The sequence below is a fragment of the Anoxybacillus sp. LAT27 genome, from assembly GCF_022030075.1.
Classification (GTDB): domain Bacteria; phylum Bacillota; class Bacilli; order Bacillales; family Anoxybacillaceae; genus Anoxybacillus; species Anoxybacillus kestanbolensis.
Genome location: NZ_JAIWYK010000066.1, coordinates 1 through 57671, shown reverse-complemented (window position 1 = coordinate 57671; position 57671 = coordinate 1). Strand labels below are relative to the sequence as shown.

The following is a 57671-nucleotide window of genomic DNA, read 5'->3' as shown; positions in this document are numbered from 1 at the left end:
GACATCATCTTTTTTCCATAGGATTTGATTCAGAGAGAGGTAAGGTGAAGAACATACTGTAATCATGACTTCTTGACAGCGCTTTTGCTTCCACGCTCGTCTGCTTGTAACTGATTTGCAACTCCATTAATCAATAATACAGATAAGACATTTATTTTAATCGCGAGGGAGGAAACGAAATGAAACGAACGACAAAATGTTTTTTGTATTTGCTGGTGGTGATGTTGGTGATATTGGGAGCTTGTAGTTCGAATGATGCAGGAGTGGCAAGCAATGAGAATGATAAGCCGAAAAAGGGAACGAATGAAAAAACGGAAGAAGTCGTTCGGATCGGGGTGTTGGCTTCTTTGACAGGGGCACTGGAGGTATATGGAAAACAAACAGTAAGAGGATTTGAACTCGGTCTTGAGTATGCAACAGGTGGAACGATGGAAGTAGCAGGAAAGAAGATTGAGTACATTGTGGAAGATACAGAAACCCAACCGAATGTTGCAGTTCAAAAAGCGACTCGATTGCTTGAAGACCATCAGGTAGATTTTATTGTCGGTTCATCATCTTCAGGGGATACATTGGCGGTACTTCCATTAATGGAGGAATATAAAAAGATTATGATTGTTGAGCCGGCGGTTGCTGACAGTATAACAGGTGAGAACTGGAACAGGTATATTTTTAGAACTGCAAGAAGTTCTTCGCAAGACGCGATTGCTGGTGCAACGGCAATTGCAGCTGAAGGAGTTACGATTGCCACACTCGCTCAAGACAGTGCATTCGGACGTGATGGGGTGGCTGCATTTAAAAAGGCAGCTGAAGAGTTGGGAGCCAAAATTGTCCATGAAGAATATGCCGATCCTTCAGGTGTTGACTTTTCTTCAAACATTCAGCGAATTGTCAATGCAAAGCCGGAGTATTTGTTTGTCATTTGGGCTGGAGCTAATTCGCCATGGGGACAGCTAGCTGATATGAAAGTACAAGAGCGCGGAATCAAAATTTCGACTGGAGCTCCTGACATTGCAGCTCTTCGGACCATGGATGCAGTAATCGGTATGGAAGGATTTACGGTTTATCATCATAGTCTTCCAAACAATGAAATAAACGATTGGCTCGTCAAAAAGCATCTAGAAAAATTTGGAGAGGAACCAGACTTGTTTACTCCTGGTGGATTTGCAGCAGCGATGGCAATTGTAACAGCTTTGGAAAAGAGTGGAGGAGTTACGGATGCAGAGACGTTAATTGAGACGATGGAAGGTATGACATTTGACACACCAAAAGGTCCAATGACGTTCCGACCGGAAGACCATCAGGCATTGCAAACTATGTATGCGATTACTCTTAAAAGAACGAATGAGTTTGATTACCCTGTTCCCGTCCTTGTAAGAGAACTTACATCGGAAGAAACGGCACCTCCCATCAAAAATCGGTAATCATTAAAAAAGGAGCCGAACGTTCATTACTCTTTCTGTTCGGCCCCTTTATTTTAACCAACGACACTCAAAAAGAAGGTGAGAGCGATGGATGACATCATTTTGGAAACAAACGGATTGACTATTGTGTTTGGTGGACATGTGGCAGTGGATAATGTATCGGTCAAAATTCAACGGAATCAATTGAAGTCGATTATTGGTCCAAATGGAGCAGGGAAAACGACGTTTTTTAATATGCTTAGCGGTCAACTTAAGCCAACAAAAGGGAGCGTGTTTTTCGATGGCAAGGATATTACCTCTTTATCACCAGCTGAACGAACAAGACTGGGGATTGGACGCTCTTTTCAAATCACAAATGTCTTTCCTAATTTAACTTGTTATGAGAATGTTCGTCTTGCTGTTCAATCTCAAAAGGGGATTCTTTATAACATGTTTTCACATGTGAGAAAATTTCGGGATGTAAATGAAAGAGCCTATCAACTTTTGGATATGGTATTTCTTGTGAATAAAGCAAACGAAATGGCGGTTAATCTTACACATGGAGAAAAGCGGAAACTGGAAATTGCTATGCTCCTTGCTTTGGAGACAGAGATGTTGCTTCTTGATGAGCCGACGGCGGGCATGTCACTCGAGGAAGTGCCGATGATTTTGGATGTAATTCGCAACATTCGTGATCAACGGAATCGAACGATTTTGTTGATTGAACACAAAATAGATATGGTTCTTGATTTATCAGACAATATCATGGTTCTTTTCCATGGTCAACTGCTTGCGGATGGGCCTCCGAAAGAGATCATAAGGAATGAGCAAGTTCAATCTGCGTATTTGGGGGGGCTGTACAATGACGCTTCTTAAGGTTGAAGCAATCCAAACGTACATTGAGCAGTATCATATTTTGCAAGGGGTGTCCTTTGAAGTACGGGTTGGGGAAGTAACTGTTCTTCTTGGGCGGAATGGGGCTGGGAAAACAACGACTCTCCGCTCGATTATGGGTCTTACTCCTGTAAGAGAAGGAAAAATTTTCTACAAAGATCAAGAGATTCAGACATGGCCGACTCATCAAATTTCAAACATTGGCATCGGTTATGTTCCTGAAGATCAAGGAATTTTTGGAGCATTGACTGTGGAAGAAAATATGAAAGTAGCTATAAAGAATAAAGATGAGCGAACAATGGAACGTCTCGAATGGGTGTTGGACTTGTTCCCGGATTTAAAAAAATTCTGGAAAAAGCAAGGGGGAAATTTGAGCGGGGGACAAAAGCAAATGCTGGCGATTGCGAGAGCATATATCAACGACAATAATCTTCTCCTAATTGATGAGCCAAGCAAAGGTTTGGCACCAATTGTCGTTGAAAAGGTAATGGATTCGATCCAGCAGATGAAAGAACAGACAACGGTCGTACTGGTTGAACAAAATTTCATAATGGCAAGTGCGATTGGAGATCGCTTTTACATTATCGACGATGGTCGTACTGTGCACAGCGGCTTGATGAAAGAACTAAAGGAGGATGAGCAGTTAAAGAAACAATATTTAGGGATTGCTTGAAAGGAGGGAATGAAATGGATCTTTTCATCAACATTACGATCAATGGTTTAGCAACTGGGATGCTTATTTTTCTGCTTGCTGCGGGGCTAACACTCATTTTTGGATTAATGGATGTGTTAAATTTTGCTCACGGTGCATTGTTTTTGTGGGGAGCGTATGCTGGAATTTGGGCTTATAGTGCGACGGAAAGTTTTTTTCTGGGTATTGTCATTGCTTTAATTACGGGGATGATTCTAGGATATTTGTTGGAACGGTTCATTGTGAAACCGATGTATGGAAACCATATTCAGCAAATTTTAATCACTCTTGGGGTTATGCTTGTCCTGAGTGAATTTGTCAAAGTCGTGTGGGGACCGAATATTATTCAAGCAACTGCTCCTGAATGGCTGCAAGGAAGTTGGGAAGTCGGAAGCATCCTTTTAGTTAAATATCGATTATTTATTATCTTCATTGGTCTAGTTGTCTTTTTTGCTCTGTTATTTTTGTTAAATAAAACAAAGTTAGGATTAGTTGTTCGTGCTGGAGTCATTAATAAGGAAATGGTGCAAGTTCTTGGAATCAATATTCGGAAGGTCTTTCTCTTTGTTTTCATTTTAGGTGCAGCGATGGCTAGTTTAGCAGGTGTGTTGTTTGGACCTTATTCTGGGGTGATTTATGCTGAAATAGGCCTTGAATACGGGATTTTAGCTTTTATCGTTGTCATCATTGGTGGAATGGGTAGTGTGCTGGGTTCCATGATTGCTGCACTTCTCGTTGGCATTTTAGGGGCTTATACCGCATACTTTATCCCCGATTTATCGTTGGCGGTTAACTTTGTGTTGATGCTTACCATTCTTATTTTTAAGCCGGCTGGACTCATCGCAGCGAAGGAGGTGGGCAAATGAATCGCTTAAAAACTTTGTCAAAACTTAAGTTGATGTTAGCGTTACTGACTGTTGGTTTGTTTGTTTTTCCATTTATTAGCGATTCAAGGACCGCTTTTATCATCTTAACGCAAATTTTTATTCTTGCTATATTTTCCATGAGTTATGACCTGCTTCTCGGATACACAGGTATCGTTTCTTTTGGACATGCGATGTTTTTTGGAATAGGGGCTTATACGGTTGCTATCTGTCTGAGGCATTTTGGTGCAACAATTTCAACCGTATTGCTTGCCGCTTTGCTCACGGTGATTTTTACAGTAGTTGTTAGCTATCTAGTTGGAATGTTAACGCTTCGATTAAAAAAACATTTTTTTGCGATGCTTACACTAGCCGTTGCGAGTTTGTTTTTGGTTGTTGCGGAAAAATGGCGTTCTCTAACGATGGGCAATGACGGGTTCACGTTTGTTGTTCCTGAGCTATTTCGTGATCGTGTTTCATTCTATTTCATTTCGCTCGCCTTTCTTGTTGTTATGTATCTGTTCCTTGAGCGGTTTACTCAATCGCCGATGGGAAAAGTATTGGAGGCGATTCGTGAAAACGAAGTTCGAGTCGAATCGCTAGGCTACAAAGTATTACACTATAAAGTTATTGCGAATGTGATTGCCGGAATGATCGCAGGGCTGTCTGGCATCTTGTATGCGATGAGCCTTCGTTTTGTCAATACAACTGTATTTTCAGTGGAACGAACGTTAGATGCCTTATTAGTTACAATCATCGGCGGTGTTGGAACGTTGTTTGGTTCAGTCATTGGCGCTGCGTTGCTCGAGTTTGCCCGCCACGGTCTGATGGATTTAGCGAAAGTTCATTGGGTTTTTGAACGTTGGGTTATCTTATTTGGAATGGTGTTTATTCTCGTTGTGATGTTCTTTCCAAAGGGAATTGTCGGAACAATGAAACATTGGTGGAAGCAGCGGATGTATAAAAAAGAGCAAACCAATCAGCTTGATGAGAGAAGCACAAACACATTGAAAGAGGACTTTCATTCGTAAAGTATGGTTGAAGTGGCACGACCTTTTGTCTTCATTAGAGAAAACACTTCAAGGATGAAGAAGAGAATAAATGTATTATATGTAAAAAAAGGAAAATCCCGTTGTTTAGTGCAAATAAAAAGTAAAAGGAATCATTGGAGAGTGAGCAGAATGAATCATGAGCCGATTGGGATTGTCAGTACAGGAATATATTTGCCGGAACAGCGAATGACAGGAGAAAAAATAGCAGCTTTGTCTGGCTTGCCATTGGCTGTTGTTGAACAAAAAATGGGCATTAAAGAAAAGCCTATACCGGGTGAAGAGGATCATACGTGTCAGATGGGGATTTATGCGGCGAAGAAAGCAATGGAAAAAGGGGGAGTTTTGCCGGAAGAGCTGGATTTAGTGATTTATATTGGCGAAGAGTACAAAGAATATCCACTTTGGACTGCTAGCATTAAACTGCAACAAGAAATTGGAGCGATTCGGGCATGGGCATTTGATGTTGCTCTTCGATGCTGCACGACAATTATGGCTTTAAAGCTGGCTAAAGATATGATGATTGCTGATCCTTCGATTCGAACGGCTTTGCTTGCAGGAGGATACCGGAATGTTGATTTGATCGATTACAGTAATCCAAGAACAAGATTCATGTATAACCTTTCAGCTGGAGGCGGAGCGATTATCTTACAAAAAGGATATAGGTGTAATGAGTTGCTGGAAAGTCATTTAATCACGGACGGTTCCTTTTCTGAAGATGTCATTGTGAGAGTTGGGGGAACGAAACAACCGATATTCCCTGCTGCGATTGAAAAACGTCTCCATTATTTGGATGTAACCGATCCAGAAGGTATGAAAAGACGCCTTGAGGAAAAGTCTATGAACCATTTTCTTTCTGTGATTCGCAAATCTTTAGAAAAGAGCGGTCTGTCGGAAAAGGATATTGATTATTTAGGAATCTTGCATATGAAGAAATCAGCTCACGACTTTGTTCTTAACGAGTTAGGTCTGTCAGAGGAGCAATCGATTTATTTAGATCGTTATGGTCATGTCGGTCAATTCGATCAAATTCTATCCCTCGAACTCGGTCTTGCCGATGGGAAAATTAAAAACGGAGATATCGTCGTACTCGTCAGCGCTGGAATCGGTTATGCCTGGGGGGCTTCGACGATTCGCTGGGGAAGAGAGTAAGAAAGAAGGATGGTGATATCATTGGCAGACATTCAGTTGAAAACCGTTGTGCTCGACAATGGAGAAACAATTGGATATCGGGAACGCTTGGGCGGAGATGAAGTTCTCATTCTCATCCACGGAAATATGACATCGTCAAAGCATTGGGATGTATTACTTGAAGCTTTTGATCCATTCTATACACTCTATGCTCTTGATTTGAGGGGATTTGGAATCTCCACTTATCACACACCGATCGACTCGATCAAAGACTTTTCCGATGATGTGAAAGCATTTATGGATGCTATAGGATTGGAGAAAGCTTCATTGCTTGGCTGGTCGACTGGCGGCGCCGTCAGTATGCAATTTGCCATTGATTATCCAGAGCGTGTCAAGCGATTAATCTTACTAGCGTCTGCCTCCACAAGAGGCTATCCGTTTTATCAAATGGGACCGAATGGAGAAAAATGCCGCATCGCGAAAAAAGCCGATATTGCTGTCGATCCAGGGAAAACACTTCCGATCTTATCCGCTTATCGGACAAAAAATAAAGCATTTTTAAAAGAATTATGGAATTCTCTTATTTATACAAACGAACAACCTTCTACTGAAAAATATGAAGAATATTTGGAAGATATGCTCACGCAGCAAAATCTCGTCGATGTTTACCATGCTCTCAATACATTTAACATCAGTACGGTTCACAACGGAGTAAAAGAAGGAACTGGCAAGGCAAAAGACATCAAAGCTCCTACCCTTGTTCTATGGGGGGAAAACGATCTTGTGGCGACAGAACAAATGACTAATGAAATATTGGAAGACTTAGGAGAGAATGCCGAGTTTGAACTGCTGATAGAATGCGGCCATTCCCCTCTTATTGATAATTTGGAACAATTGCTAGAAAAAATAACAAGCTTTTTGCAGAAGGTGTAAAAAAAGGAAGATAGACTCGACAATTGAATTGCACTCTGTTTCTTGATGTTTTTGCAATAGACAGCCTCTCACCGCTTGCTGCAAGCAACGTTTAGTAGCAGGCGTTTTTTTTAAAACAAATTGGCGGAAGGGGATCAGATTGTTTCGATTATTCTGGTGAGCTTTTCTTCTGAACAGCACTCCCAAAATGGAAGAAACCACCTGCAATTCTTTTTTTAAAACACAATAGCTGAGTTTTTGACCCTTTATTTTTTCAGCATGGTATGTCTCTGTTTTTTGCAACACCGGTGCCAATATTTGCTCCCCATGTTTTTCGATCATTTCTGGCCAAAGGAAAGGAGTTGTTCTCTACAGCTTCTAGAGAGCGATGCTGACTATCCGCTACAAGGCCGTACGAATATGTTCCTTCCGTCGTAAAAACTCGTTAAAAAAGCTTCAATAGCAGGTAATGAATTTTCTCGGAGTATCAATGTAACTGGTCGATCGTAACCTTAAGTTATTGGATTATTATAGATATTCATGTGAAAGAGGGAGGAGATAATGTTATGCTTCAAAGAAAAACATTCATGTTGGCCTTGTTAGTGGTGTTTAGTTTATTTCCTTTCCTGTTCAGTTCTTTTGTCAGTGCTTCAGAGTCACCTACTTTGATTTCTGTCGCTAGCGATCCGTATCCATGGGAACGTGTAGAAGTTTATGGGAGTAATGTAAGCCAAATGATCAGCGAGAAAGAAAAGATGCTTAGGATCAGCTTGCCGGAAAATGACAAGGTGAGAAGTTGGTTTCCTTCCGATGTTTATGTTCATGTTGGATACAGCAGTTCAAATCAGGACTATGATTTTGGCAGCTATGGATATTTAAAAAGCAATCGTTATTTTGTTTTAGGATATGGCTTAGGATGGAAGGAGGCAACAAAGCCGTATCCAGTTCTTCTTGTACACGGTGCAGCAGATGATATGAATCGTGCATGGGCTCATCCGTGGGATAAGGAAACGCCTAGCTCAATTGATAAGCCTGGGTTAATGCAATATTTAGCGGAGAGAGGTTACGCTGTTTTTGCCATTTCGTTTCCGCATACACATGGAAACAATTTATTCCAAGGACAATTAATTGCTGATGCCATTTCTATCATTAAGGAGAAAACAGGGGCAGCAAAAGTGGATATTGTTGCTCATAGTAAAGGGAATATTTCTTCCATTGCTTATATGAGTTCGTTGAATGATGATTGGTCTGATACTGCTTGGATGACAAACTTTCGAGGAGACGTCCGCAAATATGTAGCGATTGCCGCTCCTTTTAAAGGGCTAGATACGATGTTTCGTTACTATTTAGCGAATACCAATACAATTGATGGGACTCTTAATGCACCTGTAGCCTTTTACAATGCGTACATTTATTACAACTATCGGAATTATTACCGTTGGAGTATGACTGATACTTATGGTGATGGAAACTATTTTGAGGGGCAAACTCAGCTTCTCCATAATTGGGTGGACGATCCGAATGACCCGGTTTGGTTTAACTTTGAAAGTGATACAGGAGATTTTAATAATACAAGGAATAAGCTGTATTGGGGTGGATGCAGTTATTATGTTTGTTCAGAAGGAATCAACATAGCTATTGCGAATTCAAATGGCCAAAACGGAACTAGTAACTTTATCGAAAAAATGAATAAAAAAGGATTAGATCCCGCAATTCAATTCTATGTTTTGTATGGAACGAATCAGGCTTTAGACTACTATTGGTTTGGTTATCCGATTGGAGAAAAAGCGGCTCCAAGTGATGGATTGTTGTTTGTTAAGAGTGCCACCTATACTGACGGGATGACAAAACGGGGAGCCACTTTAAAAGCAATGGCCTCTGGAAACTATCATCACTTAGACATTGCCCGTGTTACTCCTGTTTTGAATTGGATCGAAAAAAAACTCTCTGAACCATGATTGATATGATTCGACCTTTGTTCAAGCATTTTGTGTCCTGTTTTTTGCGTTGTAACCAAAATGCAACTCCTGTTATTTATACTGCTTAATGTAAAGAAAGAAAAGGAGGAGGGCAATGTGTATTGGGCTATCGATTGGTTGAACAAACGGGCTACCTTAACTCCAAACCGTGTGGCAGTGGTCGATGGAGAAAAAAAGGTTTACTGGACTTATGAGCAATTGAATGAAGAAGCAACAAACCTAGCTCATTCGTTAAAACAGCTTGGTATTCACAAAGGGGATCGGGTCGCTCTGTTGTCGCCTAATGATATAAGCTATTTTCATTTACTGTTTGCATGCACAAAAATCGGCGCAGTGTTTGTTCCTGTTAATTGGCGTCTTTCGAAGGGGGAAATTTCCTATATTCTTTCCGATTGCCAACCGTCTCTATTTATTTATGACAGAAAACTAGGCAAACTAGTGCCTGAAACTTACAAAGGAAAAAAGTTGGAGTTACAATCCGATACTTACAATCAACTGTTTGTTGGACATAGAGAGATAATTGAAGAAAAAGTTAATGTCGACGATCCACTGACTATTATTTATACCGGAGGGACGACCGGATTACCAAAGGGGGCCGTCTTAACGCATCAATCCATGTTTTACAACATAATTAATACGATTAACAGTTGGAATTTGACAACTGATGACACGACATTGACGTATTTACCGATGTTTCATACAGGCGGATTAAATGTCTTGTCTCTTCCGCTTTTGCACATCGGCGGCAAAGTGGTGTTCGCTAATAAGTTTGAGCCCGAACGTGCTGTTCGTCTATTGAATGAAGAAAAGTGTACAATCGTTCTCTTTGTGCCAACGATGTACCATCTGCTCATTCAATCGAAGGCTTTTCAACAATCAGACTTTCCGACGGTTCATACTTTCTTATCAGGAGGGGCTCCTTGTTCCAATAAAATCTATGCCGCTTTTGCCGAAAAAGGGCTGACTTTTAAAGAAGGATACGGATTAACAGAAGCGGGGCCTAACAACTTTTTTATTAACCCACAGGATGTGTATAAACGGAGGGGCTCTGTTGGCAAACCGATGCTATATAACACAGTGAAAATTGTCAATGAAGAAGGAAAGGAGACTGGACCCGGGGAAGTGGGAGAGATTGTGATAAGCGGCTATCACTTATTTTCCCGATATTGGAATAAACCAGACGTAACAGCTGAAACTCTGAAAGATGGCTGGTTGTATACAGGAGATTTAGGGAAAAGGGATGAAGAAGGATTCTTCTATATCGTTGGCCGAAAAAAGGACATGATTATTACCGGTGGTGAAAATGTGTATCCAGTTGAAGTTGAACATGTGATTGCTGAGTGTGAAGCAGTAGCTGAAGTAGCTGTTGTCGGTTTACCTGATGAGACATGGGGGGAAATTGTAACTGCGTTTGTTGTCTTAAAGGAAGGAATGATAATGGCTGCCGATGAAATTAAGAACTATTGCCGCAAATCGTTAGGTTCGTATAAAGTACCGAAGAGAATCGAATTGATTTCAGAAATACCAAAAACCCCAGTAGGAAAAATTGACAAACAGGCATTGGTGTCTTTCTATGGAAATCAAATCACCAAAAAATAAAAAATAAAGATAAAAGGGATTTTCAATTGGTGTAAACTATTGGGTTTGCCTTTTCTTTTTTGAAAGTGAACGACATTTATAATATACGTAAATGAAATAGATATGTGAAGCTTTTGTATATATTTGTTATATCGGAAAAATTAAAGGAGAATATTGAGTGAGAAAGTTAACTTATTTTGTTCATGTCAAAAAAGCAAGAAAGTTAGGATATTGACTGAAAATTTATAAATGTAAGCAAAATGATATAGAGTGGAGAGTGTATAAAGTGAAACGTTTGCAAGGTAAGGTTGCCGTTGTCACAGGTGGAGCTCGAGGAATTGGTCGAGTGATTGTCGAAACATTCGTTAATGAGGGAGCTCAAATGGTATTTTCGTTAGATGTAATAGAATCTCAATTTGAATCACCCAACGTGCGCCATGTGGTACTAGATGTAACAAATCGAGAACAAATTACTGCTTTCGTTGAAACAGTGAAGAAAGAATTTAAACAAATTCATGTTTTAGTAAACAATGCAGGTATTACACGTGATGCATTGATTCAAAAAATGGATGAAGCAATGTGGGATCACGTCATCAACGTTAATTTAAAAGGTGTATTCAACTTAACTCAAGCAATTGCACCAATTATGATGGAAAATAGAGAAGGATCTATAATTAATATTTCATCTGTGGTGGGTGAATACGGTAACATAGGTCAAACAAACTATGCAGCTTCAAAAGCAGGAGTCATTGGTATGACCTATACTTGGGCAAAAGAATTTACGCGCAAAGGTGCAGCGGTTCGCACAAATGCAATTGCTCCGGGATATATTGAAACAGAAATGATGGAAACCGTATCTGCGAAGGTTATAGAATCTATATGTAAAAAAAATCCACTAGGTCGTTTGGGGAAGCCGCAAGAAATTGCTAATGCCGTTCTGTTCTTAGCAAGTGACGAAGCAAGTTATGTAAACGGACATGTGCTTTCAGTAAATGGTGGTTTGCGTTTGTAGCATATTTCTAAATAAACTATATATGATAAGCTTAATTTTCCGACATAAACAAGCTTTTCTGCCACTTCTCCGAACGAAAACGCTATCAGACAAATGAATTTGTCTGTCATGCGTGGGCGGCAAGAAAAATCTTGCCGCCTATGGCAGAAAAGCGGTCTTCTATTCATGATGAGATATGTCGGAAACTCAACTTGAATCTATATAGATAAAGAATCGTCGCGTGTAGCTGTGGAATTAGTAAAACACGGACTAAAAAAGGGGCAATTTGTAAGCATTTTTCTAAAAAGAAGCGTTGATACCATAGTGTCCATTTTAGGCATCTTAAAAGCTGGCGGAGTGTATGTAGCATTAGATCCAGCACATCCTGAAGAAAGAAACCGATATATTATCGAAGATACTCAATCCCCATTTTTGATAACGAAATCAGATTGGTTAGAAAAAATTAAAAAACTAAATGTAAGATCGAAAAATATATTGTTGGATCGTTTAGATGACAATGATGAAGGTGTATCGGTAGACATTCAAGAGAATGATTTAGCTTATGTGATTTATACATCAGGTACGACCGACAATCCTAAAGGTACTTTATTGAGACATGTGGGAGTATTAAATTTAGCTTCTTGGATACAGAGGGTATACGATATAAAACCGGAAGATCGAGTATTACAGTTTGCTACGTTTAGTTTTGATGCTTCTGTATACGAAACATTTGTTTCCCTATTCAACGGTTCAACTCTATATTTAATTGATGATGAGGAAAGAATGTCTGCCGAACATTTTCTTAAAACCATCGATCGAGAAGGAATTACTGTCATTCCTGCTTTGCTGACTGTATTTTTTAACCAGTTTTCGAAATATGCTAAAACACATGGAGAACGGAAATTTGGAAAGGTAAGGGTTGTAGGAGTAGCAGGAGAGCTGTTAACTGGTGAGGTTGTAAGAAACTTTAAAAAGCAGTTTGGAAATGAAACAAAATTACTTAATTTATATGGCCCAACTGAAACAACGGTAGCCGCCTCATATTATGAGGTGCCTGATGAAATTGATGAAAACATGTATAGTGTTCCAATTGGAAAAGCGATTGATGGTACTAAGTTATATGTAGTAAATGAAAAAGGAGAAAAATGTAAAGTAGGCGAGATTGGTGAATTGTGGATTGCATCTGTAGGGATATCGTTGGGTTATTTGAATAAACCAGAGAAAACAGCAGAAGTGTTTATTAAGAATCCTTTTGAGGATATTTTTGAAGGAATGGTATACAAATCCGGAGATCTCGTAAAAGAATTATATACATGCACCTTAAAACCATGACTTCTGTATGAACACCTTTTTTCATGGCTATACTGCTCCCAAATATTTCTATACAAAAGGAGCGGAATTGGCATGAAACGTTTGAAAATCACAAATGATCACGGTTGGACACCTCGAACACTTCGGAAACAAGAACGGAAAATCAAAGATGCTTCGCTTCGCGTTCGGGTGACCGCTGTTCGTCTTGTCATGGAAGGTCACCTCGGTAAAGATGTCGCAAAAATGGTCAACGTATGCCGTCAATCGGTTGCCCTCTACGTTGCGCGATTTAATCAAGGTGGGCTCGATCATCTACTCGATCGTCGGTTGCCGCCTGGTCGTGTGCCGTTTCTTACGGAAGAACAACAACAAGAAATCAGACAACTCGTGTTAACTACTACACCTGTGGATGCTGGCTGGGGCATCGCTTCGTCATGGAACACGCGCATTTTACAATCTTACATTCAACAAACCTATGGTGTTTCCATGTCACGGGAAGGGATTCGCAAGTTGTTGCATCGTTTGCGTTTGTCATGGACACGCCCGACGTATAAGCTCGTCAAAGGAGACGCTAAGCGTCAAGCTGCTTTTCAAAAGGAACTTGAATTTATAAAAAAAAACTAATTACCGAGACTGTTACCATGTTTGATGTGGATGAAACACATGTTCGTGCCTATCAAGCGTTGCGTACGACATGGGCAGAAGTAGGGAATCAGAAACAGGTGCCAAGCTACGGTCACCACGCCCACGTTTCTATTTTTGGCGCCGTCGATGTTCAACAAGGCGATGTGGTATTTCATCGCGCATCATCCGCCAATGCCGAAACGTTCCTCGACTTTTTGCGCCGATTGAAAGAGAAATATACGGACCGATTCCTCGTGCTTGTGTTGGACAATGCGCGTATTCATCATGCCAAGATGGTGCAAGCCTTTCTTGATGGCGAGGAAGGCGATGCTTTTCATTTCATCTTTTTGCCACCGTATTCTCCACAGTTAAATCCGATTGAACGGCTGTGGAAGTGGTTGAAAGATGAAGTGATTGCCAACGTTTTTCACAAGGATCAAAATGACATTGCCCAATCCATTACTCGCTTTGAACAGTACGTTCTACAACACCCGGATGAGGTGTTGAGCCGCATGGGGTGTGCTGTGTGAATCAGAGGTTAAAATGCCAATTTGGATGTATATAGATTTTTTCTTACTGAACTATGCTAGTTTTACAACCGTTCTGCCGCGCAGTTTGCCTTTTAGAATGTTCGATAATGCCTCAGGAAGTTGTTCAAGTGTGATTTCTTGTGCAATCAATTCTAGTAATTGATTCGGTTTTAAGTCGCTGGCCATTCGTTCCCAAATTTGTATTCGCAATTCCATTGGGCAATAGACAGAATCGATGCCAAGTAAGTTGACGCCGCGAAGGATAAACGGGAAGACGGTTGTTGGAACGTCTGCGCCACCTGTTAACCCGCTGACAGCTACGGAGCCGTTATACTGGATTCGACTAAGGATCGTGGCGAGAGTTCTCCCGCCGACAGGGTCAACAGCCGCGGCCCAATATTGTTTATCTAACGGACGGATTTGTTCTGGACAGACTTCTTCGCGAGAAATGATTTCTTTTGCGCCAAGCTTGCGCAGATATTCGTGTTCGCTTTCTTTGCCCGTACTTGCAACAACGTGATAGTTTCGTTTGGCTAACATGGAAACCGCGATGCTTCCGACTCCGCCAGTGGCTCCTGTTACAAGCACTTTTCCTTTTTCAGGGGATAGTCCGTTTTCTTCTAAGCGGTGGATGGACAATGCCGCCGTAAACCCTGCCGTTCCTAAAGCCATTGCTTCTTTTAATGTCAATCCTTTTGGAAGAGGGACAATCCAATTCCCAGGAATGCGGGCATATTCGCTGTAGCCTCCGTAATGTGACACGCCGATTTCATAGCTCGTTGCAATGACTTCGTCTCCTTCTTTAAAGCGCGGATCCTTAGAAGAGGCGACAATACCGGCGAGATCGATACCAGGGATAAATGGATACGATTTCACAATTTTTCCATTCGGAATGCATGCTAATCCATCTTTATAGTTGACACTGGAATAAGCAACTTTAATGACAACATCTCCTTCTGGAAGGTCATCCATGGAGACGGTTTTCACATTCACCGTAAAATCTGTCTCCGTTTTGTTCACTACTAGCGCTTTGAATTGGTCCACTTGACATCCCCCATTTTGTTTTTTCATATTCTTACCTATAACGATAACAAAATTATTCTGACCGGTCAAAATATTTTTTATCAAAAATTCATGTATAATGTCGTTATGATCGAAGTTTGAGGGGTGGATTGGATGAAGAAAAAGGCAGAAGAAAGGCGAGAGCAAATTTTAAGGGCTGCTTTTCAAGCGGTTTCCGATAAAGGATACGAAACGGTGACATTGCAAGATATCGCGGATTATGCAGGTGTAAGCAAAGGGGTTACGAATTATTATTTTGAAAATAAGGAAGATGTTTTTTTAAGCTTGCTGGAATGGGTGACGGATCGGATTTATCAACATGAGCATAAAGCAGTTAGCGAGAAAACAACGGCGATCGAAAAGTTAGAGGCATACATTCATTCGGTGTTTATCGATCCAGAAAAGAATAAAAAGTTTTATAAAGTGTATCTTGACTTTATCGCACAAGCCAGCCGAAATCCACAATATCGGCAAATTAATCTCAAGTTTTACGAAAACTGTTGGAAAATCGGACGCGACATTGTTGCACTTGGACAAAAGGAAGGAACCTTTTCAGCGGACATTCAGGCGGATACAGCTTCCAAAATGATTCGCTCGATCATCGATGGATGTCTCATTCAGTGGTTAATGCGTGATGAGGATCATCTTCATGAGTTTTATAAAAATACTTGTTATGATGTTATTTTAAAATATTTAAAATAAAGAAAACCCTTCTTTGAAGTGACCCCTGTCAAGTAGACAGGGTCACTTCACTCATAAAGTGTCTATTTAATACACAGCTGTGGGGTATGACACTTTACAGGAACCATAGGCGAACAGTGCCTGGCACTGTTCGCCTTTCAAATACCGCGATGTTGTGGCGATGTTGCTGTGGCCGGCAAGCCGCCGTACTTTCTCAATGTCATTGTTCGTCGCCTTTAGCATCCACTTGCAAAACGTATGGCGGAACATATGTGGCGTCAGTTTTTTATTCGGCAAGCTGTAGCTTTCGATCATGCGCTGGATGCCCCTTACGGAAAACTTCGGCGAGCGCTGGCTGTAAAAGACGTATGGAGACTCGGCGACATGCGGCTTCTTTTTCGCCATTTCCGCGCGAAACTTCAACCAATCCTCCAGCTCAGCCAGCAGGATGTTGGAGATCGGCACCGTTCGCACTTTCATCCCTTTTCCCACAATGCGAATCCGTTTCATTTCTAAATCCAAGTCCGTTAATTTTAAATTGGACAGCTCTTCGACCCGCAATCCCGCATAGGTAAGCAAATACACTACCGCGCGGTCGCGGCGGTACTTTTCCTCCGGATCGACCCCTCTGCTGCGGACTGGTTTTTTCCGCATCCGCTGCAGCAAGTCCTCGAATTCTTCTTCGGTAAGCCACATGATTTTTTCGTGGTCTTCATCAGCCGTTTTCAAATCTTGAATATCCTTCATCGGATTTTGCTCGATGTAATGGCGCTCAACTGCCCACGCATAAAAGCTGCGCAGTGAATTGAGGCGACGGTTGATCGTGGAGATCGCCAGCGGTTTTCCTTCTGCCGGATTCAACATGTGTTGGATCCATTTGCGGATGTCAGCCGGCGTGACATAATCATCTGGACGGATATGTAAATCATGAAAAAATATGTTTAAATCGTTCATATAGGAAATAATGGTATTTTTGGAAGCGCCTTTTTCTTGCAAGTAAACGACATACTCGTTGAGCATCTTTTTCACCCTTTCACTTATACGGCGAGTTAAAAACGATTTTTTTCCAAAATAACGGATATGAAAAATAACATTATATGACGAGTATATCATAAAAAAGAATGGATGGTTCGTCATATAATGTAAATTATATGACCAGTTAAATCATATAAAATAGTGCACAAAAAGACGAGGAAACACCTCGCCTCGTTTTGTCAGATATCGTTGAATGCAACATATTGGCTATTATGTTGTATTTATTTTCTCCTTTGTAAAGAAGGATAGCTATGAAAACTTGTGAGTTTAGTTAGTTTAATTATCTATCACCTCAATCTTTTCTGCACCAACCTGTAAAATTTTAGACTCTTGCACAGGTGGGGTATACCAAACTCTAATTTTTTGACCAACATTTATATTCTTATAATATTCCTCATCAACATAGAATAAAAAGCTATCATGATTAGCTGCATATTTAAGTATTTCGTCCTGAGACATACTACTGATATCCTCTTTGGTAATATCATTAATAACCAATAGTCTTTTACCGTTATACTCTTTCTTTAACGCTACATACCCTTCAAATAAAACAAAATCAGATGATTCTTTTCCTGTTTCATTCTTAGAACAAGAAATTAACAATAATAGGATTGGAAACCAAAGAAGTTTCTTTTTCATAGCTACCCCCTGACCAGAACTAATAGAGATTAGTTTTAGTATTAAAAAACAATTTCAAAAAAATCAAAACGCTCTATAAAATCTAATAAAACTTTTAGTCAAATCTTACATTTGTATCACTTATATATATAGAGAAGCTCGCAGAAGGAGTAGAATACATGTTCATTACATCAGTGATTTTTGTGAATAAACCATAGGTAGGATTTGTACTTCCATCAGGACTTTCCCCACCAGAATGAATACCATAAATTAAGAATGCATAAGGATCAAACACGATGGCTCCACTGTCACCACCAGATGAATAATTCAAAATGCCTGTATTATTATCATTATTAATCTTTAACAATTTTTGACTTCCATACTGGTCACCAGCATAGTCTACATATTTATAACTAGTACTTTCAAGGTAGCCACATGTAACCCCAGTTGTATTCCCTGATTTACATAAATACATACCGCTATAATAATAAGTGCCTATGCCCTCGATTCTCTTATCATAGTCGTCATTGTCTTCTGCATGCCAATAAAAATAATTTGTTACATACCTTGGACTCAACTCGTTTGTGCTATCTAGTAGAATTAAACCGACATCAATTCCATTCCAATTGCCTACGGTATGATCTGTACCAACGCGTACATCATATTGATAGGCTCCACTTTTATCACCATTTAAACAGTGACCAGCTGTAATAAGAAAGTATCTAGAATCTTTTTCTCCTATTCCTGCTGAAGTACAAACTCCAAAAGGATCTCCATAATCACTTAAAGCTATTCCTCCTCCTAATTTTGTCCAGTTTCTCTCTCTTGAAATTTCTGGATGAGCTGATATTCCTTGTTTAATAACCAAAATGTCTCCAAATTGATTTTCAAAATGTTTTTGTATATGTTCTGATATTGACTCTACCTCAAGAACAACTTTTCCGTTCACTTCGTCAACACTAACAATAGTAGTTTGTTCTGCTATTGACTTTTCTTCTTTACGCTTTTCCAAATCTGCTTGTACTTTTTCTGCAATTTTAATCAAACTACTAGTGCTATAGTCAATTTTTTTCCACTGTACTTTATTGCTTGATGAAACAGATTTAATTTTTTCCTTAAATTCTTTTATCTTACTATCCTCTTTATTGATTCCGATAACAATAGAACCATCTTTTTTGAGATAGAGGGTTCCGTATTCATAAAAAGACTCTACACTACCAAAAATATTTTCTATTGACCTATGTACTTCTGCCAATTCATTATTTTGAGTTTCTAATACCGGTAATGCAGATTCAGGAACCATAGATAATGGTTCTTTGCCAATATTAGTCGCACCTACAGAAATAGACGGGAATAAGATAAGGAACGAAATAAAGATAGTAAGCAAAAATTCTAATTTTCTTAACATAAAAACACCTCTCATATTTTTTGAAAAATATTTAATATATATAATTTTAATACAAATTATATTATTTTTTCATAAATAAATTCAAGTTAAATTAGAAATATTATTAAAATTTTCTCAGCTAACCAACCTTCATACCTTGTAGAGTAATCACATCTTAAAAAACGATATGGGTAAACTGTCGGTAAAAAATGTTTCTTTCAGAGTAAGACAGACTTCTTCTATATACAAATCTTTCGGAATATCCTTTACCACATACACTTTATAATGCAATTGTCGTTCATGGTGATATTCTTCCCTCAAGCATTCTCGTTTTCCATCTTTCCTCTAGGCCTTGCGCCTCTATGCCCCCACAGTCACCCTAAGCCATTTCTTCTCGGATTCTAATTCCAGCTTTAACGCTTCAATATCTTTCTTCAGTCACTCATTTTCGCTATTCAACCACTCAATTTTTTTGTTTTCTCTCGAAGCATATCCTTCAAATCGATTAGCATTCTTCTATCGTCCATTTCATTGCCCCCTCATTATTTTATGTAAACTTCGCATAAATTGATCTGGCCTCGACCATGAACCTAACCATCCATGAACCCAATGCATTCATTCACAGTTTTATGAAGCTCACGTTCATCTTTGGATACTCCATAATCTTTCCTGACAGCGTTTGAATGATTGGTTAGCATCCGTTGATCATATCCTTTCTTTTTTCACGATTCCCCTTTGCTTCAACATCGTCATCGCTTCATATTCAGGACGGTAAGGGGGGGGAAGAGCCGAGGTTTTCCAGCCTTCGTTACTCCAGGCGAACAGTGCCTGGCACTGTTCGCCTATGGATGCTGCGCCGAAATTGGCGACCTCGAGAGGTGCAGGAATTTTAGAAGGCTGAATGTATTTCGCCCCTCTTTTGCCCGCCATCGTCCTTCTAGAGGAAGGGTGTCTCAAACGAAAGAGAACCTTATTTTTGTCGATAAATGAAGAAAAAATAAGAAAACAGAAAAAAATGATGAAAAATATTGACAATGATAATTTTTATCAATTAAAATATGAAATGTGAAAATGATAATCCCTCTCTTTTCAGGTTTTGGGCAGGAACATGGTTTTCAAAAGAATGGAGTGAGATGTGGTGGCCGCATGCGGACAGAATGGCTTGACTTGAAAAGAACAGCGATTGAGGAGATGCCAGCCATCTTGGCGGTGCTAGTTGCTTCTCAACACAAGCAGAATTTATCTTTTTAATTGGGAAAGATAATCAATATCATAATTGTGCCTGTAAAGCAATTGAGTCTGGACATGGCATCGTCATTCGACTTGTATGATGGGATAGAACGGAAGACAGGATGAGAAAACATGAAAAAATGGATGGTGCTTCTTGTTGTTTTGGCTGCGGCATCATTGTTTGTCGGGGTGCATGATTTATCGCCTCGCGAGCTGTTTGCCGGCGACCGTGAGGCGTGGGAAGTGTTTTTGATCAGTCGCTTGCCGAGGCTCATCAGCATTCTGATTGCTGGATCAAGCGTGAGCATTTGCGGCTTGATCATGCAGCAGTTGAGCCAAAACCGATTTGTGTCGCCGACGACGGTGGGAACGATGGATTGGGCGCGGCTTGGCCTGTTGGTGTCCATGATTGCATTCGCTGCCGCAGGGCCGCTTGTGAAGGCGGCTATTGCCGTTGTGTTTGCGTTTGTGGGGACGCTGCTGTTTATGACGGTTTTGGATCGTGTGAAGTACAAAGATTCGATCTTTATTCCGCTCATCGGCTTGATGTTTGGCAATATTGTCGGTTCTGTCACGACGTTTTTGGCTTATAAATATGATTTGATTCAATCAATGTCCGCATGGATGCACGGCGATTTTTCCGTTATGATGCAAGGACGTTATGAAATGCTGTATGTGAGCGTTCCGCTCATGGCAATCGCTTATGTATACGCCAATCGGTTTACGATCGCCGGCATGGGGGAGGAGATGGCGACGAACTTAGGGGTTCGCTACCGTTCGATTGTCTACATTGGTCTCCTCATTGTCGCTGTTGTTTCTGCTGTTGAGGTGTTGACGGTTGGGACGCTGCCGTTTTTAGGGCTGATCGTTCCGAACATCGTCACGATGTATTATGGGGATCATTTGCGCAAAGTATTACCGTTGACAGCCATATTTGGCGCTTTGTTTGTGCTGATTTGCGATGTATTTGGCCGAGTTGCCATTTATCCATACGAAATTCCGATCGGCTTGACGGTTGGAGTAATCGGAAGCGGTGTCTTTTTATATTTGCTCGTAAGGAGAACGAAGCAGTATGTCTAATCGGATGAAAGTGGTTGTGCTCGTGGTATTGGCGCTCGGATTGATCGTGTTGTTTTTGTTTACACACTTGCGAGGGGATTTTGACTATGTGTTGCGCTCGCGGAGCGAAAAGATTGTCGCGATGGTGCTTGTCGGTTGGGCGGGGGCGGTTTCGACCGTCTTATTTCAGACAATGACCAATAATCGTATTTTAACTCCAAGCATTATCGGGCTTGATTCCGTTTATATGCTTGTACAAACTGCTATGGTGTTTTTGTTCGGTTCGACGACGTTGACCATGATGGGCAACACCTTGCACTTTCTCTTGTCTGCTGGGTCGATGATCGGTTTTTCAGTTTTATTGTATGCGTTTTTGTTTCGCCGTGAAGGGCAAAATTTATATTTCATCTTGCTTGTTGGGATGATTCTCGGTACGTTTTTCCAAAGTTTGACGTCTTTCATGCAATATTTGATTGACCCAAATGAATTTTCCGTCATTCAAGATCGAATGTTTGCGAGCATCAACAATATAAAAACAGACTTGCTTTGGCCGGCAGGCCTGCTCATTGCGGCTGCGACATTGTATACATACCGTCATCTTCACGAGTTGGACGTGCTGTCGCTCGGCAAAGATCATGCGATCAATTTAGGCGTGGCGTACGAAACGGTCGTCAAACGGCTGCTGATGATTGTGGCGGTGTTGGTGTCGATTTCGACCGCGCTTGTTGGTCCCATCATGTTTTTCGGATTGATAGTCGCCAATGTGGCGTATGCGTTTTTTCAAACGTATGAACATCGTTATTTGCTTGCAGGAGCGGCGCTGTTCGGCATCATCGCCCTCGTTGGCGGCCAGCTGGTAGTCGAGCGAGTGTTCACCTTTTCGACGACGTTGTCTGTCATTGTCAACATGGTCGGAGGCATCTATTTTCTATACCTTTTGTTAAAGGAGCGAAAAGCATGGTAGAGGTGAAACAAGTATTGAAGCGATACGGTGGGAAGACCGTGATTGACCGTGTATCTTTATCTGTTCCACACCGCAAGCTCACATCGCTCGTTGGCCCGAACGGGGCGGGGAAAAGCACGCTTTTGTCCATGATGAGCCGCTTAATTCCAAAAGATGGCGGAGAAATCTGGATTGAAGGAAAGGAAATTGCTCGTTATCGGACAGAAGAGTTGGCGAAAAAAATTTCCATTTTGAAGCAATCCAACCACATTGCGGCTCGCTTGACGGTACACGAATTGGTGTCGTTCGGTCGCTTTCCGTATTCGCGCGGCCGCTTGACGCGCCAAGATCGCGACCATGTGCGTGAGGCGATCCGCTATATGGAGTTGGAGCCATTGCAAGACCGCTATATGGACGAGTTGAGCGGCGGACAGCGGCAGAGAGCTTATATCGCGATGGTGTTGGCGCAAGATACGGATTATATTTTCTTGGACGAGCCATTGAACAATTTGGATATGAAACACGCCGTGCAAATGATGAAAGTGTTGCGCAAGCTGGTCGATGAGCTTGGCAAAACGATCGTGATGGTGATGCACGATATTAACTTTGCCTCCTGTTACTCCGATTATATGGTCGCGTTAAAAGATGGGGCGGTCGTCTGTGAAGGGGATGTTTCATCGATCATGCGCGATGAAGTGCTTCGCGGCATTTATGATTTGGATGTGCGCGTGCAGACGATTGAAAATCGGCGCATCTGTGTGTATTTTTAGCAATTTCCCATGAGAAAGCGTCCATCTTGACTAGTGAAAAAGCGGGCTGTGGAAGCCTATGGGCATGCTTGGTGAAGAGCTCCGTCTCGGATTCAAACATGGGACGGGGAGACGCGATTAAAGTCAAGTATATGAAGGAGATTCCAATTAAGTAAAAAATGGTTGAGCCGGCTTTCATGTTGACATCGGCAAGAAAGGGCGCCCCTTGTCGAGTGAATACGAAAGCCGTCAACATATAATTTGAATTTCCAAAGGGGGGTATAGCCAATGAAACAGCGTTGGCTGATGGTAGTGGTTGCTTTGCTTCTCATTGTACTGGCTGCTTGCGGCAATAAGGAGAATACAAGCAACGGAGCAAGTGGGAAGAATGACGAGAAGAAAACGGAACAAGCCGAGGAAATGACGATCAAGCACCAGCTTGGAGAGGCGAAAGTCAAGAAAAATCCAGAGAAAGTGGTTGTCTTTGATTTTGGAGTGCTGGACACCCTTGATAAACTAGGGGTGAAGGTGACAGCTTTGCCCCAGATGAACGTGCCGAAATACTTGGAGAAATATAAAAGCAGCGACTACCAAAACGTCGGCAGCTTGATGGAGCCGGATTTTGAAAAATTGAGCGAAATCAAGCCGGATGTCATTTTTATTTCCGGTCGTCAAGCAAATTTGTATGACAAGTTGAAAGAGATTGGCCCAACCGTGTATATAGGGATTGACACTCAACATTATTGGGATTCATTTACAAACAATATGAAGCTGATCGGGCAAATGTTTGGCAAAGAAAAAGAAGTAGATGAGGAACTGGCCAATATTGAAAAACAAATCGAAGAAGTGAAGACAAAGGCTGCAGACAAAAAAGCGCTGATCATTTTGACGACCGGTGGGAAAGTGAGTGCGTACGGCAAAGGTTCGCGCTTTGGGCTCATCCATGATGTGCTCGGCGTGCCAGCCGCAGACCCGAATTTGAAAGTGACGAATTCTCATGGACAAAGCGTATCATTTGAGTACATTGCCGAGAAAAACCCGGATTACTTGTTTGTCATTGACCGCGACGCCGTTGTAGAAGGAAAGCCGACAGCGAAGCAAACGATTGAAAATGCGCTTGTGAAAAAGACGAAAGCATATCAAAACGGCCACATTGTCTACTTGAATCCAAATTATTGGTATCTCTCAGGCGGCGGATTGACGTCGGTGTCGGAAATGATCAAACAGGTGGAAGAAGGATTGAAATAAAAGGACAGGCGGGCTTAGGTGATATGATCCCCTTATAGTAGACAGAAAAAAGAAAGCGAATTAATCTGTCTATTATGGAGGGGATTTTTCTATGGGGGAAATACGAAAAACCTATGATGTAAAGTTTAAAAAGAAAGCTGTGGATTTATATTTGAAAGAGGGCATGGGCTATGAAACGGTGGCGAAAGAACTGGCGAACAGTGCCTGGCACTGTTCGATAAGTATAATCGGATATCCCATAACTATTTTCCCCTTTATAAAAAACGACCGTGCATCAACACACGGTCTTTTTTCTACATTATATTATCTTTGCGTCGCTTCTTGAATCCATTTTGCCAACCGTTCATTTTCTTTTTTCATATGCTCCAGCCATTGCGGCAGAATTGCAGCAAGCGCCTCTTTATCGTTTTCTTTCATCGCTTCATATGTTTTGTGATGAAGCTCGCGTATTTTTTGCTTTTCTTCTTTTGACATCCACTTTTTCTTTTTGTGTAATTTTTTCCATTCTTGCTTAAATTGCTCTCTCGTTATTTCTTTGTTAGCCAAACGGTCGATTAATTGGTCAAACGCTACTTCTCTCTTCTTTTTTATTTCCTCGCATTTTGCCTTTAATGCCCGCTTTACTTGTTCATCTTGTATTTGTTTTCTTAGCGCTTTCCGCTCGTCAAGCACCTTTTGCCATTCATTCGCTTGGTCTGGCGTATATTTTCTAACTATCCCCATCCATTTTTGTTCATCTAATTCCCCGTGTTTGAACATATGCCCAGCGAATGCCTGCCCCATCACTTCTTCTGCATTTTCCTGTTCGAAAGTTGTTTTCTCATGCGCCGCAAATGCTCCTGTCGGGATGATGAACATCATCACTACAGCAAAGGAAATCCACATTCTTTTCATTCCATTTCCACTCTCCTTCAAGCATCAATGTTTCAATGAAATCAATTTCCCACAAGCCCATTTGTTCGCTTCATCAGACGCGGAAACGAATTCACAAACCTAACGATATTTTCCCCTTTTTTCTAAAAAATTTTCATAAAAAACATCCATGGGTAAATTTTACTCCCACCCAAGCATGAAAATCCATCTCTCCTTCCATAATGGAGGATGAACGCAAATAGTTGGGAAAGACGTGCTTTTTAATGGTGGTTCGACCCTGTACAAAAAACTGTTTGAGTCCATTTGGTGTTCCACCCATTGTAAGCCCTTTTCATTCGGAAAAGGTGACTACGAACAGAAAAATGCCTAACGAACAAGTGGACTTACTGTTTGCGAATTCATCAATGGAAGGAGTAAGAATCATGGATGCGCTTTATCATCGTTGCGCAGGTTTAGATGTTCATGCCAAAACGATTGTCGTTTGTGCGCTTTGGGGAGAAGAAGACCACATTCAAAAAGAGATCGAAACGCTTTCGACGTTTACAAAAAACTTATTTCGCCTCCTGAAATGGCTCGAGGATCGAGAAATCACTCATCTAGCGATGGAGAGTACGGGGGTTTACTGGAAACCGGTCTTTAACATTTTAGAGGACTACTTTGACATTACCTTGGCTGTAAATGTCAAAATAAGAATGCACAATTTTGATTGTATAGTGATGTACAAAAATGATTTTATGGATAATTATGTTATTAAGTGGTGGATAGTAATAACTTGACATGGAGCCTCTATGGGCATGACTTACGAGCCAAGAAGCCAGCAATATCAATAGCTGGTTCCGCCTAACAAGGCTATCATGCCCGCCTCTCCATGTAAAGTTGACCTAAAGCAATGAGAGAAACTATATAGCTTTAAACAATCATTTTTGTACATAGTTAAATTAGCATTTCCATCCTTCCTGGAGAAATGTGCAAAGCGCCACGAAATCATGGGCGCGTAATTTCCCCTTTCGTTGAATAAATTGATGATCTCGGGCCATATGTTCAAGTTCTTCGCACGATAACACGCTTCTTAATCCGTCTAAAAAAACAATGCCATTCTTCTTGGAGAGATAAGGACGTCTTCAAAAAAACCACCCTTTCTAAGACTGAAGTGACCCCTGTCAAGTAGACAGGGTCACTTCACTCATAAAGTGTCTATTTAATACACAGCTGTGGGGTATGACACTTTACAGGAACCAGGTCAGCCCCTATTTTTGTACGACACTAATGATTAGAGGCTTTTTTATAGCGGTATTGTTGCCATTGATAACGAATAAAACATCCGATACAAAATCCGAGGATAGCGACAAATGCTGCTAACGCGACCATCGCTGTGAAGATATAGGCAACGACCATCCAGTCAGCTAAGTAACTTATTAAGCCGGCAGAAAGGCAGATGACAGCAATGACTTGATTAAACTGCTGCTGCTCGGCGTCTTCTGGGACATACTCAGAAGGATGCTTCTTTAAAAACAACTTTGCCAACCGCATAACAGGATTAAAATCAAAGAATAATCCAAGCAATCCAGCAGCTAATGGAAAAGCAAGCAACCATTCTTGTCCTGACAGCCATGTTGCAACAACACTAACAACAATAAACCATTGATTGGCTCTTACAAGCGGACGGGGGATTGAACGGTTCGTTTCTTTCATTGTTTATTCCTACCTTTCTTATATGATTATATGAATTTTACTACTGTTTTGTCATTTTGTGAAGTCAATGAACGTCTTTGAAAAAATGAGGATTTATTGCAAAATGGCGAAAGAAAGTACATATTAGTGCGGTTGAAGAGGAAAGGAGAGAATTTCGTGTTTCGACATACGCATCGGTCAGATGTTGTTAGGCACATTTTGAAAAGGAAGACAGGTGTTCCGAGAATGAAATGATCATATCCAATAGTATACTTTTTAACACTATGTAAAAATAAAGTGCGTACTTTCGAAAAGAAATCATACATAGTATACTGATTGCTGCACAAGTGATATGTGCAAAAACAATAAACTTTTATTAGGGGGGAAGAATTCATGCAACTACAATTAGCATTGGATCTTGTAAATATTCCCGAAGCAAAAGAGCTTGTGAAAGAAGTTGAGGAGTATGTGGATATTGTAGAAATCGGTACTCCTGTTATTATTAATGAAGGCCTGAGAGCTGTTAAGGAAATTAAAGAAGCATTTCCTCATTTAACCGTTCTAGCCGACTTAAAAATCATGGATGCGGCTGCATATGAAGTCATGAAAGCATCCGAAGCTGGCGCGGACATTATCACGATCCTTGGAGTTGCTGAAGATATGTCAATCAAGGGGGCCGTTGAAGAAGCTAGAAAACAAGGCAAAAAAATCTTGGTTGACATGATCGGTGTTAAAAATTTAGAAGAACGCGCTAAAGAAGTGGATGAGTTTGGTGTAGACTATATTTGTGTACACACAGGATACGATCTTCAAGCAGTCGGAAAAGATTCTCTTGAAGAACTTCACACAATTAAGCGTGTTGTAAAAAATGCGAAAACAGCCATCGCTGGCGGCATTAAATTAGACACGCTGCCAGAAGTCATTAAAGCAAAACCGGATCTTGTCGTTGTCGGCGGCGGTATTACCGGACAAAAAGATAAACGAGCTGCAGCTGCTGAAATGAAAAAAATGATCCAACAAGGTGAATGAAATTATGCAGACTACACAATATTTAGCGGAAATCATACAAGAGTTAAATCGCACAGTCGATTTAATCGCTGATGAAGAAGCTGAAAAATTGGTAAAGGGGATTCTTGAGGCAAAGAAGATTTTTGTAGCTGGTGCAGGCAGATCTGGATTTATGTCCAAATCTTTTGCGATGCGAATGATGCATATGGGTTTAGACGCCTATGTAGTAGGAGAAACGATAACCCCTAACCTGGGAAAAGATGACATTTTAATCATCGGCTCCGGTTCAGGAGAAACGAAAACGTTAGTTTCCATGGCTGAGAAAGCTAAACGCTTAGGCGCGACAGTAGCGCTTGTTACGATTTTCCCTGAATCAACCATCGGACAATTAGCTGATATCACTGTTAAATTACCTGGTTCACCGAAAGACCAATCAGACAGCGGATATAAAACGATCCAGCCAATGGGCTCACTATTTGAGCAAACTCTCTTATTATTCTATGATGCGATCATATTGAGATGCATGGAGAAAAAAGGATTGGACTCCAATACGATGTTTAAAAGACATGCCAATCTTGAATAGCGTAAGGAGTCCTAATCACCATTTTAAGTCCTAACCAAAATTTTAAACTAATTCAAGTAATTGATCAAACTGAATTTTCACCTCAATAAACAAAGAACAAAAAGGCCGCAAAGCGTTTCTTAAAGGAAGCGTTTTGCGGTCTTTTCATTAGAGTCACGCCTGTCACGCTCAGGAGTATGAGATGTCTTACCTTTTCATGAGAATACGCCTTCGTGTTAGATTGAGAAGTAAAAACTGCTCATGAATCTTTGTGTTAATCATCGACAATCAGTGCAACATGTCGTTTAAACCAAAAAGGCGTCCCCATAGGAGAACGCCTTAACAAACGATTTTACTTGTTTAATAACTTAATAAATTCGCGCATGAATGCTGGTAAATCTGGCCATGCATGAGCGGATACGAAATTGTTATCAACATGAGTTGGCTCAGATACATAGTTGGCGCCAATTGCTTCTACACCTGGCTTGCAGGCAATGTATGCGGTCATGCTGCGCCCTTTCATAATATCAGGAAGGGTTTCTAATACAAGTGAAGCATGGCAAATCGCCGCAACTGGTTTGTTCGCTTCAAAGAAATGGCGTACGATTTTTGGCAAGTTTTCATCGAGGCGGATGTATTCTGGCGCACGTCCTCCCGGAATAATGAGCGCATCGTACTGTGTTGGATCGATTTCTGCAAACGATGCATGTGCATCAATGAGATAGCCTGGCTTTTCTACAAAAGTATCCCAATCAGCGAAATCGTGGACAACTGTATGCAGTTTCTTTTTCTTCGGAGCAGCGATTGTAACATCAAAACCTTCCTCTAACAAACGGTAATACGGATAATAAATCTCCAAAGCTTCCACTGCATCTCCTGTAACAATTAATACTTTTTTGCTCATATGAACAACCTCCTTCACTACTATGATATATTTATAGAAAGAATTTTAACACGGTACTTTTTATAAACAAAGTGTACTGTCACTATTTGAATTGATAAAGGATTTTTTAGTTTTTTGAATTTGGACTTTTGAAATTAAATGAATACGATGTTAGTACATTAAATGCTTAAAAGAGGTACCGTATTTTTGGTTTCAAGATTTTCAACCATTTCATACCAAGACTTTGGCTTGTTTGATAAGACAGAATAATAACGTTTCAAAAACTTCACAACAAGCTCCGCTGGAAGTTCATTTACGTTATCATCCATCGGAAGGAAACAAAGGTCGAGTCCAGTTACAGCCTCTCCATCGTTGTTCCAGGATGGATGAACATAAGGGAAATCAAGACGCTTATAACCAAGATGAGACAATACTTCACGGCGGACATATGGATCCATCGGCTTAATTCCGCCAAATTCATAATGTTCCACCCGATAAGGATCATAAATTTCCGCAAACATGCCAAATAATTGTTTTCCGTTTTCTGCGGCCCAAGCGTTCAAATCCTCTAATCTTTTTTGTGCTAAAAATCGGCCGATGCCAAGTCCTGCTTGGCCAATGATCGTGAAGTCTGTCATTGCGACATTTAAATCTTCATAATAGCGGTACTCTGTCGCACCTACGACATTCCCTTCATGAACAGCAACACACACACGAATTCCCGGATCTTCAAGAGGCTCTTTCCAAAGATCGAATGCTAATACTTCTTCAGGAGGAAATACCTCTTGCATCAATTCGTGCATTTTTTTAAACAAAGGGTCTTCAATACTCGTAATTCTCCGATATTCCATGTTCATCATTCTCCTTGTTCAGATTTTGTTGTATAAAAAGGATTTTTCCATTCCATCAACGCCGCGTAGTTACAAGACTCTTCATCCTCTAAATAGTTAGCCACCACTTGAACAGGGGTACGGCCACAGCGAAGCAGGAAAGTGATAACAGGATCCTTTAATTCTCCTTTGACGACTGCTTCGAGGTATTGTTCTGCCGTCATCTCATGAGCTTTTTTATGATAGCCGGGCATTCTTCCTCCGCCTAACAGACGTTCTAATCCCAATTGAACGACGACTTCATACATGGATAACATTAGCCATTTTCCTAATCCTAATTTGCGATAAGCAGGGCGCACGCCAATATCGACTACATAGAGCGTATTTCCATTTGGATTATGGTTGCGAATATATCCATTATCGGTAATTTCTTCCCATGTATGATCCGGATGATTCGGATCAAAATCAACAAGCAGCCCTGTCATCGATCCAGCAATTTCGCCATCGACCTCTACACATAAGGCTCCTTCTGGAAAGAGAGTAACATGGTTTTTCAGCTGTTCCGTGTTCCACCATAATTCAGATGGGAATGGCGGTGGGAAACTTTCTTGCTGGATGCGGATTAAGCCGGGAAAGTCCTTTTCTTCATAATTTCGAATGACCGCAGGAACAGGCCGATCTTGGTCAAAGACGTAAAATTCTTTTCGATACATTTTTCTCCCTCCTTTAAGAGCGCTGGTCTTACCTTATTTCCAGTCCGGATAGAGATCGGTGCGGCGATCGCGCCATGTAGTGACGGAACCGCTTTCGCGAACTTGATATAACAGTTCTAAATCAAGATCAGCGGTTACAACCATATCATGATTGATTTCTCCTTCGACTAAGATGCCGCGCGGAGGGAATGGAATATCGTTCGGTGTAATCACCGCTGCTTGCCCAAAATTCGCCCGCATAAAGTCAACCGTCGGAAGGGAACCTACTGTACCCGTCGTGACAACATAGACTTGATTTTCGATGGCTCTTGCATGGCTTGTGTAACGGACACGATGGAATCCGTGACGATCATCGGTGCAAGAAGGACAGAAAATAACATCAGCACCTCTCGCTTTAGCCATGCGAACAATTTCTGGAAACTCAATGTCATAGCACGTCAACATGGCAATCGTTCCTTTTTCAGTCTCAAACACTTGTAGATCATCGCCAGGCGACATGTTCCATTCCTTTACTTCCGTAGGAGTAATATGGAGCTTTGCCTGTTCGGCAACTCTTCCATCTGGATAGAACAAATGAGCCACATTGTATAATCGGTCACCTTTACGGATGACATGTGTTCCTCCAATAATATGCATCTTTGTCTTCTTTGCTAAATCTATAAATAAAGACCGATATTGTTCAGTAAAATCAGGAAGCTCTTGAATCGTCAAAGGCTGTCCTTGTTCATTGCCAATGGACATGAGCTGAGTAGTAAAAAATTCTGGGAATAAAACAAAATCTGCATCAAATTCTTGAGCTGTTTTAATATAATGCTCCACTTGATTAGCAAATTCTTCAAAAGAATTTATCGTATGGAGATGATATTGAACGGCTGAAACTCTTAGTTTCATAAGCCTCCTCCTTTCTTGTCATCAGTCTTAAAAAATTTTACCCCATTCATGTTATTAATAGCCATGATATTGATATTATTAAGCACATCATTCGCTTTAACAAGTACACACTTTCATGTAACATAGTGTAAAAAAGTATACTAAAAGGGAATATAAAGAATTAAGTGAGGAGAGTCATCAATGTATATACGTAAAAAACGGGCAGCAGACCATTTATAAAGATGCTGCCCGTTTTTTGATGACTATATGCCTCTATAAGATTTAGCGCTCCAATAAACACACATTCTTTCTGCAAACATAACGATATTGAAATAAAGGAAGATGAGAAGGCCGTTTTCGAGCTTTTAAAGGAGAGAGCGTTTTTTATTTGGTGGACTCATTGATTTTTACTTGGCCCTTCACGACCGTCTCCATATAATTTTTACCCCACTCATACATAGCATCGAGAATTGGCAGTAGACTTTTTCCATGTTCAGTCAGTGAATATTCTACTTTTGGAGGAACTACTGGATAGACTTTGCGTTCAACAATAAGGTCTGCTTCCAGTTCTCGCAGCTGGTTAACAAGCATTCGTTGGGTGATCCCCGGCATGAGAGCCTTTAGCTCGCCAAACCGCTTCGTCCCACCTTTTCCTAGATGCCATAAAATAAGCATTTTCCATTTACCGCCAATAACAGCAAGTGTCAATTCTTTTTCACAGTTATACATTTTGCCACAAACATGTCCCATTTATTCCACCTCCATCTCTATTATAAACCAATAGTATACTTTTTATCACTACATGATAATAAAGTGCGTACTTCTAAAATAGGATTATACGGATTATACTAGCTTCTGTAAAACAAAACGTAAGCATAGGAGGGGACAACATGAATCGTGGTCCAAATATACTCCAAGAATATGGGGTATCCGGGGAGTTGTTCCAATGCACACGTGGATGAAATGGCAGCCAATGCCGGACAAGATCCATACACAAGCACGAATCCGCGTGAAACATCTGTAGAAGAAATGAAAAATTATATATCGCCGCGTTTTATGGCCTAAATGTGAACTTCTAAGCAATAGAAGAAAAGACAAATATCACTACATTTTCTTACGAGAGATAAAAAGATCGGATTTAATTGAAATTCTGATCTTTTTATCTTGCATAGATAATCTTTCTTTATCGCGTTTGTACTCAAGAGTTCGATCGGAAAAGATGAAGGCCGTAAAAAGAGTCCAAAATGATGGATTTTGTATTTTCTATAGTGGTTATCTACTTTTTTAGTACAAGAAGAAATCTGGGGTTTTTCTGTTTGGAAAGATGGAGGTGAAATCAAAAGTGGATTCTATGACCTTTGTCTTGTTTGGGGCAACAGGGGATTTAGCAAAAAGAAAAATTTTTCCTGCATTATATAATTTATTTCTCGATCAAAAAATGCCTGACTCGTTTTCCATTATTGGCGTAAGCAAAAGAGGATGGTCTGATGACGAATTTCAAACACGTGTGGAAAATTCATTAAAAACATTTTCTAGACGTTTGACAAATGACCGTTCCAAAATGGAAGAATTTCTTCGTGCGTTTCGTTATATTTCTTTAGATGTAACAAATGTACAAGAGTATAAAAAGCTGCTTGAAATCGTTCAACAGCGTGAAAAAGAGTTGAATATTCCTGAAAACCGCATGTTTTATTTATCCGTTGCGCCAGAGTTTTTTGATGTGATTGCCTCAAACATCAAGGAGAGCGGATTAGGATCGGCAAGAGGCTGGAAACGTTTGATGATCGAAAAACCGTTTGGGCACGATTGGAGATCGGCACAACATTTAAATGAAAAGTTAAGTAAAGCTTTTGAAGAAGAGGAAATTTATCGAGTGGATCATTATCTTGGAAAGCCGATGGTCCAAAATCTTGAAGTTTTAAAATTTGCCAACCCTTTGTTTCAATCGTTATGGAACAATCAGTATATAGCGAATGTACAAATTACGGCTAGTGAAACGGTTGGGGTAGAAGAGAGAGCGGGGTATTATGACCAGGCAGGGGCCATTCGCGATATGTTCCAAAATCATATGCTGCAATTGTTGATGATGACAGCCATGCACCTGCCAAAACGGATCAGCGCAAAAGACATCCGTGACGAAAAAAGAAAAATCATCGAATCTCTTCGCCCATTACAAAAAGAAGAAGTAGGTTTACATGTCGTTCGCGGCCAATATGGTCCTGGAGAAATCTTTGGTAAACCAGTTGTTGGATATAAAGAAGAGCCTGGAATTGCTGCTTCTTCAACAACAGATACATTTGTTGCGGCTCGCTTGTGGATTGATGATGAGTTTTGGAGTGGGGTGCCATTTTATCTCCGTACAGGGAAAAGAATGAAGGAAAAATCTACTCGTATTGTGATTGAGTTTAAAAATCCATTAAAGGAATGGTACTTGCCAAAAAATGAGGAAACGGTTCCTAATCTTTTAGTGATTGAAATCAATCCGAATGAGGGTGTTACGTTGCAATTAAATAGTAAAAATATATTAAACAATGGAAAAATCGAGCCTATTCATATGCATTTTTCAACTAATGAGAAAAATGTACCTGAAGCCTATGAATTGTTAATTTTTGATGCTTTGCGAGGCGATTCGACTTTCTTTGCTCATTGGAAAGAAGTTGAACTCTCTTGGAAGTGGGTACAGCCTGTTTTAGAGGCATTTGAGGGAAATCTCCTTCCCCTTCATTCGTATCGTTCAGGTTCAATGGGGCCAGAGGCTTCTCATCGGTTACTGGAAGAGGACGGATTCAATTGGTGGTAGTTACGAATGATCTTGTCGAACTTCATTCTCATCATTAGAAAATATCATTTCTAAATGGAACTATAGATTAGCTGTGCATATATACGTGTAAAATGTGAATAATGTCGAAAGGTTAAAACAGTTCGAGGAGGGCAATGAACATGAAAGTCGGGTTAATCGGTTTAGGGAAAATGGGATTAAACTTAGGTAAAAATCTCATTGACCATAAACATGAAGTAGTGGCGTTCGATGTAAATGCAAATGCGGTTGAAGAAATAAAAAAATACGGCGCTAAAGGTGTATCAAGCTTAGAGGAACTCGTTTTATCATTAGAAAATCCAAGAATTGTTTGGCTCATGGTTCCGCACAATGTTGTTGATTCGGTTATTCGTGAGATTACCCCATTTTTAAACAAAGGAGACATCGTGATTGATGGCGGCAATTCTCACTATAAGGAATCGATTCATCGTTATAATGAGCTAAAAGAAGCTGGGATTCGTTTTATGGATGCCGGGACTTCTGGCGGGGTGGAAGGTGCTCGGAACGGAGCATGCTACATGGTTGGAGGAGATCCTGAAGCTTGGAGCATTGTCGAGCCTCTTTTCCGGGATACGGCTGTAGAAAATGGGTATTTATATGCAGGAAAAGCAGGCAGCGGCCACTTTTTAAAAATGGTTCACAATGGGATTGAATACGGGATGATGGCTGCCATTGGTGAAGGATTTGAAATATTAGAGAAAAGCGAATTCGATTATGACTATGAAAAAGTAGCAAGAGTATGGAATAACGGTTCGGTTATTCGTTCATGGCTTATGGAATTAACAGAACGCGCCTTTTCTAAAGATGCAAAATTAGAGGAAATCAAAGGAATTATGCATTCTTCCGGTGAAGGAAAATGGACAGTCGAAACGGCTTTAGATTTACAAACAGCCACTCCTGTCATCGCTATGTCCTTATTGATGCGTTATCGTTCATTAGAAACAGATACATTTACAGGTAAAGTAGTAGCAGCTTTACGCAACGAATTTGGCGGACATGCTGTAGAAAAAAATGAGAAAAAATAAATTGGTATTATGTCAAGAAAATAGACACGTAAAATCGAGAAAAACATTAAAACCCTACTACCGCACTTCGTTTGGTGGCCTCTTGAGAAGGAGAACGGTTTGGTAAACCCTTCCCCTCCTCAAGAGGAAAGATGCCCCTTATATCGTGACTTTGTGGAGAGAAGAATTCACTGCTTTTTGCCTTGCTGATGCATCTTCTCATACGCCATCGGAGACATGTACTCATTAGCGGAATGAATTCGCTCGGCATTATAAAAACACTTAATATATTCAAAGATCCGATGTTTGGCTTCTTCCCTTGTTGCAAAGGTCTCGTGAAAAACCAGTTCCTTTTTGATGATGCTGTGAAACGATTCCGCACATATCTTCGCCACGCGAAACTCCTTTCTATGAGTATGAATAAATGCATAAATTACTTCTGTTTTTTGGGGAAGATGCTCATGGCCTTTTTTAAAATAGCGTTTTCCTCCTCAAGGTCACGGATGCGTTTTTGAAGTTCACGCTTTTCACGATCTTCCGGCTTGAGGTTTCCACTCCCGACAAAGCTATGCTCAGCATCTTTTTTATAATCTGCTACCCATTTATGAAGCGTTTTTGGCGAAATATCGAGTTGTCTTGCGGTTTGAGCGACCGCCTTTCCTTCCTCAACCACTAATTTTACTGCATGTATTTTGAATTCTTTATCAAAACGTCTTGTCATTATAGACACCCCTCATCATTGATAGATTTACTGTACATTTCTCTATTCGTTGTGTCTATAATCTAGACTAACATCACACGCCAAAAACAGTTGTGTACGTTTCTTGTAATCCATCCAGCCTTGCGCGCGACATCGACACCCTCGCAAAGCACTATCACATCGAATACATTCAACCGTTCGACCTTTTTCCACATACAGCGCATGTCGAGAGTGCCGCGAAGTTAAAACTCAAATAAATTGATGCTACTTTAACACATTTTGGAGGATAGAAATGTTAATATAAAAGTAGAGGGTGTTTGTAGGAGGGATGGAAATGTCGGGAGAAACGTCACATGTAAATGTATTGAGTGAAGAAGAATCGAACGAAATGATTGAAAGAGCGAAAGAATTTTTTAGGAAAGAAATCGCTTCTAGCCATATACGTAATACAAAAAAGTTGAAGAAATTAAAGGAGTTCCATTTGAACCCGTTTTTAGACAAGTATAAAGCGAGATTTTTAACAGGGAATGACGATCCTGTTAGCATTGCAAAGGCTTTAGTGTATCCAAGGGTATTGGGGACATCTATTAACACAACGTTTGGGAATAAACTCCAAAAATTTTGTAGTGAAGTACTGGGGAGCTTTGCTTCTACTACAGCAGGGATAGACATTGAATTTATTGATAAAGTAGATGGAAGAAGAAAATATTGTCAAGTAAAAGCAGGACCCAATACTATTAATAAAGATGATGTAGAAACGATAAAGAACCATTTTTTAGGTGTTAAAAGGCTTGCGAGGACGAATAATCTTCATATTGGATTCGCTGATTTAGTCGTTGGTATTCTTTACGGTACACCTAGTCAGTTAAGCGGTCATTATCAAAAAATTAATCAAGAATATCCTGTCATTGTCGGACAAGAGTTTTGGTACAGGCTTACGGGTATTGAAAACTTTTATCAAAGATTAACAGATGCGATAGGGGAAGTTGCAACAGAGTTTGACTCTTCTAAGTTAATTGCGGAGATTGTTGAGCAGCTAGCGAAAGAGATTGAGAAAACGATGAGCGCTGATAGTTAAAAATATAAAGCAAGGGGAATGCTAGATATTCCCCTTTTTGTTCATTTCGTTCAAAACTTTTACGATCGATAGACCTACAGCTTTAGCCATATGAACTGGAACAGCGTTTCCAATTTGCTTATAAGCATTGTTCATCGAGCAATCAAATACCCAATCATCAGGGAAACTTTGTATTCTTGCATATTCTCTAACAGTAAAAGGTCTTGTTTCTTCTGGATGGCATCTTTCCGTTTGTTTTTGGGCAGGAGAACATGTTAATGTTAGGCATGGTTCGTCCCATGACAATCTTCGCGCCATCCCGGTTCTTCCGCCACCTGAGTAGTAACTTTTTCCCATGTACTGTTTGGCGATTTCTTCTGGAAGATCTCTCCAATAACCGCCAGGGGGAACAAGTTCAAGAACTTTTCTCTTTTCTTCAGGGTATTTAGCGCCCTCGGATGGAGGAACATCTTGCAAGACATCCCTTAATGTCAGCGTATATCCATACGGTTTAGGAAAACGATAAGAAACGCTATATTTTTCAACTAAATCTTTTCTTATCCCTATAATGAATATTCGTTCTCTTTTTTGTGCTACATCATAGTCTAAAGCATTCAATACTTTCCATTGAACGTTGTAGCCTATTTCTTCAAAAACGGAGAGCATGGTTGCTAATGTTTTTCCGTTGTCGTGGTTGACAAGTCCCTTTACATTTTCGGCTAAAAACATTTTTGGCTGCAGTTCTTGTAGAATTTTTGCGTAATAGTAAAATAGCGTTCCTCTTGCATCATTTAGCCCTAGTTTTTTCCCTGCATAGCTAAAAGCCTGACAAGGATACCCTCCAGATAATAGATCGATATCGTTTGGACAGTTATTGATAAAGTTTTTTATTCCATGCTCAGCCACTTCAATAATATCTTTTTCGATTACGTTCCAATGAGGTCGATTTTTTCTTAATGTTTGGCAAGCATATTTATCAATTTCTACTAGCCCCAAGGAGTGAAAACCTGCCATTTCAAGCCCAAGGGCTAACCCCCCAGCACCTGCAAATAATTCAACAGCTGTGTACTGTTTATCAGCAACGATATCCCTCACTTCTACACTATGAGAGCCTTCATAGTGAAAAACATTAACGGTATTTTCTGTTTCAACATCAGTTTTTGTATCTATATATCCTAAATCAAGCTCCAGTTGCTCGGAATAAATGATATCTTCAATTTCTACTCCAAGTGTATGGCAAAGTTTTAAGGCGTTTGACTTGATAGGATTGAAATTAGGGGAAAGAAGCATAGATAATTGATTTTTACTAATTCCCATCTTCTCCGCAAGCTCTTTTTGCGTAGAAATTCCTGATTTAGTCATATATTTCCTAACCTTCTCTTTACTAATGCTATACAAATTTATACCCCCGTAAAAGTTAAGATATTTTTTTAACTGTTATATGGTTATTATATGTGATGAGAAGATAGCCGTCAATGTTCTGCTTGTTTGAAAACACAGTAAGTGTATTCTTCCTTCTGCACTACTTATCTACGATTCCATTCGTCACAAATCTTCATCATTTATACTTCAATTTCCGTTTTGCCATGTGCTTCAGTTTAAATTTTTCGATCCATCACCACAACATATACTTGACTAAAGTTAAATTTTCCTAAACAAATATATACAAAAAATATTAGTTCGCTAATTTTCCTTCAGAAACGTAAGTAGGGCATGTTATGAAAAAATCAAGTACAACTTTTGATGAAGGACCAATTTTTCACTGTTGAATTGAGCAAACAAAATTGGCGCCATTATATTCCCACACAGCACGATGAAAGAAAATAGGATATACTAATACATACAACCATCATTCGAACATTTCATGCGGGGAGGAAATATGTTGAACGCCAACTGGAACTTTGATAATAGCTACGCTCGTTTGCCTGAGCGATTTTTTACAAGAATTTACCCGACGCCTGTCAGTGACCCAAAGCTTGTCGTGCTTAATCGTTCGCTTGTGGATGAGCTTGGGCTATGTGCGGAGGCGCTAGCGAGCGAGGATGGAGTGGCGGTGTTTGCCGGAAATCGAATTCCTGAAGGTGCGGAGCCTTTGGCGCAGGCGTATGCAGGGCATCAGTTTGGATATTTTAATATGCTTGGCGATGGGCGTGCCATTTTGCTTGGGGAACATGTGACGCCAAGTGGAGAACGGGTGGATATTCAGCTAAAAGGTTCAGGGCGGACGCCGTATTCGCGTGGTGGGGATGGTCGAGCGGCGCTTGGACCGATGCTTCGGGAGTATATCATTAGCGAGGCGATGGACGCGCTTCGGATTCCGACGACGAGAAGTTTAGCGGTCGTGACGACAGGAGAAGTGGTGATACGAGAGACGGAACTTCCAGGAGCGATTTTGACGCGCGTGGCTGCGAGTCATTTGCGTGTCGGGACGTTTCAATATGCGGCGCGTTTTTTATCAAAAGAGGAGTTACAGGCGTTAGCCGACTATGCGATCAAGCGGCATTATCCGAACGGGGAACATGCGTCCAACCGCTATGTTTTTTTACTTGAAGAAGTGATGAAAAAGCAGGCGGCACTTGTCGCGAAATGGCAATTGGTCGGGTTTATTCATGGGGTGATGAACACCGATAATATGACGATTAGCGGAGAGACGATCGATTACGGACCGTGTGCGTTTATGGATGTGTACGATCCGAAGACGGTGTTTAGTTCGATTGATACGCAAGGGCGGTATGCGTACGGCAATCAGCCATATATCGCTGGATGGAACATTGCCCGTTTTGCAGAAAGTTTACTACCGCTTTTACATGACGAAGAAGAAAAAGCAATCGAGATTGCGCAAAAAGTCATTGAACAATTTCCAGCATTGTATGAAACGTATTGGTTACAGGGAATGCGCGCGAAGCTCGGGCTTTGGACGGAAGAGGCGGAAGATAAAAAGCTGATTGGAGAGCTTCTTCATTTGATGTACACACATCGCCTCGATTATACGAATACGTTTCGGTCGTTGACATTAGAGGAATGGCATTTTTGCGAACAAGAACTTCGCGACTGGTATACACGTTGGCAACAAAGAATCGCCTGTCAAGACATGACAAAAGAAGAAGTGTACGAATGCATGCGACAAAACAATCCTGCGATTATTCCGCGCAACTATCGGGTTGAAGAAGCGCTCGCGGCAGCGGTCGAGCATGGGGACGATACGGTTATGGAACGATTGCTTCAAGTGCTTTCCGCTCCTTATGCATATACGAAAGAACAAAAAGAATACGCCAAGCCTCCTGAACCATCTGATCGGCCGTATCGGACGTTTTGTGGGACGTAAATAAGGGGAACGGTGCTTTGTAATAAATACTAAGAATGGAGAGAAATAAAGTCAACTACCCCCACTTAGCTAACGCTTGAAGCGGGGGCTTGCAACTCCCCAGAAGTGCGAGCGGACTTTGTCCTCCTTCCTTGACTTGGGGTTGCATCAAGGGGCAGGTTGACAACTACCCAACGATGCAGGTCATGCCTACATCGTTACCGATTCTCTCGGTGTGTCTGTTGGCAGTACTTGGCTTCCACACACAACAGACGGACCTACGCTCGATGTTTTACGGTTACAACGTTTCCTGTAACCAACTCCATACATCGAGTAGCAGTTATTGGAGTGCCTTTATTTAACGGTTTTCTCCACGCCTTTATTATCTCATACACAAAAGAAAGGGGGAACGCGCATTCCTCTCCCACTTACTCTCTTTGGTCGTTGAAGTGGGAGTCTCCTGTGCGAAATAGGATGAAAAAACTAGCATGGGTAGTCCTTTTGATTATGTTTACTGTTTATGGATGTACGTCACAAGGTAATACGCAACAACAAGAAAAAGAACAGCTTGCACAACTAGAAGTCGTTTTTCAAACAACGCCCCAAACCATTTATGTTGATGAACCAGCCACACTTCAAGTGACAGTTACAGATGGGAAGAAGCCGATTGAACAGGCGAGTGATGTCCAGTTTGAAATAAGACGAAAAGGAGAAGAGCACGACGAGATGATTCCAGCTCGTCATCAAGGAAACGGTGTATACGTCGCTGAAAAAACATTTGGGGCGGATGGTGTATATGTAGTGACGTACCATGTGACAGCGAATCATTTGCACCGTATGGAAAAAAATGAAGTTCGTGTTGAGCAAAAACAAGGAGCGACAACGAAAACACCAACGCAATCTAATGATGCACATACACACCATCATGTACATATGACACTTTCACCAAAAGAAGCAAAACAAAATGAACGAACGATGTTTCAAGTACAAATGCTATCGGATGGAAAACCTTTAACAGATGCACAAGTAACAATGGAGTATTGGAGAGGAGGAGACAAGAAGCATACATATGTCACAATGAATGAAAAGGGAAACGGGATGTATGTTTCGGAAGTTTTATTCGCATTTTCGGGAACGTATCAGTTTCGTGTGCACGTAATTAAGGAAGAGCTTCATGATCATCAAGTGTTTTCCGTTGAAGTAAAATAAGAAGGCGCCGAGTGACGCCTTCTTTTAATCTACTTTTAACACGACGCGACCGTTAATTTGTCCTTTTAACATGCGGTCGAACACGTCGTTAATGTTTTCAAGCGGTTGTACTTCGACAATCGTTTTTACTTTGCCTTCTGCGGCAAATTGAAGCGCCTCTTGCAAGTCTTTACGCGTACCAACGATGGAACCGATAATTTTTACTCCATTTAAAACGGTATCGAAAATTGGTACAGGCATTTCTTCAGGTGGCAATCCGACAAGTACGCAAGCGCCACCACGACGAATCGCTTTGTAGGCGGATTCAAACGCAGCTTTTGATACAGCTGTGACGACAGCCGCATGCACACCACCGATTTTTTCCTTCATCCATAGTGCTGCATCTTCATGTTTTGGATTGACGACAAGATCGGCACCGAGTTGTTTAGCTAATTCAAGTTTTTCATCGCCTAAATCGACAGCGACGACGTTTAATCCCATCGCTTTTGCATATTGAACAGCGACGTGTCCAAGCCCGCCGATACCGTAAATCGCTACCCATTCACCTGGTTTTGCGCCTGTTACTTTTAAAGCTTTATATGTTGTTACGCCAGCGCAAAAGATTGGAGCAGCTTCTTCAAATGATAAGTTATCAGGAATTTTCACGACATAATCAGCTGCAGCACGACAATATTCAGCGTAACCACCGTCAACCGAATATCCAGCGTTTTGTTGATGCTCACACAATGTTTCTTGTCCGCTTAAGCAATAGTCACAATGACCGCAGGCGGAATAAAGCCAAGGGATACCGACGCGATCTCCAACTTTTAAATGCGTCACTCCAGGGCCGACTTCTTCGATGACACCGACGCCTTCATGTCCAGGAATGAGTGGTAGTTTTGGTTTTACAGGCCAGTCGCCATGTGCGGCATGCAAGTCTGTGTGGCATACCCCGCACGCTTTAATGCGCACTAATACTTCCCCGTATGAGATCTTAGGTTTTTCCACTTCTTTCACTTGTAACGGCTCTTTAAATTGTTCCACAACTGCAGCTTTCATGATTGTAATCCTCCTTCTAGGCAAAAGGGGACTTTTTGGTCTGTACATATGTAATGTAGCATGCATTTAACTTGTGAAAAATATCACAAATAAAACGTTCAAAAAAAAGAAAAATATTTTTGGATAAAAAGTTAAAAATTTGGTTTGGGCGTTGACATCATATAAAGTTTCCGTTTTAGTCATAATTTCGCACTTCCTTTTTCTTAGTTGCTATGTTAGGATGAAAATGTAAAAAATTGAATAATCGGCAAACTACTCGAAAGGGTAGGGCGCAAAGCTATAGGGGCTACGTCTATTTGTAGATATGCCAGCCAGTTGCCCTTCTTGTGAAATATGAAGAAGGTCTTATTCTCTAGGGAACGTGTGAACTATAGCTGCCTCTACTATTTTTTTGAGGTAGCTTTTTTTATTGTATTACAACATAAGGAGGGAACATTATGAAGTTAACAGTAAGAAAGAAATTAATTGCGACGTTTCTTTCGATGTTACTTTTATTTGTTGTTGTAAGTATGCTTACATATAATCGACTAGAGCAAATCGATGAACAATACTCACAGGCGATGAAGAAAGGATTTGAAAGAATTAACGTTGTGACAAATATGCAAAATGCGATGCTACGGGAGCAAATTGCGGTGCGAGGATATTTAATTAACGGGAAGCCTGAAAGTTTAACTGCATTTGAACAAGCGGCAAACGAGTTTGCGGATAATCGAGAAAAAATTGAGACCTTTGCACTCGAAAAAAATGCGAAACAAGCGGTTGATAATTTAGTGAAGTATGAACAGGAGTATCGTCAATTATCTATGCAGGCAATTGAATTTTACAAGCAAGGTCAGATGGATGAAATTTCACGCCTTATGAAAGAGCGAGGAAATGCGATTACGCTCGAAGTAACAGAAGCAGGCGAACAAGCGAGAGCGATTCAACAAAAACATTTACAACAAATGAGTGAAACATTGTCTAAACAAGCGGAAAATATGAAATATATGACGCTAATTACGATTGGTGTTGCATTTCTCGTAAGTATCGCCATTGCGCTTTATATTAGTGAAAAGATTGCTAAACCGGTTAGACAAGTTTCTGAACATGCCGAAAAGATCGCACGTGGTGATTTATCGGTTGATGATATTTATGTTGCTAATCGCGATGAAATTGGTGAGTTGGCGGCATCGTTTAATCAAATGGTTCACAATTTAAAGCAGTTTATTCAACAAGTGAGCGCAGCGACGGAGCATGTGTCCGCTTCTGCTCAAGAGTTGATGGCGAGCGCTGAGCAAGCGAGCGCAGCGACAGAAGAAGTGACGACGGCGATTCAAGAAGTGGCTCAAGGAGCTGAGATGCAAGGAAAACATGCAGAAGAAAGCGTGCACGCGATCGGTGAAATGGCGACAGGAATTGAACGAATGGCCCAAACGTCTACCGTTGTAGCAAATTCCGCAACAGAAACGACAAAACAAGCTACTATTGGTCAACAATATTTACAAAAAGTCGTTATGCAAATGAATACGATTAATGAATCAACGAATGCAACGAATACGGTTATTAAAGAGCTAGATGAAAAATCCGCACAAATCGGAAAAATCGTTGATGTCATCGTCGGCATTGCGGAGCAAACGAATTTGTTAGCTTTAAATGCAGCGATTGAAGCGGCGCGTGCAGGAGAACATGGGAAAGGATTTGCGGTCGTAGCGGACGAAGTGCGTAAATTGGCAGAACAATCGCGTGAGTCCGCTAATCAAATTGCGCAATTAATTGAAATGATTCAACAAAATACAGACTATGTGGTGCAAATTGTCGGCAAAGGAACGGAAGAAGTGAAGCAAGGAACAAAATTAGTAGAAGAAACAGGAACATTCTTTGGGCAGATTTTGCGTTCTATTGAACAAGTAAATGATCAAATTCAAGAACTATCGGCGATTTCAGAACAAATGTCAGCAGGCGTCCATCAAGTGCATGCATCCATGGATGAAGTATCGTCGATTGCGAAACGATTCGTCGAACGGACGGCTGAAATTTCTGCTTCTTCTGAAGAGCAGCTAGCATCGAGCGAAGAAGTGACATCAGCCGCTACATCGTTAGCTGAAATGGCGGACAAATTACGGCATGCGGTTGCCACGTTCAAATTTTGAAGTGTGCATCTATAAGGAAAAGGTGTCCTGAGAACTTTCGGGACACCTTCTCTTTATTTATGACTTTCTTCTTTTACTTTGACGAATGCCAGCTGCTTCGGCGCGTGCTTGCGCCTCTAAATCTTCATGATCAGCAAATTCGGCAGAAAACTCGACATCATAACCGTCTGATTTCATTGTTTTCGGCACTTGTGGCATCGTTGACTTGTTTTTGTCTCTAGCTTTTTGACCGCGTGAACGTCCCATGTGAATTGCCTCCTCGTTATTTTTTCGCTAGTAGCATGTGACAAATAGCGAAAAAGATGAATAGAAAATGTTGTTAATGGCGAGCGTGTTTATCGGTAAATCCACCTGCTTGGTCCGCACGTTTAAAATCGCGAGCATACGTCACTTCTTGTGCGCTCGAGAGCGTACTTTTTGTTTTTTCACGTTTCTTTTTGTCAGCCATATGTATCCCTCACTTTAATTAAATATTACGTTAACATTATGAACAGAAAAATAAAAAATTATCCAAATAAAAAACCTGTTCGTGCAGAACAGGTTACGCTTCTTTTAATTGTTGTTCATCGTCAAGTTTTTGTTGGCGCATCGCATATAGTGTATAGTTATCCTTTGAAATTTCATATAAGTTATATATGTCTTCACCTTGATTCATTGCTTCCCATAATGATCTTCTCGTTTCATTAGCAAGGGTGACATAAGGAAGTTTTTCAGCAGCTTTTGTGGAGCGGACGTTAACTTTGCGAATGCGCATGAAGATCGTGTTGATGGAACGTTCATAAAACAGTTCGTTAAAGAAGGCATCTTTAGCAAGTTGGTTATATCCTTTGCCGTGATACGGTTTTCCAAGCCATGTGCCTAAAAAGCCAGCGCCATCTTCAATGTCAAATAAATTAATCGTTCCAATCGGATTGCCCCACTCATCTAAAATGGTGCGTGAGATCAGTTCCCCGCGTTCTTCCGCTTCAATTGTTTGCTTTGTGATGAACAAAAATTCTTCATATGAATATGCTTTATGGCGCACGAAAGGGAAGACGTCTGGGTGCACCATAAGCTCGTATAACGCTTGACAATCTTGCAGTTCGCGTTTTTTTAACATCGAATCTCCCTCCATTCACGAGGGCAGTCGACCATAGGGAACGAGCCACCCTCGAAATTTTTTAATTTATGCAAATCAAAAAATTTCGGGGTGGGAATCGAACCCACTAGAACCAGCATATTGCTGGTGGCGCACCATTTGCCTTCCCTTACTATCGCATACATATATAGTTTTGTATATATAACCTTCTATATCATACTTGAAATGATGTGAAAAATAAATAGTTTTTTTATTAATTTTTCTTGTATATTATTTCCCCGTTTATCATGGTGAATATAGGAGTTGCGAGATAGTGAAACGGATGGTAATTCCAAACGACAATGTCAGCATCTTTTCCGGTTTCAAGACTTCCGACACGATCGTCCACCCCTAAATTACGTGCCGGCAAAATGGTAATGCCTTCGAGCGCTTTTTGTTCATCGAGCCCTTCGCGAACAGCAATCGCAGCGCAAATAGGTAAGTATTGAATAGGTGTGTATGGATGATCTGTTGTGATAGAGACGTGAACGCCTACGTCGGATAAAATTTTATATGTTTTCCAACTTTTGTTTTTCAATTCTACTTTTGATCGACGTGTTAGTGTTGGTCCGACCGAAACTTGTAAATCTCGTCCTTGTAGTTCTTCAGCAATGAGATGCCCTTCGGTACAATGTTCGATGCGTAAGTCAAGCCCGAATTCATCTGCAAAACGGATGGCGGATAAAATGTCATCGGCGCGATGGGCGTGAACACGGATCGGAATGTCACGATTTAACGCTTGAATAATGGGGATGGTGCGAAAATCGTGCGGCCAATCGCTATACCTCGCATTGTAAAACGTTTCGCGAAGCATTCCCATAATGCCCATGCGCGTGAGCGATTCTTTATTCCCTTGACTATGCATGCGTTTCGGATTTTCACCGAGGGCAATTTTTAAACCGGCTGGTTGTTTGATGATCATGTTTGCGGCGTTTTTTCCATGCGTTTTAATGACTGCCGTCGTTCCACCGATGACATTTGCGCTTCCGGGCATAATATGAACCGTTGTAATCCCATGTTCGATTGCATCGCGAAAACCGGGATCGAGTGGATATACGCTATCAATGGCACGTACATGTGGGGTCATCGTTTCAATCGTTTCGTTTGCGTCGTTGCCCGCCCATCCCGTTCCTTCGTCATATAAACCAAGGTGTGTATGAACGTCGATAAAACCTGGAAAGACGTATTTTCCTGAGACATCGATTACTTCGGTTTGCTCATCGGCGAGAAGATTATAGCCGATTTCTGTAATTTTTCCGTTTTCAATACGTACATCCGCTCCTTTCATAGGAGGAGATGTAATTGGATATACTGTACCATATTTTAACAGTTTGCTTCGCATGTCAATCCCCTTTATGTTTTCTTATAGTGTATTCGTCACGATTGTAGTATGTTCACTAATGCTCGATCAACAGTTGGAAAGGAAAAATGATATCCTGCTTGAAGTAATTTTTCTGGGATGACACGCTGTCCTTCTAACACAAGCATGCTCATTTCCCCTAGCAATATTTTAAGCACAAAGGATGGAACAGGGAGCCAATGTGGGCGATGTAGTACTTTTGCGATCGTTTTTCCGAACTGTTCCATCGTCACAGGATGTGGGGCAGTAACGTTGATTGAACCCGATATGTTTTCATGCCGAATGGCAAAGTCGATGGCGCCAATGACGTCATTTATATGCACCCACGACATCCATTGTTTCCCGCTTCCAATCGTTCCACCAATAAACCATTTGTAAGGAAGAACGATGCGTGGAAGTGCTCCACCATTTTTACCTAAAATAATGCCAAACCGCATAAATACCGTGCGCACGCCAAGTGATTCAATGCGTCGCCCAGCTTCTTCCCATCGTTTCACGGTTTGAGCTAAAAAGTCTATCCCGATTGTTTCGCGACGTTCGGTAAATGTGTCATTAAGCGATGTGCCGTAAATGCCGATGGCACTCGCTTGAATAACCACTTGCGGTTTTTTATTCATTTTTGTAATGAGTTCATATATGGCATGTGTCGCTTGTAATCGACTTTCCATAATTGCGCGCTTTCTCGTTTCGTTCCATCGTCCACTATTAATTGATTCACCAGCTAAGTTTATGATTATATCAATGGAAGGGAGTTGTTCATGAGGATTTGCGTCATCTGTTAACCATTGTACATAATGAATATACGGATCGTTCTCCCGTTTTTGTGCATTTCGCGTTAATATATACATATGATGTCCGTTTTGTGTAAAATATGCTGTTAACGCCTTACCTACAAATCCTGTTCCTCCAGCAATCAAAATATTCATTATTTTTCCCTCCTTTCCTTTATTATGCGTTGTTTCAAGAAAAAAAGAAAGAAAAGGTGTGTTTTCAAGATGTGGATTGAAAAAATTGAAGTGGATCGAAAAAATGTAGAACGTTTTTACGTTCATTTTGTGAAAGAAGATGGAGAGAAACAAATCATGTCTGTTGATCAAGACGTATTGATTGAGTATCGCCTAAAAAAAGGAATGACGGTAACAGAAGAGCAATGGATGGAAATGATGAAAAAAGATGATGAAAAACAAGCGTATAAGATGGCGCTTCGTTTTTTAGCTTACCGTATGCGCTCGAAACAAGAAGTTGTTGACTATTTGAAAAAAAGGGACATAGATGTTCGGACGATTGAACAAGTGATTGCAAAGCTACAACAGGAACGATATATAGACGATGAGCAATTTGCACATGCGTACGTGCAAACGCAAGTAAATACGACAATGAAAGGACCTTATGTGATTTATAAAGAGCTAATGGATAAAGGGATAAGTGAAGATGTGATCGCACAAGCGATGGAACGCTATACAGAGGATATGCAACGAGACAAAGCGATCAAGTGGGTGGAAAAAATAAATAAGCAATCGAAAAAACGGTCGCATCAAGAACAAAAAGCATACATTGCACAACTGTTGCATATGAAAGGTTTTCCTTCACATATTGTTGAAATGGCAAAACAGCATGTGACTGCAGATGATGGAACGGAATGGGAAGCGCTCATATATTACGGGGAAAAAGCACATCGCCGTTACGAAAAATATGATCGTTACACGTACGAACAAAAAATGAAGCAGGCACTATACCGAAAAGGTTTTTCGCTTTCGTTAATTGAACAGTTTTTAGAAAAGAAAAAGGAGGACTAACTCCTCCTACTCCACGATGATTTCAGCTTGTCGCTTATACTCATTAATAATTGTTTCGGCTACTTGTTTTGGTGAACGAAGGCGAGAGCGGTCTTGAATATGGTCGGAGTCATCCCAAAATGGTGTAGCCATGCCTCCCATATATACAGCGGTGACGGCGACGTTTGTGTTGGCGAGCTCTTTCACAAGACTTTCGCTAAATCCGCGCACAGCAAATTTACTTGCGACATATACACTTTCGTTTACTTTACCGCGCAAACCGGCTGTTGAAACAATGTTTATGATATTAGCTTGAGGTAGCGTTTTAAAATACGGAAGGAACGCTTTCGTCATATATATCGTGCCTTTGACGTTAATGTCAATTATTTCGTGAATATGTTGCTCCGTCATTTGTTCAAGCGGACCGAAATGACCCACGCCTGCATTGTTAACTAGCGTCGTTACATAATATGTACGACAAAGCGTTTCGGCTGCTTTTTGCACTTGTTCATAATTTGTAATATCAAGTGGAAAAACGATCGCTTTTCTTCCATATGATTCGATTTGCTGTTGAACAGATTGTAACGGCTCCTTTCTTCTCCCGACTAAAATGATGTCGTACCCCCGTTGTGCATATAAAAGGGCGAGTTCTTTTCCGAGACCTGTACCAGCTCCTGTAATAATAATATATTCCATTATTTTCATCCTTTCGTGTATGATACATTCACAATAATTTGGAAAGCGTATACATAAACAGGTGTCACGAAGTAGTCAAATGTTATTGTGAATATATGCACAAATATGTAGTATAATGTCTTATGTCATTATATTACAACAAAGAAAGGGGAACAATATGAGTTTTTTACAAGTCGTTACAGCTTCTACACCCGTATTGGCTGTCTTTCTGTTTCTCGTTTTGTTGCGTCTTCCAGCGGCAAAAGCGATGCCGATTAGTTTTGTAATTACGGTCGTGTTATCGTTGTTTGTTTGGAAAATGCCCGGTATTCAAGTGGCAGCGGCAACGATTGAAGGTGTCATTGTAGCCATTTCAATTTTATGGATTATTTTCGGTGCCATTTTATTGTTAAATACGTTAACGAAAAGTGGGGCAATGGACGCGATTCGTAGCGGATTTTTAGGTATTACGCGTGACCGTCGCGTGCAAGTTATCATTATCGCATGGTTATTCGGTGCATTTATTGAAGGCGCAGCAGGATTTGGGACGCCTGCGGCGATTGGCGCCCCGCTTCTTGTTGCTTTAGGCTTTCCACCACTTGCAGCGGTTGTTGTTGCCCTTGTTGCAGATAGTAGCCCTGTGTCATTTGGTGCTGTCGGAACGCCAATTATTGTCGGGGTCGATCAAGGACTTCGTGAAGGAAACTCTGTTGCTGAACGAGTGCAACATGTCATCGGAACAGCGGATTTATCATCGTTTCTTCAAACGCTAGCAAAACAAGCAGTGTCGTTTGATATTATTATCGGTACGTTTATTCCACTTATTTTAGTGCTTATTTTAACGCGTTTTTTTGGTGAAAATCGTTCGTGGAAAGAAGGATTGGAAATTTGGAAATTTGCCTTATTTGCTGGGCTTAGTTTTACTGTTCCCGCATTTCTCGTTGCCTCTTTCCTTGGACCGGAATTTCCATCAATGATCGGAGGATTAATTGGTTTAGCGATCGTTGTGCCTGCGGCAAAAAAAGGATTTTTATTGCCGAAAGAGCCGTGGGATTTTAAGAAAACAGATGCGCACCAACATGTAACGAACGTGCAAAAAAGCGACATGCCGCTTTTGCTTGCGTGGATGCCGTATATTTTCGTTGCGATTATTTTAGTGTTGACACGTCTCCAAAACTTGCCGTTAAAAACGTGGCTTCGTTCAGTAAAAATACAATTTAACAACATTTTAGGAACGAACATTAGCACGTCGATTGAGCCATTATATTTGCCGGGAACGATTTTTCTTGTTGTCATTTTTATTACAATCTTTATGCATAAGATGAGACGAGAAGATGTTTTGGCGACGATGAAAGAATCGGCATATACACTCATCGGTAGTGCCATTGCGCTCGGAACAGCGGTGCCGATGGTGCGGATTTTTATTAACTCTGGTATCAATGATGCTGGGCTTGCCAGCATGCCAATTGAGTTAGCGTCGATGGTCGCAGGGGCAGTTGGTGCCGCTTGGCCGCTAGTTGCTCCTTTAATTGGGGCGCTCGGTTCGTTCATTTCAGGAAGTGCGACGTTTAGTAATATGATGTTTTCTTTATTCCAATTTAGTGTTGCCGATCAAATTCAAGTGCCGCATCATATCGTCATCGCTGGGCAAATGTTAGGGGCAAATGCGGGGAATATGGTTTGTGTATTAAACGTTGTTGCTGCCGCTTCCGTCGTTGGTTTAGCTGGAAAAGAAGGGACAATTATTCGTATGACGCTCATTCCGATGCTTTATTACGTATTGATGACTGGAATATTTAGCCTTATTTTGATCTATGTATTTTAGGCTCACTTTATGATACGATGAACATGAAGTTGTCATAAAGTGGAGTGGGGAAAATGGATCAAAAAAGATACAGTGAAATGAGCGAAAGGGAATTAAAACAAGAGATCGCCATGTTAACGGAAAAAGCACGAAAAGCGGAACAAATGGGAATGGTGAACGAATACGCCGTATATGAGCGGAAAATTGCGATGGCGAAAGCATATTTATTAAACCCGAATGATTTCCAACCGGGAGAATTTTACGAAATTGAAGGAGATCCGCATTCGTTATTTAAACTTCAATATATGAATGGTGTGTTCGCATGGGGCTATCGTCTAAGTGATCCGAACACAGAAGTGGCGTTGCCTATTTCATTATTAAAGAAAAGAGGTTGACACGAGCGTCAACCTCTTTCTCATTAAATTTTCCGTTTGCTTACTTCAGAATGTAGAATCATTAAACTTTGCGATTGTTGTGTTTCACCGTTTACTTGCGCATGAGCGTGTTTCGGGTTCGCCCATGGTTGTGGGAAAGGATCGGAATAACGGTTATCATAAAATTTTTTACGCCAATGTTTACCCATTTTATTCCTCCTCGATGTCGCCACGTTGACTTGATGCGTGCATTCGTTCTTGAGGGTGCGTATTAATCGTGCCGTTTGCACGTTTTGATGCGTATTCCGCTTTTGCGCGTGGCTCGCCTTCTAATTTTTCGTTGTTTTGATTCGGAAATCCGCGTTCTTTATTGCTCAATGTTAGTCCCCCCAGACGTTCATTTCGTGCTTTCGAAGCACATATATAGTATTTGTCGACGAGGAGGCATTTACGCCTACTTTAGCTTGGAATAAGTTCTAGTTTTTTGCGTAATTTCTTTTCGCTAAAAATCCATCCCGTATAGGAACTAACAATATTTAAGTCACGGTCAAGTTGCACAACTGCAACGAACGGATAATAATCTTTACTTCGGTAACGCAAGTCGACGAAACGCACTTCATAATGATCGTCATATTCGTGAATTTCCCAACGATATACTGGTGAGAACGACAAAAAGGCAGCTAAATTTTCATCTTGTTTCGCTTTTTCAATGACCGGGATGTTTGGAACGGGACATTTTTCGAAAACGTCAAGCACATCAATCGCTCCGCTTTGTGCGCGCGCAACGTAAAAATGGGTCGAGGTCGTCACAGCTAAATGCCACTCATTCCATTTTATTGTCGGTACGGTAATAATTTGTTCGACATCCGAGAACATTTGTTTTAATTTTCGTTTGATCGCTTGTTGTTGACGGAAGCGAATGATATAGTAACCAATGAGCACGATATATACGGAAAGGAACGTATACCCCGCATGGTGTCCGCTCAGCCATAAGACGACGCCAGCTAAGTGAATGATAAAAATGAACGGGTCGAATGTATTGATGATACCGAGGGCGACCCATTTTTTTGAAAAAGGACGTAATGCTTGCGTGCCATACGAATTAAAAATGTCGACAAACACATGTAGACTAACGGCAATCCATGTCCAAAGCGCTACGTGAAAAAAGGACGTGTCATATACATAGAAAAGGGCGGCACTAATAAGCAACGTCCAAACAAACAAAGCTGGGATCGAATGTGTCATGCCACGATGATTACGAATATATTTTGCATTATTTTTTAATTTTAGCACAGTGTCGATATCAGGTGCTTGCGAGCCCAGAAGCGTGCCGATCAGTACGGCATGCGCAAGTGTCGGGTCGTTAGCAACTGCTGGATCGAATGTTGCTAATCCACCTAATGCAAAACCCATTAAAACGTGTGTACCTGTATCCAAATAAAAGGCCTCCTTTTTCCGATTGGACTTACTTTTAGTTTACCACTTTGGAGGAATGAACGTGAAAGAAAATGTACAACAAATATTGGCGCATTTTCATATTGAGCAGTTTCAACACGATTTAATTGATTGGTTTCGAACAGAGCAACGCGATTTACCTTGGCGGAAAAATAAAGATCCATACAAAATATGGGTATCGGAAGTGATGTTACAACAAACGCGCGTCGATACCGTCATCCCTTACTTTTATCAGTTTATTGAAAAATTTCCGACTTTAGATGCGTTAGCTGACGCTAAGGAGGAGGAAGTGCTTAAAGCGTGGGAAGGGCTTGGATATTACTCCCGTGTTCGCAATTTACATGCAGCAGTAAAAGAAGTCAAAGAAAAGTACGGTGGACGTGTGCCAGCGTCTAAGGAACAATTTTCTTCATTGAAGGGTGTCGGGCCGTACACAACGGGAGCGGTGTTAAGCATTGCTTACGGCATCCCTGAACCTGCAGTAGACGGGAATGTGATGCGAGTATTGTCGCGTATTTTTTATATTACAGACGACATTGCGAGAGCGAGTACGAGAAAAAAGTTCGAGCAAATTGTGTCTTGCATTATTTCACATGACGATCCATCTGATTTCAATCAAGCGTTAATGGAACTAGGGGCACTCGTTTGTACACCAAAAAATCCGAGCTGTTTTTTATGCCCTGTTCAGCGCCATTGTCGCGCGTTTGCGGAAGGGGTAGAGGCAGAGCTACCTGTAAAAACAAAAGGAAAAGCGCCGAAGCATGTGGCTTTTCGTGCCATTGTGCTTACGAACGAAGAGGGGAAAATACGAATTGAAAAGCGACCAAGTAGCGGATTGCTTGCTAACCTTTGGCAATTTCCAAACGATGAACATGCTCCAACACCGAATGAACAAGCATTTATAAAAGAAATAAGCGAACGATATCATGTCGTGCTTCGTTCAATACAACGAATCGGTACATTCGAACACGTATTTTCCCATATCGTGTGGCATATTGAAGCATATAAAGGAAACGCGCTTGAATTACAAATCGATGACGAAACGAATAAATGGGTCACAGCCGATGAACTAAACCAATATGCGTTCCCGGTCATATACCAAAAAATATGGCAAGCATACGAGTAAAGGCATATCCCTTTACTCGTAAAATACTCGTGTTCCATTTGTATATGTTGCTTCGTTTCGTTGTAAACCGCCCCTTGCTTCAATCTCTTCGATCATTTCACGATGTAACGTTTGTCCCTCTGCATTCAAATATGGAGTGACTTGTTGGAAGACATGGTGAAAAAATGCTAACTCGCTATCTTTCCACTCCCGTTTTGAAATCATTTGTAAAGCTGTTAAATCGCGTCCAATATACATCATTCTCACCCCTTTATGTAGTGTAGAAAGCGAAATAAAAATTATTCATGCGGATATTTTTCAGCAAATTATACAAAGTAATAATCGTGGAGGTGAGCATAATGAAACCAAACAAAACGATTGCAGGGACAAACATTCAACATGTGAAACAACAAAATGCTGGCCAATATGGAACAGAGTTTTCAACGGAAACAGATGTTCAGCATGTCAAACAACAAAATGCAAAATCAGAAGCAAAGAAAAATCAATAACGGGCAAAGGGCATCGGTTTTCGTCCGATGCCCTTTTTCTTCCTCGCTGATTAACGTTATAATAGAGGAAAAAGCGTCGAATGAAAGTAGGGAATGTGTATGGAGTATCCACAGACAGGGGCGATCATTCAAATTCATAGTTATAAACATGACGGTCATATTCATCGTGCATGGAAAGAAACGGTCGTGTTAAAAGGAAGTGAGGAAGAAGTAATTGGTGGTAACGATCGTACACTTGTGACAGAAGCGGATGGGAGAACGTGGGTGACACGTGAGCCGGCCATTTGTTTTTTTTATGCAGAACATTGGTTTAACATTATTGCGATGATTCGGGCAGACGGTGTGTATTACTATTGCAACATTAGTTCGCCTTACGTTTGGGATGGGGAGGCATTGAAATATATTGATTATGACTTGGATATTAAAGTATTTCCAAACGGTCAGTACGATATATTAGATCGTGATGAATATGAACGACATCGCGACGAAATGAACTATCCTGAAATTATTGATAAGATTTTAAAAAATAACATTCAAAAATTAATTCAATGGATTAAAGAAAAAAAGGGACCGTTTGCTCCTGAAGTGGTCGAACATTGGTATAAAAAGTTTATTATGTATGGAAAGTAAAAGTAATACATACATGGATCAAAAACAACGGTTAGCTATTGGTCACCGTTGTTTTTTTATTTTTTGCAAAGAATGATTAAATTTTTTGAATTTTTTTATTGTATTTTTTTAATATTCATGTAATAATTTGAAACGTAACACTAAAAGTTATTTTAAAAATATAAATTTTCTGTATATAAAAGGAGTGGCTTCCGTGGGAGATGAAGCAATTTTACGAGTCAAAAGCTTAAAAACGTGCTTTTTCACAGATGACGGGGAAGTTCCTGCGGTTGATGGTGTAGATTTTTACATAAATAAAGGTGAAATTTTAGGGATTGTTGGTGAATCAGGCTGCGGAAAAAGCGTCACATCGCTTTCGATTATGGGATTGTTGCCGAAAGGAATTGGCAAAATTACAGATGGAGAAATATGGTTTAAAGATGAAAATATTGCATTAGCGTCGGAAAAACGGATGAAAGAAATACGAGGAAATGAAATCGCAATGATTTTCCAAGAGCCGATGACGTCATTGAATCCACTTTTTACAATTGGGAACCAAATGATTGAAGCGATTCGCATTCATCAAAACATAAGCAAGGCAGAAGCGCGAAAACGAGCGATTGATATGTTAAAACTTGTTGGTTTACCTCGTGCCGAAGAGATGATTGATGAATATCCGCATCAGTTATCTGGAGGTATGCGACAGCGCGTCATGATTGCGATGGCGATGGTATGCAACCCGTCTTTATTAATTGCCGACGAGCCAACGACCGCTTTAGATGTGACGATTCAAGCACAAATTTTACATTTGATGAAGCAGTTAAACGAACAATTCGGCACAGCGATTATGATGATTACGCACGATTTAGGCGTCGTCGCAGAAATGTGCCATCGCGTTGTTGTGATGTATGCAGGAAAAATTATTGAAGAAGGGGACGTTCAAACGATTTTCCGTCATCCAAAACACCCATATACAATTGGACTCATTCGTTCTGTTCCGGATATTCGTGAACGAAAAGAGCGGTTATATTCCATTCCAGGAAGTGTGCCTAAGCCAGGATCTATTAAATATGGCTGTCGCTTTGCGGCAAGATGTGAACAAGCATTTGAGCGATGTTTTTCCGAAAATCCTGATTTATACGAAGTAGAACAAGGACATCGGGCACGTTGCTTTTTGTATGCAAAGGAGGAACATGCTACCCATGAACGAACCGTTACTACAAGTTAAAGGGCTGAAAAAATATTTTCCGATTACTGCAGGGTTGTTTAATAAACAAATCGGTCAAGTCAAAGCAGTGGACGATTTATCGTTTTCTGTTTATAAAGGGGAGACGTTAGGGATCGTTGGAGAGAGTGGCTGTGGGAAATCAACGACAGGACGAATGCTTTTGCGGCTCATTGAGCCAACAGAAGGATCTATTGTATTTGAAAATGAAGAAGTGACAAAACTATCCCCACAACAATTAAGAAAGTTGCGGCGCGATATGCAAATGATTTTTCAAGATCCTTTTGCATCGCTTAATCCGCGCCATACAGTCGAAAAAATTTTAGAAGAACCGCTCATTGTTCATGGGATCGGTTCAAAAGAAGAACGACGGAAAAAAGTGCGCGAGATGTTAGAAGTCGTCGGATTAAGTAGCTATCATGCAAAACGTTATCCGCACCAATTTAGTGGAGGACAACGACAACGCATTGGCATCGCTCGCGCGTTGATGACGAAGCCGAAGCTCATTATTGCGGATGAGCCCGTGTCAGCACTCGATGTGTCCATTCAAGCCCAAGTGCTGAATTTACTAGAAGATTTACAAAAAGAGTTCGGTTTAACATACATTTTTATCGCTCATGACCTTGGCGTTGTTCGCCATATTAGCGATCGTGTTGGCGTCATGTATTTAGGGAGAATGGTCGAACTGGCTAACAGCGAGGATGTATATCGCAATCCGAAACATCCGTACACCCAAGCATTGCTTGAAGCTGTTCCAATTCCAGATCCGGAATATAAAAAAGAAAAGCAACTGCTTAGCGGAGATTTGCCGAGTCCATCGAATCCGCCAGCAGGATGCGCTTTTCATACACGATGCCAAGCATGTATGGATATTTGTAAAACGACAAAACCACAATGGAAAGAAGTTGAACAAGGGCATTACGTCGCTTGCCATCTTTATACATAAAGATGGCAAGCGACAAAGTGTTGAAAAAGTGGGGAGTCAAGAAAAAGTTCACTTTCCTCGTGAATTTTTTCTTCTTTTCTTTT

The 57671-nt window shown here is 40.8% G+C and carries 61 protein-coding genes, 3 pseudogenes and 1 riboswitch; of the genes and pseudogenes, 37 read left to right on the top strand and 27 right to left on the bottom strand.

The window, feature by feature from the left end; genetic code table 11:
• The first annotated feature begins 179 nt into the window (after positions 1–179).
• The 7 genes from LD028_RS05670 to phaZ all read left to right on the top strand — a co-directional run bounded on the left by LD028_RS05670 (position 180) and on the right by phaZ (position 6961).
• Entirely contained in the window at positions 180–1421 is a 1242-nt protein-coding gene (locus LD028_RS05670) for a substrate-binding domain-containing protein (protein WP_237811248.1), read from the top strand.
• 87 nt (positions 1422–1508) lie between these two features.
• Positions 1509–2276 (top strand): ABC transporter ATP-binding protein, encoded by a 768-nt coding sequence (locus tag LD028_RS05665; protein WP_237811247.1) that lies wholly within the window; start codon positions 1509–1511, stop codon positions 2274–2276.
• Positions 2263–2967 (top strand): ABC transporter ATP-binding protein, encoded by a 705-nt coding sequence (locus LD028_RS05660; protein WP_077428989.1) that lies wholly within the window; start codon positions 2263–2265, stop codon positions 2965–2967. Before LD028_RS05665 ends, LD028_RS05660 begins: the two co-directional genes overlap by 14 nt.
• Before the next feature lie 14 nt (positions 2968–2981).
• Complete coding sequence (locus LD028_RS05655) at positions 2982–3851, top strand: branched-chain amino acid ABC transporter permease (RefSeq protein WP_237811246.1); 870 nt, start codon at positions 2982–2984, stop codon at positions 3849–3851.
• A complete protein-coding gene (locus tag LD028_RS05650; RefSeq protein WP_077428991.1) occupies positions 3848–4879 on the top strand; it encodes a branched-chain amino acid ABC transporter permease in 1032 nt (343 codons plus the stop codon). Before LD028_RS05655 ends, LD028_RS05650 begins: the two co-directional genes overlap by 4 nt.
• A gap of 150 nt (positions 4880–5029) precedes the next feature.
• A complete protein-coding gene (locus tag LD028_RS05645; RefSeq protein ID WP_077428992.1) occupies positions 5030–6049 on the top strand; it encodes a 3-oxoacyl-ACP synthase in 1020 nt (339 codons plus the stop codon).
• Between the two features lie 21 nt (positions 6050–6070).
• Positions 6071–6961 (top strand): intracellular short-chain-length polyhydroxyalkanoate depolymerase, encoded by an 891-nt coding sequence (phaZ, locus tag LD028_RS05640; protein WP_237811245.1) that lies wholly within the window; start codon positions 6071–6073, stop codon positions 6959–6961.
• On the opposite strand, the gene LD028_RS05635 is transcribed toward phaZ, so the two are convergent.
• Positions 6926–7255 carry a hypothetical protein gene (locus LD028_RS05635; protein WP_143271277.1) on the bottom strand — a complete coding sequence of 110 codons (330 nt, stop codon included), beginning with the start codon at positions 7253–7255 and terminating at the stop codon, positions 6926–6928. The two genes, phaZ and LD028_RS05635, sit on opposite strands and share 36 nt — an antisense overlap.
• Before the next feature lie 251 nt (positions 7256–7506).
• Between LD028_RS05635 and LD028_RS05630 the strand changes: the two genes are divergently transcribed.
• The 6 genes from LD028_RS05630 to LD028_RS05605 all read left to right on the top strand — a co-directional run bounded on the left by LD028_RS05630 (position 7507) and on the right by LD028_RS05605 (position 13953).
• Positions 7507–8898, top strand: coding sequence for an esterase/lipase family protein (locus LD028_RS05630; protein ID WP_077428994.1), 1392 nt, complete (start codon positions 7507–7509; stop codon positions 8896–8898).
• Positions 8899–9015: 117 nt separating this feature from the next.
• The gene (locus LD028_RS05625; RefSeq protein ID WP_237811244.1) at positions 9016–10518 is read left to right on the top strand and encodes an acyl-CoA synthetase; all 1503 of its coding nucleotides are present in this window, start codon (positions 9016–9018) and stop codon (positions 10516–10518) included.
• Between the two features lie 265 nt (positions 10519–10783).
• Complete coding sequence (fabG, locus tag LD028_RS05620; protein WP_077428996.1) at positions 10784–11509, top strand: 3-oxoacyl-ACP reductase FabG; 726 nt, start codon at positions 10784–10786, stop codon at positions 11507–11509.
• Between the two features lie 195 nt (positions 11510–11704).
• Positions 11705–12820 carry an amino acid adenylation domain-containing protein gene (locus LD028_RS05615; protein WP_342754027.1) on the top strand — a complete coding sequence of 372 codons (1116 nt, stop codon included), beginning with the start codon at positions 11705–11707 and terminating at the stop codon, positions 12818–12820.
• Between the two features lie 72 nt (positions 12821–12892).
• Positions 12893–13423, top strand: coding sequence for a helix-turn-helix domain-containing protein (locus tag LD028_RS05610; protein ID WP_033016268.1), 531 nt, complete (start codon positions 12893–12895; stop codon positions 13421–13423).
• Between the two features lie 17 nt (positions 13424–13440).
• The gene (locus LD028_RS05605) at positions 13441–13953 is read left to right on the top strand and encodes an IS630 family transposase (RefSeq protein WP_237811242.1); all 513 of its coding nucleotides are present in this window, start codon (positions 13441–13443) and stop codon (positions 13951–13953) included.
• 51 nt (positions 13954–14004) lie between these two features.
• Here the strand turns inward: LD028_RS05605 and LD028_RS05600 are convergent, their stop codons facing one another.
• The gene (locus LD028_RS05600) at positions 14005–15024 is read right to left on the bottom strand and encodes an NADPH:quinone oxidoreductase family protein (RefSeq protein ID WP_255720835.1); all 1020 of its coding nucleotides are present in this window, start codon (positions 15022–15024) and stop codon (positions 14005–14007) included.
• A gap of 105 nt (positions 15025–15129) precedes the next feature.
• On the opposite strand from LD028_RS05600, the gene LD028_RS05595 reads away from it, so the two are divergent.
• Positions 15130–15717, top strand: coding sequence for a TetR/AcrR family transcriptional regulator (locus LD028_RS05595; protein WP_237811240.1), 588 nt, complete (start codon positions 15130–15132; stop codon positions 15715–15717).
• Positions 15718–15783: 66 nt separating this feature from the next.
• Here LD028_RS05595 and LD028_RS05590 read toward each other — a convergent pair whose 3' ends face one another.
• The 3 genes from LD028_RS05590 to LD028_RS05580 form a co-directional block, all read right to left on the bottom strand.
• Positions 15784–16716, bottom strand: coding sequence for a tyrosine-type recombinase/integrase (locus tag LD028_RS05590; protein WP_237811239.1), 933 nt, complete (start codon positions 16714–16716; stop codon positions 15784–15786).
• A 291-nt stretch (positions 16717–17007) separates the two neighbouring features.
• The gene (locus LD028_RS05585; RefSeq protein WP_064213870.1) at positions 17008–17370 is read right to left on the bottom strand and encodes a DUF3221 domain-containing protein; all 363 of its coding nucleotides are present in this window, start codon (positions 17368–17370) and stop codon (positions 17008–17010) included.
• Positions 17371–17464: 94 nt separating this feature from the next.
• Positions 17465–18757 (bottom strand): S1 family peptidase, encoded by a 1293-nt coding sequence (locus LD028_RS05580; protein ID WP_237811238.1) that lies wholly within the window; start codon positions 18755–18757, stop codon positions 17465–17467.
• 1341 nt (positions 18758–20098) lie between these two features.
• Here LD028_RS05580 and LD028_RS05575 point away from each other — a divergent pair.
• The 5 genes from LD028_RS05575 (at position 20099) to LD028_RS05555 (ending at position 24290) form a co-directional block, all read left to right on the top strand.
• On the top strand, positions 20099–21046 hold the full coding sequence (locus tag LD028_RS05575; RefSeq protein ID WP_237811237.1) for an ABC transporter permease: 948 nt from the start codon (positions 20099–20101) through the stop codon (positions 21044–21046).
• Positions 21039–21989: an iron chelate uptake ABC transporter family permease subunit gene (locus LD028_RS05570; protein WP_237811236.1), complete on the top strand. Its 951-nt coding sequence runs from the start codon at positions 21039–21041 to the stop codon at positions 21987–21989. The genes LD028_RS05575 and LD028_RS05570 overlap by 8 nt, the downstream gene beginning before the upstream one ends.
• Positions 21983–22738: an iron ABC transporter ATP-binding protein gene (locus tag LD028_RS05565; protein WP_237811235.1), complete on the top strand. Its 756-nt coding sequence runs from the start codon at positions 21983–21985 to the stop codon at positions 22736–22738. The genes LD028_RS05570 and LD028_RS05565 overlap by 7 nt, the downstream gene beginning before the upstream one ends.
• 267 nt (positions 22739–23005) lie before the next feature.
• On the top strand, positions 23006–23965 hold the full coding sequence (locus LD028_RS05560; RefSeq protein ID WP_237811234.1) for a siderophore ABC transporter substrate-binding protein: 960 nt from the start codon (positions 23006–23008) through the stop codon (positions 23963–23965).
• A gap of 91 nt (positions 23966–24056) precedes the next feature.
• Positions 24057–24290, top strand: a complete 234-nt coding sequence (locus tag LD028_RS05555) for a hypothetical protein (RefSeq protein WP_237811233.1) — start codon at positions 24057–24059, stop codon at positions 24288–24290.
• Here the strand turns inward: LD028_RS05555 and LD028_RS05550 are convergent.
• Entirely contained in the window at positions 24269–24859 is a 591-nt protein-coding gene (locus LD028_RS05550) for a hypothetical protein (protein ID WP_237811232.1), read from the bottom strand. The two genes, LD028_RS05555 and LD028_RS05550, sit on opposite strands and share 22 nt — an antisense overlap.
• Before the next feature lie 401 nt (positions 24860–25260).
• On the opposite strand from LD028_RS05550, the gene LD028_RS05545 reads away from it, so the two are divergent.
• A complete protein-coding gene (locus tag LD028_RS05545) occupies positions 25261–25614 on the top strand; it encodes an IS110 family transposase (protein ID WP_255707088.1) in 354 nt (117 codons plus the stop codon).
• Positions 25615–25788: 174 nt separating this feature from the next.
• On the opposite strand, the pseudogene LD028_RS05540 reads toward LD028_RS05545, so the two are convergent.
• Both LD028_RS05540 and LD028_RS05535 read right to left on the bottom strand, forming a co-directional pair.
• A pseudogene (locus LD028_RS05540) lies at positions 25789–25963 on the bottom strand (IS4-like element ISGka3 family transposase); the annotation flags it as partial.
• A gap of 138 nt (positions 25964–26101) precedes the next feature.
• The gene (locus LD028_RS05535) at positions 26102–26530 is read right to left on the bottom strand and encodes a DUF4395 domain-containing protein (protein WP_129000805.1); all 429 of its coding nucleotides are present in this window, start codon (positions 26528–26530) and stop codon (positions 26102–26104) included.
• Between the two features lie 372 nt (positions 26531–26902).
• Between LD028_RS05535 and hxlA the strand changes: the two genes are divergently transcribed.
• The gene (gene hxlA, locus LD028_RS05530; protein WP_129000804.1) at positions 26903–27538 is read left to right on the top strand and encodes a 3-hexulose-6-phosphate synthase; all 636 of its coding nucleotides are present in this window, start codon (positions 26903–26905) and stop codon (positions 27536–27538) included.
• A 4-nt stretch (positions 27539–27542) separates the two neighbouring features.
• Positions 27543–28100, top strand: coding sequence for a 6-phospho-3-hexuloisomerase (gene hxlB / locus LD028_RS05525; protein WP_237811231.1), 558 nt, complete (start codon positions 27543–27545; stop codon positions 28098–28100).
• 331 nt (positions 28101–28431) lie between these two features.
• On the opposite strand, the gene LD028_RS05520 is transcribed toward hxlB, so the two are convergent.
• From LD028_RS05520 to hxlR, 5 genes are all read right to left on the bottom strand, one after another.
• The gene (locus LD028_RS05520; protein WP_020961363.1) at positions 28432–28983 is read right to left on the bottom strand and encodes a DJ-1/PfpI family protein; all 552 of its coding nucleotides are present in this window, start codon (positions 28981–28983) and stop codon (positions 28432–28434) included.
• Between the two features lie 158 nt (positions 28984–29141).
• Positions 29142–29813: a GNAT family N-acetyltransferase gene (locus tag LD028_RS05515; RefSeq protein WP_237811230.1), complete on the bottom strand. Its 672-nt coding sequence runs from the start codon at positions 29811–29813 to the stop codon at positions 29142–29144.
• A 5-nt stretch (positions 29814–29818) separates the two neighbouring features.
• Entirely contained in the window at positions 29819–30505 is a 687-nt protein-coding gene (locus tag LD028_RS05510; RefSeq protein WP_237811229.1) for a GNAT family N-acetyltransferase, read from the bottom strand.
• Between the two features lie 33 nt (positions 30506–30538).
• Complete coding sequence (locus tag LD028_RS05505) at positions 30539–31396, bottom strand: carbon-nitrogen hydrolase family protein (RefSeq protein WP_237811228.1); 858 nt, start codon at positions 31394–31396, stop codon at positions 30539–30541.
• A 363-nt stretch (positions 31397–31759) separates the two neighbouring features.
• Entirely contained in the window at positions 31760–32125 is a 366-nt protein-coding gene (hxlR, locus tag LD028_RS05500; RefSeq protein ID WP_237811227.1) for a transcriptional activator HxlR, read from the bottom strand.
• Positions 32126–32717: 592 nt separating this feature from the next.
• Between hxlR and zwf the strand changes: the two genes are divergently transcribed.
• Complete coding sequence (zwf, locus tag LD028_RS05495) at positions 32718–34175, top strand: glucose-6-phosphate dehydrogenase (RefSeq protein ID WP_237811251.1); 1458 nt, start codon at positions 32718–32720, stop codon at positions 34173–34175.
• A 140-nt stretch (positions 34176–34315) separates the two neighbouring features.
• Complete coding sequence (gnd, locus tag LD028_RS05490; RefSeq protein WP_020961355.1) at positions 34316–35218, top strand: phosphogluconate dehydrogenase (NAD(+)-dependent, decarboxylating); 903 nt, start codon at positions 34316–34318, stop codon at positions 35216–35218.
• Positions 35219–35385: 167 nt separating this feature from the next.
• Here gnd and LD028_RS18135 read toward each other — a convergent pair whose 3' ends face one another.
• Both LD028_RS18135 and LD028_RS05485 read right to left on the bottom strand, forming a co-directional pair.
• A complete protein-coding gene (locus tag LD028_RS18135; protein ID WP_369334173.1) occupies positions 35386–35592 on the bottom strand; it encodes an IS3 family transposase in 207 nt (68 codons plus the stop codon).
• A pseudogene (locus LD028_RS05485) lies at positions 35578–35918 on the bottom strand (transposase); the annotation flags it as partial. The gene LD028_RS18135 and the pseudogene LD028_RS05485, both read right to left, overlap by 15 nt.
• A gap of 80 nt (positions 35919–35998) precedes the next feature.
• Here LD028_RS05485 and LD028_RS05480 point away from each other — a divergent pair.
• Both LD028_RS05480 and LD028_RS05475 read left to right on the top strand, forming a co-directional pair.
• Positions 35999–36154, top strand: a pseudogene (locus tag LD028_RS05480) (23S rRNA (uracil(1939)-C(5))-methyltransferase RlmD); the annotation flags it as partial.
• 77 nt (positions 36155–36231) lie between these two features.
• A complete protein-coding gene (locus LD028_RS05475) occupies positions 36232–36975 on the top strand; it encodes a PmeII family type II restriction endonuclease (protein WP_237811225.1) in 744 nt (247 codons plus the stop codon).
• A 21-nt stretch (positions 36976–36996) separates the two neighbouring features.
• On the opposite strand, the gene LD028_RS05470 is transcribed toward LD028_RS05475, so the two are convergent.
• Positions 36997–38352: a DNA cytosine methyltransferase gene (locus tag LD028_RS05470; protein ID WP_237811224.1), complete on the bottom strand. Its 1356-nt coding sequence runs from the start codon at positions 38350–38352 to the stop codon at positions 36997–36999.
• A 481-nt stretch (positions 38353–38833) separates the two neighbouring features.
• Here LD028_RS05470 and LD028_RS05465 point away from each other — a divergent pair, with 481 nt between their 5' ends.
• Positions 38834–40279, top strand: a complete 1446-nt coding sequence (locus LD028_RS05465) for a protein adenylyltransferase SelO (RefSeq protein WP_237811223.1) — start codon at positions 38834–38836, stop codon at positions 40277–40279.
• 453 nt (positions 40280–40732) lie between these two features.
• On the top strand, positions 40733–41467 hold the full coding sequence (locus LD028_RS05460) for a FixH family protein (RefSeq protein ID WP_021095853.1): 735 nt from the start codon (positions 40733–40735) through the stop codon (positions 41465–41467).
• Positions 41468–41491: 24 nt separating this feature from the next.
• On the opposite strand, the gene adhP is transcribed toward LD028_RS05460, so the two are convergent.
• Complete coding sequence (adhP, locus tag LD028_RS05455) at positions 41492–42505, bottom strand: alcohol dehydrogenase AdhP (RefSeq protein WP_237811222.1); 1014 nt, start codon at positions 42503–42505, stop codon at positions 41492–41494.
• Between the two features lie 236 nt (positions 42506–42741).
• Positions 42742–42828: riboswitch (cyclic di-GMP riboswitch) on the top strand.
• A 114-nt stretch (positions 42829–42942) separates the two neighbouring features.
• Between adhP and LD028_RS05450 the strand changes: the two genes are divergently transcribed.
• Positions 42943–44634 (top strand): methyl-accepting chemotaxis protein, encoded by a 1692-nt coding sequence (locus LD028_RS05450; protein ID WP_237811221.1) that lies wholly within the window; start codon positions 42943–42945, stop codon positions 44632–44634.
• Positions 44635–44691: 57 nt separating this feature from the next.
• Here the strand turns inward: LD028_RS05450 and LD028_RS05445 are convergent, their stop codons facing one another.
• The 5 genes from LD028_RS05445 to LD028_RS05425 all read right to left on the bottom strand — a co-directional run bounded on the left by LD028_RS05445 (position 44692) and on the right by LD028_RS05425 (position 48037).
• The gene (locus tag LD028_RS05445; RefSeq protein ID WP_012574059.1) at positions 44692–44880 is read right to left on the bottom strand and encodes a YfhD family protein; all 189 of its coding nucleotides are present in this window, start codon (positions 44878–44880) and stop codon (positions 44692–44694) included.
• A gap of 73 nt (positions 44881–44953) precedes the next feature.
• The gene (locus LD028_RS05440) at positions 44954–45082 is read right to left on the bottom strand and encodes a YfhE family protein (RefSeq protein WP_006322037.1); all 129 of its coding nucleotides are present in this window, start codon (positions 45080–45082) and stop codon (positions 44954–44956) included.
• Between the two features lie 93 nt (positions 45083–45175).
• The gene (locus tag LD028_RS05435) at positions 45176–45733 is read right to left on the bottom strand and encodes a GNAT family N-acetyltransferase (protein WP_237811220.1); all 558 of its coding nucleotides are present in this window, start codon (positions 45731–45733) and stop codon (positions 45176–45178) included.
• A 232-nt stretch (positions 45734–45965) separates the two neighbouring features.
• Complete coding sequence (locus LD028_RS05430; RefSeq protein WP_237811219.1) at positions 45966–47093, bottom strand: amidohydrolase; 1128 nt, start codon at positions 47091–47093, stop codon at positions 45966–45968.
• 35 nt (positions 47094–47128) lie between these two features.
• Positions 47129–48037, bottom strand: coding sequence for a TIGR01777 family oxidoreductase (locus LD028_RS05425; RefSeq protein ID WP_237811218.1), 909 nt, complete (start codon positions 48035–48037; stop codon positions 47129–47131).
• Between the two features lie 69 nt (positions 48038–48106).
• Here LD028_RS05425 and recX point away from each other — a divergent pair, with 69 nt between their 5' ends.
• A complete protein-coding gene (recX, locus tag LD028_RS05420) occupies positions 48107–48907 on the top strand; it encodes a recombination regulator RecX (RefSeq protein WP_237811217.1) in 801 nt (266 codons plus the stop codon).
• Positions 48908–48913: 6 nt separating this feature from the next.
• Here the strand turns inward: recX and LD028_RS05415 are convergent, their stop codons facing one another.
• Complete coding sequence (locus LD028_RS05415; protein WP_370642830.1) at positions 48914–49591, bottom strand: SDR family NAD(P)-dependent oxidoreductase; 678 nt, start codon at positions 49589–49591, stop codon at positions 48914–48916.
• Between the two features lie 148 nt (positions 49592–49739).
• On the opposite strand from LD028_RS05415, the gene LD028_RS05410 reads away from it, so the two are divergent.
• A complete protein-coding gene (locus tag LD028_RS05410; RefSeq protein ID WP_237811215.1) occupies positions 49740–51386 on the top strand; it encodes an L-lactate permease in 1647 nt (548 codons plus the stop codon).
• Between the two features lie 44 nt (positions 51387–51430).
• On the top strand, positions 51431–51760 hold the full coding sequence (locus tag LD028_RS05405; protein ID WP_006322045.1) for a YfhH family protein: 330 nt from the start codon (positions 51431–51433) through the stop codon (positions 51758–51760).
• Between the two features lie 23 nt (positions 51761–51783).
• On the opposite strand, the gene LD028_RS05400 is transcribed toward LD028_RS05405, so the two are convergent.
• The 3 genes from LD028_RS05400 to LD028_RS05390 all read right to left on the bottom strand — a co-directional run bounded on the left by LD028_RS05400 (position 51784) and on the right by LD028_RS05390 (position 53176).
• A complete protein-coding gene (locus LD028_RS05400) occupies positions 51784–51948 on the bottom strand; it encodes a YpzG family protein (protein WP_006322047.1) in 165 nt (54 codons plus the stop codon).
• Between the two features lies 1 nt (position 51949).
• Positions 51950–52117 carry a small, acid-soluble spore protein K gene (locus LD028_RS05395; RefSeq protein WP_006322049.1) on the bottom strand — a complete coding sequence of 56 codons (168 nt, stop codon included), beginning with the start codon at positions 52115–52117 and terminating at the stop codon, positions 51950–51952.
• Positions 52118–52198: 81 nt separating this feature from the next.
• Positions 52199–53176 (bottom strand): metal-dependent hydrolase, encoded by a 978-nt coding sequence (locus LD028_RS05390; RefSeq protein ID WP_237811214.1) that lies wholly within the window; start codon positions 53174–53176, stop codon positions 52199–52201.
• Between the two features lie 55 nt (positions 53177–53231).
• Between LD028_RS05390 and mutY the strand changes: the two genes are divergently transcribed.
• Positions 53232–54320 (top strand): A/G-specific adenine glycosylase, encoded by a 1089-nt coding sequence (mutY, locus tag LD028_RS05385; protein WP_237811213.1) that lies wholly within the window; start codon positions 53232–53234, stop codon positions 54318–54320.
• A 12-nt stretch (positions 54321–54332) separates the two neighbouring features.
• On the opposite strand, the gene LD028_RS05380 is transcribed toward mutY, so the two are convergent.
• Positions 54333–54557, bottom strand: a complete 225-nt coding sequence (locus tag LD028_RS05380; protein WP_237811212.1) for a cytosolic protein — start codon at positions 54555–54557, stop codon at positions 54333–54335.
• Between the two features lie 101 nt (positions 54558–54658).
• Between LD028_RS05380 and LD028_RS05375 the strand changes: the two genes are divergently transcribed.
• From LD028_RS05375 to LD028_RS05360, 4 genes are all read left to right on the top strand, one after another.
• Positions 54659–54808, top strand: a complete 150-nt coding sequence (locus LD028_RS05375) for a gamma-type small acid-soluble spore protein (RefSeq protein ID WP_006322054.1) — start codon at positions 54659–54661, stop codon at positions 54806–54808.
• Between the two features lie 99 nt (positions 54809–54907).
• Complete coding sequence (gene ntdP, locus LD028_RS05370; protein WP_006322055.1) at positions 54908–55438, top strand: nucleoside tri-diphosphate phosphatase; 531 nt, start codon at positions 54908–54910, stop codon at positions 55436–55438.
• A gap of 193 nt (positions 55439–55631) precedes the next feature.
• The gene (locus tag LD028_RS05365) at positions 55632–56645 is read left to right on the top strand and encodes an ABC transporter ATP-binding protein (RefSeq protein ID WP_006322056.1); all 1014 of its coding nucleotides are present in this window, start codon (positions 55632–55634) and stop codon (positions 56643–56645) included.
• Positions 56620–57588: an ABC transporter ATP-binding protein gene (locus LD028_RS05360; RefSeq protein ID WP_035020567.1), complete on the top strand. Its 969-nt coding sequence runs from the start codon at positions 56620–56622 to the stop codon at positions 57586–57588. The genes LD028_RS05365 and LD028_RS05360 overlap by 26 nt, the downstream gene beginning before the upstream one ends.
• The last annotated feature ends 83 nt before the right edge of the window (positions 57589–57671 follow it).

Coding starts and splice junctions, on each gene's coding strand:
- LD028_RS05475 (WP_237811225.1), top strand. CDS start 36,232: ATGTCGGGAGAAACGTCACATGTAAATGTATTGAGTGAAGAAGAATCG.
- LD028_RS05435 (WP_237811220.1), bottom strand. CDS start 45,733: ATGTTAAAAAAACGCGAACTGCAAGATTGTCAAGCGTTATACGAGCTT.
- LD028_RS05505 (WP_237811228.1), bottom strand. CDS start 31,396: ATGAAACTAAGAGTTTCAGCCGTTCAATATCATCTCCATACGATAAAT.
- LD028_RS05410 (WP_237811215.1), top strand. CDS start 49,740: ATGAGTTTTTTACAAGTCGTTACAGCTTCTACACCCGTATTGGCTGTC.
- hxlB (WP_237811231.1), top strand. CDS start 27,543: ATGCAGACTACACAATATTTAGCGGAAATCATACAAGAGTTAAATCGC.
- ntdP (WP_006322055.1), top strand. CDS start 54,908: ATGGAGTATCCACAGACAGGGGCGATCATTCAAATTCATAGTTATAAA.
- LD028_RS05535 (WP_129000805.1), bottom strand. CDS start 26,530: ATGAAAGAAACGAACCGTTCAATCCCCCGTCCGCTTGTAAGAGCCAAT.
- LD028_RS05565 (WP_237811235.1), top strand. CDS start 21,983: ATGGTAGAGGTGAAACAAGTATTGAAGCGATACGGTGGGAAGACCGTG.
- LD028_RS05560 (WP_237811234.1), top strand. CDS start 23,006: ATGAAACAGCGTTGGCTGATGGTAGTGGTTGCTTTGCTTCTCATTGTA.
- LD028_RS05630 (WP_077428994.1), top strand. CDS start 7,507: ATGCTTCAAAGAAAAACATTCATGTTGGCCTTGTTAGTGGTGTTTAGT.
- LD028_RS05375 (WP_006322054.1), top strand. CDS start 54,659: ATGAAACCAAACAAAACGATTGCAGGGACAAACATTCAACATGTGAAA.
- LD028_RS05650 (WP_077428991.1), top strand. CDS start 3,848: ATGAATCGCTTAAAAACTTTGTCAAAACTTAAGTTGATGTTAGCGTTA.
- LD028_RS05550 (WP_237811232.1), bottom strand. CDS start 24,859: ATGAAAAGAATGTGGATTTCCTTTGCTGTAGTGATGATGTTCATCATC.
- recX (WP_237811217.1), top strand. CDS start 48,107: ATGTGGATTGAAAAAATTGAAGTGGATCGAAAAAATGTAGAACGTTTT.
- hxlA (WP_129000804.1), top strand. CDS start 26,903: ATGCAACTACAATTAGCATTGGATCTTGTAAATATTCCCGAAGCAAAA.
- mutY (WP_237811213.1), top strand. CDS start 53,232: ATGAACGTGAAAGAAAATGTACAACAAATATTGGCGCATTTTCATATT.
- LD028_RS05415 (WP_370642830.1), bottom strand. CDS start 49,591: ATGAAAATAATGGAATATATTATTATTACAGGAGCTGGTACAGGTCTC.
- LD028_RS05595 (WP_237811240.1), top strand. CDS start 15,130: ATGAAGAAAAAGGCAGAAGAAAGGCGAGAGCAAATTTTAAGGGCTGCT.
- LD028_RS05545 (WP_255707088.1), top strand. CDS start 25,261: ATGGATGCGCTTTATCATCGTTGCGCAGGTTTAGATGTTCATGCCAAA.
- LD028_RS05520 (WP_020961363.1), bottom strand. CDS start 28,983: ATGAGCAAAAAAGTATTAATTGTTACAGGAGATGCAGTGGAAGCTTTG.
- LD028_RS05605 (WP_237811242.1), top strand. CDS start 13,441: ATGTTTGATGTGGATGAAACACATGTTCGTGCCTATCAAGCGTTGCGT.
- LD028_RS05465 (WP_237811223.1), top strand. CDS start 38,834: ATGTTGAACGCCAACTGGAACTTTGATAATAGCTACGCTCGTTTGCCT.
- LD028_RS05610 (WP_033016268.1), top strand. CDS start 12,893: ATGAAACGTTTGAAAATCACAAATGATCACGGTTGGACACCTCGAACA.
- LD028_RS05655 (WP_237811246.1), top strand. CDS start 2,982: ATGGATCTTTTCATCAACATTACGATCAATGGTTTAGCAACTGGGATG.
- LD028_RS05400 (WP_006322047.1), bottom strand. CDS start 51,948: ATGGGTAAACATTGGCGTAAAAAATTTTATGATAACCGTTATTCCGAT.
- LD028_RS05660 (WP_077428989.1), top strand. CDS start 2,263: ATGACGCTTCTTAAGGTTGAAGCAATCCAAACGTACATTGAGCAGTAT.
- LD028_RS05670 (WP_237811248.1), top strand. CDS start 180: ATGAAACGAACGACAAAATGTTTTTTGTATTTGCTGGTGGTGATGTTG.
- LD028_RS05510 (WP_237811229.1), bottom strand. CDS start 30,505: ATGTATCGAAAAGAATTTTACGTCTTTGACCAAGATCGGCCTGTTCCT.
- LD028_RS05450 (WP_237811221.1), top strand. CDS start 42,943: ATGAAGTTAACAGTAAGAAAGAAATTAATTGCGACGTTTCTTTCGATG.
- LD028_RS05590 (WP_237811239.1), bottom strand. CDS start 16,716: ATGCTCAACGAGTATGTCGTTTACTTGCAAGAAAAAGGCGCTTCCAAA.
- LD028_RS05665 (WP_237811247.1), top strand. CDS start 1,509: ATGGATGACATCATTTTGGAAACAAACGGATTGACTATTGTGTTTGGT.
- LD028_RS05570 (WP_237811236.1), top strand. CDS start 21,039: ATGTCTAATCGGATGAAAGTGGTTGTGCTCGTGGTATTGGCGCTCGGA.
- adhP (WP_237811222.1), bottom strand. CDS start 42,505: ATGAAAGCTGCAGTTGTGGAACAATTTAAAGAGCCGTTACAAGTGAAA.
- LD028_RS05585 (WP_064213870.1), bottom strand. CDS start 17,370: ATGAAAAAGAAACTTCTTTGGTTTCCAATCCTATTATTGTTAATTTCT.
- LD028_RS05600 (WP_255720835.1), bottom strand. CDS start 15,024: ATGAAAAAACAAAATGGGGGATGTCAAGTGGACCAATTCAAAGCGCTA.
- LD028_RS05430 (WP_237811219.1), bottom strand. CDS start 47,093: ATGCGAAGCAAACTGTTAAAATATGGTACAGTATATCCAATTACATCT.
- LD028_RS05445 (WP_012574059.1), bottom strand. CDS start 44,880: ATGGGACGTTCACGCGGTCAAAAAGCTAGAGACAAAAACAAGTCAACG.
- LD028_RS05460 (WP_021095853.1), top strand. CDS start 40,733: ATGAAAAAACTAGCATGGGTAGTCCTTTTGATTATGTTTACTGTTTAT.
- LD028_RS05515 (WP_237811230.1), bottom strand. CDS start 29,813: ATGGAATATCGGAGAATTACGAGTATTGAAGACCCTTTGTTTAAAAAA.
- LD028_RS05555 (WP_237811233.1), top strand. CDS start 24,057: ATGGGGGAAATACGAAAAACCTATGATGTAAAGTTTAAAAAGAAAGCT.
- LD028_RS05580 (WP_237811238.1), bottom strand. CDS start 18,757: ATGTTAAGAAAATTAGAATTTTTGCTTACTATCTTTATTTCGTTCCTT.
- LD028_RS05360 (WP_035020567.1), top strand. CDS start 56,620: ATGAACGAACCGTTACTACAAGTTAAAGGGCTGAAAAAATATTTTCCG.
- LD028_RS05645 (WP_077428992.1), top strand. CDS start 5,030: ATGAATCATGAGCCGATTGGGATTGTCAGTACAGGAATATATTTGCCG.
- LD028_RS05440 (WP_006322037.1), bottom strand. CDS start 45,082: ATGGCTGACAAAAAGAAACGTGAAAAAACAAAAAGTACGCTCTCGAGC.
- hxlR (WP_237811227.1), bottom strand. CDS start 32,125: ATGGGACATGTTTGTGGCAAAATGTATAACTGTGAAAAAGAATTGACA.
- gnd (WP_020961355.1), top strand. CDS start 34,316: ATGAAAGTCGGGTTAATCGGTTTAGGGAAAATGGGATTAAACTTAGGT.
- LD028_RS05425 (WP_237811218.1), bottom strand. CDS start 48,037: ATGAATATTTTGATTGCTGGAGGAACAGGATTTGTAGGTAAGGCGTTA.
- LD028_RS05575 (WP_237811237.1), top strand. CDS start 20,099: ATGAAAAAATGGATGGTGCTTCTTGTTGTTTTGGCTGCGGCATCATTG.
- LD028_RS05380 (WP_237811212.1), bottom strand. CDS start 54,557: ATGTATATTGGACGCGATTTAACAGCTTTACAAATGATTTCAAAACGG.